This is a genomic window from Dryocola baronae, from assembly GCF_051297175.1.
Classification (GTDB): Bacteria; Pseudomonadota; Gammaproteobacteria; order Enterobacterales; family Enterobacteriaceae; genus Dryocola.
Window position 1 is genome coordinate 2,687,627 of sequence record NZ_JBINNY010000001.1, and the last position, 56,583, is coordinate 2,744,209.

Annotated in this window: 54 protein-coding genes (2 of these 54 only partly in view); 29 read left to right on the plus strand and 25 right to left on the minus strand. The window is 57.0% G+C overall.

The features are described from left to right. The 3 genes from paaC to paaA form a co-directional block, all read right to left on the minus strand. On the minus strand, positions 1–430 hold the 5' portion of the coding sequence (gene paaC / locus ACSPHG_RS12655) for a 1,2-phenylacetyl-CoA epoxidase subunit PaaC (protein ID WP_435953860.1). The gene continues 326 nt to the left of window position 1, outside the view; the window shows 430 of its 756 coding nt (coding positions 1–430); the start codon lies at positions 428–430; its stop codon lies off the left edge, out of view. Between the two features lie 8 nt (positions 431–438). Beyond that, the gene (gene paaB / locus ACSPHG_RS12660) at positions 439–726 is read right to left on the minus strand and encodes a 1,2-phenylacetyl-CoA epoxidase subunit PaaB (RefSeq protein WP_435953861.1); all 288 of its coding nucleotides are present in this window, start codon (positions 724–726) and stop codon (positions 439–441) included. Between the two features lie 598 nt (positions 727–1,324). Further along, on the minus strand, positions 1,325–2,242 hold the full coding sequence (gene paaA / locus ACSPHG_RS12665; protein ID WP_435953863.1) for a 1,2-phenylacetyl-CoA epoxidase subunit PaaA: 918 nt from the start codon (positions 2,240–2,242) through the stop codon (positions 1,325–1,327). A gap of 286 nt (positions 2,243–2,528) precedes the next feature. On the opposite strand from paaA, the gene paaZ reads away from it, so the two are divergent. The 3 genes from paaZ (at position 2,529) to tam (ending at position 8,147) form a co-directional block, all read left to right on the plus strand. After that, complete coding sequence (gene paaZ, locus ACSPHG_RS12670) at positions 2,529–4,574, plus strand: phenylacetic acid degradation bifunctional protein PaaZ (protein WP_435953865.1); 2,046 nt, start codon at positions 2,529–2,531, stop codon at positions 4,572–4,574. 422 nt (positions 4,575–4,996) lie between these two features. Next, positions 4,997–7,255 carry a primary-amine oxidase gene (gene tynA, locus ACSPHG_RS12675; RefSeq protein ID WP_435953867.1) on the plus strand — a complete coding sequence of 753 codons (2,259 nt, stop codon included), beginning with the start codon at positions 4,997–4,999 and terminating at the stop codon, positions 7,253–7,255. 136 nt (positions 7,256–7,391) lie between these two features. Then, entirely contained in the window at positions 7,392–8,147 is a 756-nt protein-coding gene (gene tam, locus ACSPHG_RS12680) for a trans-aconitate 2-methyltransferase (RefSeq protein ID WP_435953868.1), read from the plus strand. Positions 8,148–8,150: 3 nt separating this feature from the next. Here tam and ACSPHG_RS12685 read toward each other — a convergent pair whose 3' ends face one another. Together ACSPHG_RS12685 and ACSPHG_RS12690 are read right to left on the minus strand one after the other, a co-directional pair. Beyond that, positions 8,151–8,753, minus strand: coding sequence for a hypothetical protein (locus tag ACSPHG_RS12685; protein WP_435953870.1), 603 nt, complete (start codon positions 8,751–8,753; stop codon positions 8,151–8,153). Positions 8,754–8,873: 120 nt separating this feature from the next. Continuing rightward, the gene (locus ACSPHG_RS12690) at positions 8,874–9,308 is read right to left on the minus strand and encodes a multidrug/biocide efflux PACE transporter (RefSeq protein WP_435953872.1); all 435 of its coding nucleotides are present in this window, start codon (positions 9,306–9,308) and stop codon (positions 8,874–8,876) included. A gap of 93 nt (positions 9,309–9,401) precedes the next feature. Between ACSPHG_RS12690 and ACSPHG_RS12695 the strand changes: the two genes are divergently transcribed. The 3 genes from ACSPHG_RS12695 to ACSPHG_RS12705 all read left to right on the plus strand — a co-directional run bounded on the left by ACSPHG_RS12695 (position 9,402) and on the right by ACSPHG_RS12705 (position 10,805). Then, positions 9,402–10,268, plus strand: coding sequence for a LysR family transcriptional regulator (locus ACSPHG_RS12695; RefSeq protein ID WP_435953874.1), 867 nt, complete (start codon positions 9,402–9,404; stop codon positions 10,266–10,268). 49 nt (positions 10,269–10,317) lie between these two features. Next, positions 10,318–10,551 (plus strand): hypothetical protein, encoded by a 234-nt coding sequence (locus ACSPHG_RS12700; RefSeq protein ID WP_435953875.1) that lies wholly within the window; start codon positions 10,318–10,320, stop codon positions 10,549–10,551. Positions 10,552–10,640: 89 nt separating this feature from the next. Then, the gene (locus tag ACSPHG_RS12705) at positions 10,641–10,805 is read left to right on the plus strand and encodes a YnfU family zinc-binding protein (protein ID WP_435953877.1); all 165 of its coding nucleotides are present in this window, start codon (positions 10,641–10,643) and stop codon (positions 10,803–10,805) included. A gap of 142 nt (positions 10,806–10,947) precedes the next feature. On the opposite strand, the gene ACSPHG_RS12710 is transcribed toward ACSPHG_RS12705, so the two are convergent. Together ACSPHG_RS12710 and ACSPHG_RS12715 are read right to left on the minus strand one after the other, a co-directional pair. Next, positions 10,948–11,136 carry a YdiH family protein gene (locus ACSPHG_RS12710; RefSeq protein WP_435953879.1) on the minus strand — a complete coding sequence of 63 codons (189 nt, stop codon included), beginning with the start codon at positions 11,134–11,136 and terminating at the stop codon, positions 10,948–10,950. 145 nt (positions 11,137–11,281) lie between these two features. Beyond that, positions 11,282–12,640, minus strand: coding sequence for an esterase-like activity of phytase family protein (locus ACSPHG_RS12715; protein WP_435953880.1), 1,359 nt, complete (start codon positions 12,638–12,640; stop codon positions 11,282–11,284). A gap of 184 nt (positions 12,641–12,824) precedes the next feature. Here ACSPHG_RS12715 and ACSPHG_RS12720 point away from each other — a divergent pair, with 184 nt between their 5' ends. Further along, the gene (locus tag ACSPHG_RS12720; protein WP_435953881.1) at positions 12,825–14,363 is read left to right on the plus strand and encodes a methyl-accepting chemotaxis protein; all 1,539 of its coding nucleotides are present in this window, start codon (positions 12,825–12,827) and stop codon (positions 14,361–14,363) included. A gap of 149 nt (positions 14,364–14,512) precedes the next feature. Here the strand turns inward: ACSPHG_RS12720 and ACSPHG_RS12725 are convergent, their stop codons facing one another. The 5 genes from ACSPHG_RS12725 to ACSPHG_RS12745 all read right to left on the minus strand — a co-directional run bounded on the left by ACSPHG_RS12725 (position 14,513) and on the right by ACSPHG_RS12745 (position 20,723). Then, positions 14,513–15,313, minus strand: a complete 801-nt coding sequence (locus ACSPHG_RS12725; protein WP_435953882.1) for a YdcF family protein — start codon at positions 15,311–15,313, stop codon at positions 14,513–14,515. Between the two features lie 134 nt (positions 15,314–15,447). Continuing rightward, positions 15,448–15,861, minus strand: coding sequence for a hypothetical protein (locus ACSPHG_RS12730; protein ID WP_435953883.1), 414 nt, complete (start codon positions 15,859–15,861; stop codon positions 15,448–15,450). Positions 15,862–15,882: 21 nt separating this feature from the next. Next, a complete protein-coding gene (locus ACSPHG_RS12735) occupies positions 15,883–17,052 on the minus strand; it encodes a coiled-coil domain-containing protein (RefSeq protein WP_435953884.1) in 1,170 nt (389 codons plus the stop codon). A 156-nt stretch (positions 17,053–17,208) separates the two neighbouring features. Continuing rightward, positions 17,209–18,891 (minus strand): methyl-accepting chemotaxis protein, encoded by a 1,683-nt coding sequence (locus ACSPHG_RS12740; protein ID WP_435953885.1) that lies wholly within the window; start codon positions 18,889–18,891, stop codon positions 17,209–17,211. A gap of 182 nt (positions 18,892–19,073) precedes the next feature. Beyond that, positions 19,074–20,723 (minus strand): putative bifunctional diguanylate cyclase/phosphodiesterase, encoded by a 1,650-nt coding sequence (locus ACSPHG_RS12745; protein WP_435953886.1) that lies wholly within the window; start codon positions 20,721–20,723, stop codon positions 19,074–19,076. 567 nt (positions 20,724–21,290) lie between these two features. On the opposite strand from ACSPHG_RS12745, the gene ACSPHG_RS12750 reads away from it, so the two are divergent. The 5 genes from ACSPHG_RS12750 to ACSPHG_RS12770 all read left to right on the plus strand — a co-directional run bounded on the left by ACSPHG_RS12750 (position 21,291) and on the right by ACSPHG_RS12770 (position 28,234). After that, positions 21,291–21,782, plus strand: a complete 492-nt coding sequence (locus ACSPHG_RS12750) for a DUF2569 domain-containing protein (protein ID WP_435953887.1) — start codon at positions 21,291–21,293, stop codon at positions 21,780–21,782. A gap of 462 nt (positions 21,783–22,244) precedes the next feature. Further along, positions 22,245–23,042, plus strand: a complete 798-nt coding sequence (locus tag ACSPHG_RS12755) for a tetratricopeptide repeat protein (protein WP_435953888.1) — start codon at positions 22,245–22,247, stop codon at positions 23,040–23,042. Positions 23,043–23,048: 6 nt separating this feature from the next. Continuing rightward, positions 23,049–24,233, plus strand: a complete 1,185-nt coding sequence (locus tag ACSPHG_RS12760; protein ID WP_435953889.1) for an MFS transporter — start codon at positions 23,049–23,051, stop codon at positions 24,231–24,233. Continuing rightward, positions 24,218–25,843, plus strand: coding sequence for an alpha/beta hydrolase family protein (locus tag ACSPHG_RS12765; RefSeq protein WP_435953890.1), 1,626 nt, complete (start codon positions 24,218–24,220; stop codon positions 25,841–25,843). Before ACSPHG_RS12760 ends, ACSPHG_RS12765 begins: the two co-directional genes overlap by 16 nt. Before the next feature lie 87 nt (positions 25,844–25,930). Beyond that, positions 25,931–28,234: an FdhF/YdeP family oxidoreductase gene (locus ACSPHG_RS12770; RefSeq protein WP_435953891.1), complete on the plus strand. Its 2,304-nt coding sequence runs from the start codon at positions 25,931–25,933 to the stop codon at positions 28,232–28,234. A gap of 52 nt (positions 28,235–28,286) precedes the next feature. Here ACSPHG_RS12770 and ACSPHG_RS12775 read toward each other — a convergent pair whose 3' ends face one another. The 3 genes from ACSPHG_RS12775 to tssD are packed head-to-tail and all read right to left on the minus strand — an operon-like array spanning position 28,287 to position 29,580. Continuing rightward, a complete protein-coding gene (locus tag ACSPHG_RS12775; protein WP_435953892.1) occupies positions 28,287–28,724 on the minus strand; it encodes a hypothetical protein in 438 nt (145 codons plus the stop codon). Beyond that, entirely contained in the window at positions 28,721–29,077 is a 357-nt protein-coding gene (locus ACSPHG_RS12780) for a tlde1 domain-containing protein (protein WP_435953893.1), read from the minus strand. Before ACSPHG_RS12780 ends, ACSPHG_RS12775 begins: the two co-directional genes overlap by 4 nt. A gap of 11 nt (positions 29,078–29,088) precedes the next feature. Then, on the minus strand, positions 29,089–29,580 hold the full coding sequence (gene tssD, locus ACSPHG_RS12785) for a type VI secretion system tube protein TssD (RefSeq protein ID WP_435953894.1): 492 nt from the start codon (positions 29,578–29,580) through the stop codon (positions 29,089–29,091). Positions 29,581–30,155: 575 nt separating this feature from the next. Between tssD and ACSPHG_RS12790 the strand changes: the two genes are divergently transcribed. Further along, entirely contained in the window at positions 30,156–32,546 is a 2,391-nt protein-coding gene (locus tag ACSPHG_RS12790; RefSeq protein ID WP_435953895.1) for a membrane-bound PQQ-dependent dehydrogenase, glucose/quinate/shikimate family, read from the plus strand. Between the two features lie 38 nt (positions 32,547–32,584). Here ACSPHG_RS12790 and ACSPHG_RS12795 read toward each other — a convergent pair whose 3' ends face one another. The 3 genes from ACSPHG_RS12795 to ACSPHG_RS12805 all read right to left on the minus strand — a co-directional run bounded on the left by ACSPHG_RS12795 (position 32,585) and on the right by ACSPHG_RS12805 (position 34,663). Next, complete coding sequence (locus ACSPHG_RS12795) at positions 32,585–33,079, minus strand: LuxR C-terminal-related transcriptional regulator (RefSeq protein ID WP_435953896.1); 495 nt, start codon at positions 33,077–33,079, stop codon at positions 32,585–32,587. Positions 33,080–33,369: 290 nt separating this feature from the next. After that, positions 33,370–34,308, minus strand: coding sequence for a LysR family transcriptional regulator (locus ACSPHG_RS12800; RefSeq protein WP_435953898.1), 939 nt, complete (start codon positions 34,306–34,308; stop codon positions 33,370–33,372). 85 nt (positions 34,309–34,393) lie between these two features. After that, complete coding sequence (locus ACSPHG_RS12805) at positions 34,394–34,663, minus strand: hypothetical protein (protein WP_435953900.1); 270 nt, start codon at positions 34,661–34,663, stop codon at positions 34,394–34,396. A gap of 284 nt (positions 34,664–34,947) precedes the next feature. On the opposite strand from ACSPHG_RS12805, the gene ACSPHG_RS12810 reads away from it, so the two are divergent. From ACSPHG_RS12810 to ACSPHG_RS12830, 5 genes are all read left to right on the plus strand, one after another. Next, a complete protein-coding gene (locus tag ACSPHG_RS12810; RefSeq protein WP_435953901.1) occupies positions 34,948–35,490 on the plus strand; it encodes a fimbrial protein in 543 nt (180 codons plus the stop codon). Between the two features lie 49 nt (positions 35,491–35,539). Beyond that, on the plus strand, positions 35,540–38,050 hold the full coding sequence (locus ACSPHG_RS12815; RefSeq protein ID WP_435953903.1) for a fimbria/pilus outer membrane usher protein: 2,511 nt from the start codon (positions 35,540–35,542) through the stop codon (positions 38,048–38,050). A 12-nt stretch (positions 38,051–38,062) separates the two neighbouring features. Then, positions 38,063–38,785: a fimbrial biogenesis chaperone gene (locus ACSPHG_RS12820; protein WP_435953905.1), complete on the plus strand. Its 723-nt coding sequence runs from the start codon at positions 38,063–38,065 to the stop codon at positions 38,783–38,785. Positions 38,786–38,798: 13 nt separating this feature from the next. Further along, a complete protein-coding gene (locus tag ACSPHG_RS12825) occupies positions 38,799–39,935 on the plus strand; it encodes a fimbrial protein (RefSeq protein ID WP_435953906.1) in 1,137 nt (378 codons plus the stop codon). A 387-nt stretch (positions 39,936–40,322) separates the two neighbouring features. Beyond that, the gene (locus tag ACSPHG_RS12830; RefSeq protein WP_435953907.1) at positions 40,323–40,628 is read left to right on the plus strand and encodes a helix-turn-helix domain-containing protein; all 306 of its coding nucleotides are present in this window, start codon (positions 40,323–40,325) and stop codon (positions 40,626–40,628) included. A 117-nt stretch (positions 40,629–40,745) separates the two neighbouring features. On the opposite strand, the gene ACSPHG_RS12835 is transcribed toward ACSPHG_RS12830, so the two are convergent. Together ACSPHG_RS12835 and ACSPHG_RS12840 are read right to left on the minus strand one after the other, a co-directional pair. Next, positions 40,746–41,249 (minus strand): DUF1993 domain-containing protein, encoded by a 504-nt coding sequence (locus tag ACSPHG_RS12835; protein WP_435953908.1) that lies wholly within the window; start codon positions 41,247–41,249, stop codon positions 40,746–40,748. A 450-nt stretch (positions 41,250–41,699) separates the two neighbouring features. Further along, on the minus strand, positions 41,700–42,089 hold the full coding sequence (locus ACSPHG_RS12840) for a rhodanese-like domain-containing protein (RefSeq protein WP_435953909.1): 390 nt from the start codon (positions 42,087–42,089) through the stop codon (positions 41,700–41,702). Positions 42,090–42,153: 64 nt separating this feature from the next. Here ACSPHG_RS12840 and ftrA point away from each other — a divergent pair, with 64 nt between their 5' ends. From ftrA to ydfZ, 4 genes are all read left to right on the plus strand, one after another. Continuing rightward, complete coding sequence (gene ftrA, locus ACSPHG_RS12845) at positions 42,154–43,164, plus strand: transcriptional regulator FtrA (protein ID WP_435953910.1); 1,011 nt, start codon at positions 42,154–42,156, stop codon at positions 43,162–43,164. Positions 43,165–43,281: 117 nt separating this feature from the next. Further along, positions 43,282–43,377 carry a protein MgtS gene (gene mgtS, locus ACSPHG_RS12850; RefSeq protein WP_435953911.1) on the plus strand — a complete coding sequence of 32 codons (96 nt, stop codon included), beginning with the start codon at positions 43,282–43,284 and terminating at the stop codon, positions 43,375–43,377. Between the two features lie 478 nt (positions 43,378–43,855). After that, positions 43,856–44,209: an RcnB family protein gene (locus ACSPHG_RS12855; RefSeq protein ID WP_435953913.1), complete on the plus strand. Its 354-nt coding sequence runs from the start codon at positions 43,856–43,858 to the stop codon at positions 44,207–44,209. Between the two features lie 206 nt (positions 44,210–44,415). Then, positions 44,416–44,616 (plus strand): putative selenium delivery protein YdfZ, encoded by a 201-nt coding sequence (gene ydfZ / locus ACSPHG_RS12860; RefSeq protein WP_435956012.1) that lies wholly within the window; start codon positions 44,416–44,418, stop codon positions 44,614–44,616. A gap of 63 nt (positions 44,617–44,679) precedes the next feature. On the opposite strand, the gene ACSPHG_RS12865 is transcribed toward ydfZ, so the two are convergent. Both ACSPHG_RS12865 and ACSPHG_RS12870 read right to left on the minus strand, forming a co-directional pair. After that, a complete protein-coding gene (locus tag ACSPHG_RS12865) occupies positions 44,680–44,976 on the minus strand; it encodes a hypothetical protein (protein ID WP_435953914.1) in 297 nt (98 codons plus the stop codon). A 98-nt stretch (positions 44,977–45,074) separates the two neighbouring features. Beyond that, positions 45,075–46,574, minus strand: coding sequence for an aldehyde dehydrogenase family protein (locus ACSPHG_RS12870; protein ID WP_435953915.1), 1,500 nt, complete (start codon positions 46,572–46,574; stop codon positions 45,075–45,077). A gap of 245 nt (positions 46,575–46,819) precedes the next feature. Between ACSPHG_RS12870 and feaR the strand changes: the two genes are divergently transcribed. Further along, positions 46,820–47,728 (plus strand): transcriptional regulator FeaR, encoded by a 909-nt coding sequence (gene feaR / locus ACSPHG_RS12875; protein WP_435953916.1) that lies wholly within the window; start codon positions 46,820–46,822, stop codon positions 47,726–47,728. A 48-nt stretch (positions 47,729–47,776) separates the two neighbouring features. Then, positions 47,777–49,072: a voltage-gated ClC-type chloride channel ClcB gene (clcB, locus tag ACSPHG_RS12880; protein ID WP_435953917.1), complete on the plus strand. Its 1,296-nt coding sequence runs from the start codon at positions 47,777–47,779 to the stop codon at positions 49,070–49,072. Here clcB and bioD read toward each other — a convergent pair. The 3 genes from bioD to ynfL all read right to left on the minus strand — a co-directional run bounded on the left by bioD (position 49,025) and on the right by ynfL (position 52,092). Next, complete coding sequence (gene bioD / locus ACSPHG_RS12885; protein WP_435953918.1) at positions 49,025–49,720, minus strand: dethiobiotin synthase; 696 nt, start codon at positions 49,718–49,720, stop codon at positions 49,025–49,027. The two genes, clcB and bioD, sit on opposite strands and share 48 nt — an antisense overlap. 127 nt (positions 49,721–49,847) lie before the next feature. Continuing rightward, positions 49,848–51,065: a sugar metabolism global transcriptional regulator Mlc gene (mlc, locus tag ACSPHG_RS12890; protein ID WP_435953919.1), complete on the minus strand. Its 1,218-nt coding sequence runs from the start codon at positions 51,063–51,065 to the stop codon at positions 49,848–49,850. Positions 51,066–51,189: 124 nt separating this feature from the next. Continuing rightward, the gene (gene ynfL / locus ACSPHG_RS12895) at positions 51,190–52,092 is read right to left on the minus strand and encodes a multidrug efflux transcriptional activator YnfL/SxtR(Kp) (RefSeq protein ID WP_435953920.1); all 903 of its coding nucleotides are present in this window, start codon (positions 52,090–52,092) and stop codon (positions 51,190–51,192) included. 103 nt (positions 52,093–52,195) lie between these two features. Between ynfL and ynfM the strand changes: the two genes are divergently transcribed. The 5 genes from ynfM to ACSPHG_RS12915 form a co-directional block, all read left to right on the plus strand. Beyond that, positions 52,196–53,452 carry a multidrug efflux MFS transporter YnfM/SxtP(Kp) gene (gene ynfM / locus ACSPHG_RS12900; RefSeq protein ID WP_435953921.1) on the plus strand — a complete coding sequence of 419 codons (1,257 nt, stop codon included), beginning with the start codon at positions 52,196–52,198 and terminating at the stop codon, positions 53,450–53,452. A 71-nt stretch (positions 53,453–53,523) separates the two neighbouring features. Beyond that, positions 53,524–55,008, plus strand: coding sequence for a carboxypeptidase M32 (locus ACSPHG_RS12905; RefSeq protein ID WP_435953922.1), 1,485 nt, complete (start codon positions 53,524–53,526; stop codon positions 55,006–55,008). A gap of 231 nt (positions 55,009–55,239) precedes the next feature. Continuing rightward, positions 55,240–55,554 carry an acid resistance repetitive basic protein Asr gene (asr, locus tag ACSPHG_RS12910; protein WP_435953923.1) on the plus strand — a complete coding sequence of 105 codons (315 nt, stop codon included), beginning with the start codon at positions 55,240–55,242 and terminating at the stop codon, positions 55,552–55,554. Between the two features lie 54 nt (positions 55,555–55,608). Further along, positions 55,609–55,713, plus strand: a complete 105-nt coding sequence (ydgU, locus tag ACSPHG_RS24275; RefSeq protein WP_494516570.1) for a small membrane protein YdgU — start codon at positions 55,609–55,611, stop codon at positions 55,711–55,713. Between the two features lie 108 nt (positions 55,714–55,821). Beyond that, positions 55,822–56,583, plus strand: the 5' portion of a protein-coding gene (locus ACSPHG_RS12915) for a trypsin-like serine peptidase (RefSeq protein ID WP_435953924.1). 42 nt of this gene lie beyond the right edge of the window; the window shows 762 of its 804 coding nt (coding positions 1–762); the start codon lies at positions 55,822–55,824; the stop codon falls past the right edge of the window.

Consider the following 56,583-nt stretch of genomic DNA (forward strand, 5'->3'; position numbering starts at 1 on the left):
GCCAGCCGCGGCTAAAGCGCAGGTGGTAGCGCACCTCTTTGATGGCCTTGGCGGCGATGGCGGCGAGCTGTAAATCGCGGCTGGCGGCAAGGCGGCTGAAGAGCGCGACGTGCCAGGCGTCCAGCAGATACTGGCGCATCAGCGTGTCGGCAAAGTCGCCGTTCGGCTGTTCGCTCAGCAGCAGATTGTGGTACTGACGCTCGTCGCGCCCGAAGGCCAGCCGGTCTTCGTCGAGCCGTTCGTTTTGCAGCTCGGCGGCGTAGGTCAGAAAGTTGCGCGCCTGGCCGAGGAGATCCAGACCGATGTTCGCCAGCGCCAGGTCGATTTCCAGCTCGGGCGCGTGCCCACACCAGCCGGTCAGGCGCTGGGACAGCACGAGGCAGGTATCGCCAAGGCGCAGGCTGTAGGTGGTTAACGGGGAATAGGTCATGGCGCGCCTCACATGTGCTCGATGCCGTCAGGCAGGGTGTAAAACGTGGGGTGGCGATAGATTTTGCTTTCCGCCGGGTCGAAGAACGCCGGGCGCTCTTCCGGCTGCGAGGCGACGATTTCGCAGGCCTTCACCACCCAGATAGAGCAGCCTTCGCTGCGGCGGGTATAGGCATCGCGGGCGTTTTCCAGCGCCATCTGTTCGTCGGCGGCGTGCAGGCTGCCGACGTGGCGGTGCGACAGCCCCTGTTTGCTGCGGATAAAGACTTCGTATAGCGGCCAGTAGATTTTGCTCATCGGGGGTTCCTTAGATTCTTTTGGCGTTCTTTTGGTGTTCTTTTGGTGTTCTTTTGGTGTTCTTTTGGTGGATGCGCTGCGCTTATCCACCCTACGGGTTCGGCGTTTATGTTCGGTTTTCTGGTTCGGCATTCTTTTGGTGGATGCGCTGCGCTTATCCACCCTACGGTCCGGCGTTTACGTTGGCGCTCGGGTTCGGCGTTCTTGTGGTGGATGCGCTGCGCTTATCCACCCTACGGTTCGGCGCTTATGTCGGCGCTCGGGTTCGGCGTTCTTTTGGTGGATGCGCTGCGCTTATCCACCCTACGGTTCGGCGTTTATGTTCGGCGCTCGGGTTCGGCGTTCTTGTGGTGGATGGCGCTGCGCTTATCCACCCTACGGTTCGGCGCTTATGTCGGCGCTCGGGTTCGGCGTTCTTGTGGTGGATGGCGCTGCGCTTATCCACCCTCCGGTTCGGCGTTTATGTCGGCGCTCGGGTTCGGCGTTCTTTTGGTGGATGGCGCTGCGCTTATCCACCCTACGGGTTCGGCGTTTACGTTGGCGCTCGGGTTCGGCGTTTGTAGGTCGGATAAGCGCAGCGCCATCCGACATTGCATCGTCACCCGGCACGCTTCGCGGCATACGCCAATGCGGCTTCGCGAACCCACGCGCCCTCTTCCCACGCCTTGCGCTTGGCGGCGAGGCGTTCCTCGTTGCACAAACCGCGGCCGGCGATCACCTCGTTAAACTCGTCCCAATCGATCGCGCCGAACTCGTAGTGCGCGGTGGCCTCGTTCCAGAACAGATCTTTGTCCGGCACGGTCATGCCGAGCAGTTCGACCTGCGGCACGGTGTTGTCCACGAAGCGCTGGCGCAGCTCGTCGTTGCCGAAACGCTTGATCTTCCACGCGAGGCTCTGCGCGCTGTTCGGCGAGCTGTCGTCGTTGGGGCCAAACATCATCAGCGCGGGCCACCAGAAGCGGTTGATGGCGTCCTGCAGCATCTGGCGCTGCGCGTCGCTGCCGTTCGCCAGCACGGTGCAGGCCTCAAAACCCTGACGCTGGTGGAAGCTCTCTTCTTTGCAGATTTTCACCATCGCCCGGGCGTAAGGCCCGTAGGAGGTGCGGCACAGCGCAACCTGGTTAACGATTGCCGCGCCGTCCACCAGCCAGCCGATGACGCCGATATCCGCCCAGTTCAGCGTCGGATAGTTAAAGATCGACGAGTACTTCATCTTGCCGTCGAGCATCTTCTGGTAGATGTCCTCGCGGGCGCAGCCGAGCGTTTCCGCCGCGCTGTAGAGGTACAGCCCGTGCCCCGCCTCGTCCTGCACCTTGGCCAGCAGAATGGCCTTGCGCTTCAGGCTCGGCGCGCGGGTCAGCCAGTTGCCCTCCGGCAGCATGCCGACGATTTCGGAGTGGGCGTGCTGGCCGATCTGGCGAATCAGCGTTTTACGGTAGTGCTCCGGCATCCAGTCCTGCGGCTCAATCGCGATTTCCTGCGCGATTCGCTCATCAAAGCGCTGTTGTTCTGTCACGTCATCACCTTTTATGATTCAAATTAAACTCATCAAATGCGTTTTGATGAATCACTTAATGATTAAAAGTTACCGATAAGTTAACCAAAACAGCAAAATTAACACGCATGCTTTGTGAGCATTATCACGATAAATTTACATATATTGTTAATATTTAATAACTTAAAAAACACACGACAAATCGACGAAATCACATTGTTAATAAATTATTAAATTACAACTTGATTTTTATGATTCACAAATCAACCATTGAATCCATTAAACGTAATGCTTAGTGGAGAACGTGATGCAACAGTTAACAAGCTATCTGGCGGGTAAATGGACGCGCGGCCACGGTGAAGAACGGACGATTAATCATGCAATTAGCGGCGAGGCGTTGTATCAGGTAACCAGCGCCGGGCTGGATATGGCGCAGGCGCGCCGCTTCGCTATTGATAAGGGTGGCGAAGCGCTACGCGCCATGACGTTCGTCCAGCGCGCGGCGATGATCAAAGCCGTGGCGAAGCACCTGCTGGCGCAGAAAGAGTCGTTTTACGAGATTTCGTACCAGACGGGCGCCACCCGCGCGGACGGCTGGGTCGATATTGAAGGCGGCATCGGCACGCTGTTCGCCTACGCGGGCATGGGCAACCGCGAGCTGCCGGACGACGTGCTGTGGCCGGAAGACGAAACGATCCCACTGTCCAAACAGGGCGGCTTCGCGGCGCGGCACGTGCTGACCTCAAAATCCGGCGTGGCGCTGCACATCAACGCGTTCAACTTCCCGTGCTGGGGCATGCTCGAAAAGCTTGCGCCGACCTGGCTTGCGGGCGTTCCGGCGATCGTTAAACCGGGCACGCCGAGCGCGCAGCTTACCCATGCGATGGTGACGGCGATCGTCGATTCCGGGCTGGTGCCGGACGGGGCTATCAGCCTGATCTGCGGCGGCGTCGGCAACCTGTTGGATCTGCTCGACGAGCAGGACGTGGTGACCTTTACCGGCTCTGCCAGCACCGGTCAAAGGTTACGTTGTCACTCAAATATCGTCGCCCGCTCCATTCCGTTCACCATGGAGGCCGACTCCCTTAACTGCTGCGTGCTGGCCGAAGACGTCACGCCATACCAGCCCGAATTCGCGCTGTTTATCCGCGAAGTGGTCCGCGAAATGACGGCGAAAGCCGGGCAAAAATGCACCGCGATACGGCGCATCATCGTGCCGCAAAACCAGCTTGAAAACGTCACCCAGGCGCTGAAGGCGAAGCTTGTAAAAATCCAGCCCGGCGACCCGGCGCAGGAAGGCGTCAGAATGGGCGCGCTGGTGAGCCTCGAGCAGCGCGACGACGTGCAGCAAAAGGTGGATCGGCTGATTGCCGCCGGGTGTATGGCGGTGACGGGCGGCAAGGCCGATACCGGCCTGCGCGGCGCGTTCTTCCCGCCGACGCTGCTGGTTTGCCACCAGCCGGACGAAACGCCTGCGGTTCACGAGCTGGAAGCCTTCGGCCCGGTCGCCACCCTGATGCCGTATCGCGATGCGGAACATGCGATGGCGCTGGCGCGAGCGGGCCAGGGTAGCCTTGCGGGCACGCTGGTCACGGCGGACGGCAACATCGCGCGGCAGTTCATTCTGGGCGCGGCCCGCGCGCACGGGCGTATTCAGGTGCTGAACCAGGCGTCTTCCGTCGAATCCACCGGCCACGGCTCGCCGCTGCCGATGCTGGTTCACGGCGGCCCCGGTCGCGCGGGCGGCGGCGAAGAGCTTGGCGGCCTGCGCGCGGTTAAACACTACATGCAGCGCACGGCGATTCAGGGCAGCCCGACGATGCTGGCGGCGATCAGCAGGCAGTGGAGCTACGGCGCGGCGGTGGAGTCAGACGCCGTTCACCCGTTCCGTAAACACTTTGAAGATCTGAAGATTGGCGAGAGCCTGCTGACCGCCCGCCGCACCGTTACCGAGGCGGATATCGCCAACTTCGCCAACCTCAGCGGCGATCGTTTCTACGCCCACGTCGATAAAATCGGCGCGGCGGAGTCGTTCTTCGGCGAACGCGTGGCGCACGGCTATTTTGTGGTTTCCGCCGCCGCCGGGCTGTTCGTTGACCCAGGCGTGGGGCCGGTTATCGCCAACTACGGCATGGAGAACCTGCGCTTCATCGAGCCGGTGAAAATCGGCGATACCCTGCAGGTGCGGCTGACCTGCAAGCGCAAAACCGCCAAGCCGCAGAAAACGCCGGAAGATAAGCCGGTGGGCGTCGTGGAATGGGCGGTTGAGGTGATGAATCAAGAGCAGCAGTCCGTGGCGCTGTATTCCATTTTGACATTGGTGGCGCGCAGGGCCGGGGAATTTAATGCGTAACCCTGGCTTTTCGGCGGATGGCGCTTTCGCTTATCCGCCCTACAAATAAAACCACACGTCGGTTAAGAATAAGCCAACCCCGCACGTCGGGTAAGCGCAGCGCCACCCGGAATAAACTAATCCCGTAGGTCGGGTAAGCGCAGCGCCACCCGGAATAAACTAATCCCGTAGGTCGGGTAAGCGCAGCGCCACCCGGAATAAGCCAATCCCGTAGGTTGGGTAAGCGCAGCGCCACCCGGAATAAGCCAATCCCGTAGGTCGGGTAAGCGCAGCGCCACCCGACACAAGCGTATTCCGACACAGTTTGGCAACGTCAGCAAAATGATTGGCAGGCACGACAATATATCCTCGCTGGGAAGTTGTTATGTTGCATTCACGCCCGTTTCGCAAACAACTTTACCTCTGCCAGGAGTGAGATATTCATGACATTGACGACTGGAAAAAAAGCCCTCACCTTAGCCATCGCCCTGCTGACCTCAACCGCCGCCCTTGCTCACGGCGGCGAGGCGCATATGGTGCCGATGGAAAAAACCCTCAAGGCGTTTGGCGCTGACGTGCAGTGGGACGACTACGCGCAGATGTTTACCCTTCTAAAAGACGGTGCCTATGTGAAGGTAAAACCTAATGCCCACTCCGCCATCGTCAACGGTAAAACGCTACAGCTAGCAGTGCCGGTTATTTTTAAAGATAAAACCGCGTATATTTCAGACGGCTTTATTAACGAGGTATTCCAGTCCGGCCTCGATCAAACTTTTGCGGTAGAGAAAAAGCCGCATCCGCTTAATTCCCTTTCCGCCGACGAAATAACCAAAGCCGTTTCTATTATTCAGGCCGCGCCTGGCTTTAAGCCCGGCACGCGCTTTACGGAAATATCGCTGCACGAGCCGCCTAAAGACCAGGTGTGGGATTTTGCGATGAGCGGCAAAGCGGTGACCGACGCGCGCAAGGCCGACGTCATCATGCTCAACGGCGCGCATATCATTGAAGGCGTGGTGGATTTGAACGCCGGGAAGGTTCTCGCCTGGCAGCCGATCCCCGGCGCGCACGGCATGGTGCTGCTGGATGATTTCGCAAGCGTGCAGTCGATAATCAACGGCAGCGCGGAGTTCGCAGAGGCGCTGAAAAAACACGGCGTCAGCGACCCGAAAAAGGTAATCACTACCCCGCTGACCGTCGGCTATTTCGACGGTAAAGACGGCCTGAAGCAGGACCAGCGGCTGCTGAAGGTGGTGAGCTATCTGGACGTTGGCGACGGCAACTACTGGGCGCACCCGATTGAGAACCTGGTGGCGGTGGTCGATCTTGAGCAGAAGAAAATCATCAAAATCGAAGAAGGCCAGGTGATTCCGGTGCCGATGAACCCGCGCCCCTATGATGGCCGCGACCGGAACGCCGCGCCGCTTAAGCCGCTGGATATCGTCGAGCCGGAAGGCAAAAACTACACCATCACCGGCGACACCGTTCACTGGCAGAACTGGGATTTCCACCTGCGGCTGAACTCGCGCGTCGGCCCGATACTGTCCACCGTGACCTATAACGACGGCGGCACCAGGCGCAAGATTATGTACGAAGGATCGCTCGGCGGGATGATCGTGCCCTACGGCGACCCGGACGTGGGCTGGTACTTTAAGGCCTATCTGGACGCGGGCGACTATGGCATGGGCACGCTCACCTCGCCAATCGCGCGCGGCAAAGACGCGCCGGGCAACGCGGTGCTGCTGGACGAAACCCTCGCCGATTACACCGGTAAACCGACCACTATCCCGCACGCGGTGGCTATTTTTGAGCGCTACGCCGGGCCGGAGTATAAGCACCAGGAGATGGGCCAGCCGAACGTCAGCACCGAGCGGCGCGAGCTGGTGGTACGCTGGATAAGCACCGTGGGCAACTACGACTACATCTTCGACTGGGTATTCCACCAGAACGGCACCATCGGCATCGACGCGGGCGCAACGGGCATCGAGGCGGTGAAGGGCGTGCAGGCAAAAACCATGCACGACGCCACCGCCAAAGACGACACCCGCTACGGCACGCTTATCGACCACAATATCGTCGGCACCACCCACCAGCATATTTATAACTTCCGCCTCGATCTGGACGTGGACGGCGAAAACAACAGGCTGGTCGCGCTCGACCCGGAGGTGAAGCCGAATACCGCAGGCGGCCCGCGCACCAGCACCATGCAGATTAACCAGTACGACATCTCCACCGAGCAGCAGGCCGCGCAGAAGTTCGACCCCGGCACCATCCGCCTGCTGAGCAACACCCGCAAAGAGAACAGGATGGGCAACCCGGTTTCCTATCAGATAATCCCCTACGCGGGCGGCACCCACCCGGTGGCTACGGGCGCGAAGTTCGCCCCGGACGAATGGATTTATCACCGCCTGAGCTTTATGGATAAACAGCTGTGGGTAACGCGCTACAGCCCGGACGAGCGCTATTCGGAGGGCAAATACCCGAACCGTTCCGCGCACGATACGGGTCTCGGCCAGTACATCAAAGACAACCAGGCGTTGGATAACAGCGACGACGTGGTGTGGATGACCACCGGCACCACCCACGTCGCCCGCGCCGAAGAGTGGCCGATCATGCCAACCGAATGGGTGCACGCGCTGCTCAAACCCTGGAACTTCTTTAATGAAACGCCAACGCTTGCCGAGGCGGGGAAGCAGAATAAATAGGCCGCTACGTTTGATCGCGCTGACGCTTATCAAACCTACGTACAGGGTGCATCATTCCCTTACCTGATTGTTGACGCCATGTTACAAAAGACGCGCATAAACTACGCTTATGGCAATCTAAACAGGAGAAAAACCAATGCAGGACTGGAACCCGGCGCTGTATTTGCAGTTTGAAGCGGAACGCACCCGCCCGGCGGCCGAGCTTGCCGCGCGTATCCACTCGCCCGACGCACGGCACATTTCGGATTTAGGCTGCGGCCCCGGCAACAGCACCGCGCTGCTGCATCAGGCGTGGCCGCAGGCAACGATCGCCGGGCTGGACAACTCGCCCGCGATGCTTGAAAAGGCCCGCGCGGCGCTGCCCGGCTGCACGTTTGAGCTGGTGGATATCGCCGAATGGCGGCCTGCCGTGAAGCAGGACGTGATTTACGCCAACGCCTCGCTGCAGTGGCTGGGCAACCACCGCACTCTGTTTCCTCATCTTGCTCATCAGCTTGCGGAGAAAGGCGTTTTAGCGGTGCAGATGCCGGATAACTGGCAGGAGCCAACGCATGTGCTGATGCGCGAGGTGGCCGCAGAGCTGGGCAATCCCCCGGCCGGACGTGAGGCGCTGCTGAGCGCCAATGACTATTACGACCTGCTGGCCCAGGCGGGCTGCCTGGTGGATATCTGGCGAACCACCTACTTTCACGTGATGCCTTCGCACCGCGCGATTATCGAATGGCTAAGCTCCACCGGGCTGCGGCCCTACCTTGCCGGTCTTGACGCCATCCAGCAGGAAGCATTTCTGGAGCGCTATCACCACCTGTTGCAGCAGGCCTACCCGACGCAGGCGGACGGCAGCGTGCTGATGCTATTCCCGCGTTTGTTTATCGTCGCGCGTAGGGTTTAAAAGCTAGCCTCGGCCTGCGGTAGCCCGATACCAGACCGCCGCCTGCAGGCAGAGGATATAGCCGAACATTTCGGTACCCTCCTCGACCATATTTTTCACCAGCCGGTTGTAGCCGTCGAGCATCAGCCCCTGCCACAGCTCGTGCATGCCGAACAGGCGGGAGAAGATCAGCACGCAGAGCAGGCCGGAGAGCATCATGCCGTAGGCGGGGTGACGCATGAACGCGGCCAGCCCCTCAAGCGCCCTTTCCCTGTTGCTGAACGCGTAGACAAGACAGGCGACGGCGGTCGCCAGCGCGAACCAAACCCAGGAGCCGTGGGCAAGCTCATCAAAGGCGAAATCGAGTTCGCGAATTAACATGCAGGTGAAAAAACCGCCGATAAGTACGCTTACCGGGCGACGGGATGGGACTTTCCTGGCGTGTGCGAAAAACAGCAGCGCTATTAAAAAGAGGATGCTTTCCTGGGCAATTTCGGTGAAGGAGTTTTCGCGGACAAAATCGTGGAACCAGATAACGTCGCTAAACAAAATGAGCAGGCCTAAAACAACGGCAACGACGCTAATAATAACAAACAGCAGGCGCTTCAAAATAAAATTAATAGGCATAAGTCTTTCTAATTATAAAAAGGACATTATGCCTAATATTGACGGCAGGATATTCGCCATCCGTGCTCAAAGCCAAAGGTGAGCGCGCCAGGCCGCACGGGGCGGCCTTCTCACAGCAAATCAACGGCTGGCAATATACTCTAACCGGCGCGCGCGCAGCGCATCGTAACACCAGTTATAAACCACGGTGTACGGCAGGAAGAACAGGAAGAAACCTATTTCGACCATAAAGGCTTTCAGCAGGGAAATATCCAGCATCCAGGCCGCCAGCGGCAGGCCAATTAATATAAACCCGCCTTCAAATCCCAGCGCGTGAGCGATACGCAGCGGCAGACGGCGTTTACGCCCGATCGGGAAAAATTTATCAAAGCCGGCGTTATAAATAACGTTCCAGACCATGGCGACGGTGGAGAGCATAATAGCCAGCGCCCCCATCTGGAACAGCGGCTTGTTCATGATCCACGCGGCGGCGGGCGCGCAGATTGCGATTGCGATGACTTCAAAACCTACCGCGTGAACGACGCGTTCGGTGAACGATCTTTTTTGGGAATGCATAGTGATTAACTCCAATAGTGGTGCCATGCGCCCTATTCTCATCGCAATTACTGATACAATGAAATGAATAGCCATCGATAAAAGCGATAGATGATGCAATATTCTCCTGAATCCCTTGAAGCCTTTCTGCAGGCCGTGGAAACCGGTTCGTTTTCGGCGGCGGCACGCAAGCTGAAGAAAAGCCAGTCCACGGTCAGCACGGCGATTGCTAATCTCGAAGCCGATTTGGGCATCGTGCTGTTCGACAGAAGCAGCCGCCAGCCGGAGCTGACGCCGCAGGGGCACCACGTTTTACCCTACGTGCAGTCGATACTCGCCGCCAGCGAAAGGCTGGACGAGGTGTCGGTGCGCCTTGCCGGGAACGTCGAGCCGCGCCTGAGCTTTGTGCTGTCTGACGTGTGGCAGACCAGCCACCATGAATCAATTCTCAAACGCTTTTCGGAGCGCTTCCCGGAAATCGAGTTTGAATGCCTGATCGCCGAAGACGAGGACGTGATTGATTTGATTCAGTCCGGGCGAGCGCACGTCGGCGTGCTGCGCGTGCAGGAGCGTTATCCAATGGACGTGACGGTCGCGCGCCTGCAGGTGGGCGCGCAGATGTCCATCTACATCCACAGGCAGCACGCGCTTGCCGCGCTGAAAACGGTGGAGATGGAAACGCTACACACCTTCCGCCAGCTTTGCCTGAAAACCTATAAAGACCCGTCGCGCAACTCGGGCGGCGGGCCGTTCTGGTCGTCCCCGTCGCTGCTGATGCTGCTGGAAATGGCGGAACAGGGCTTCGGCTGGGGCATCCTGCCGCGCTGGCTGGTAGAGCAGTTTGGGCACGACGTTCTTCAGGAGCTCACCGTGCCGGGCTGGCCGCAGCTGATTGACGTTGACGTGATGTGGTCGAACAAAGCGCCGCCTGGTGCGGCCGGGCGTTGGATTATCGACCAGTTGAGGGCGCAGCGGGCCTGACCTGAGGGGGGCGTCTGTGGTACACTAACCTTCCCGGAGAATTTTTACGATGAAGTCAGACGACACGCTGGACTGGTACCCCGCCCAGCTGCCCCCGGTCAAAATTATCCTTGGCAACGCTGTCCTTGAAGTCAGCAAGTCAGGCCGCCCGATCAATACCCGCACGCTTCTTGAATATCTGCAGGTCACCCAGTCTCAGCAAAAACGCCGCGACGATAAGGTTGCTATGCAGACCGCGATCGACGTTTTGCGCGATAACCAGAGATTACACGGCAGGAACTGAGCGATAGGCGCGGATCGCCTGCCCGGCTCGAACATTTGGTAACCGGATGCGTGGTACAATGGCACTCGTTCTCTCAGAGGCTACCCGTCATGTCATTCTTCGCTGATGCAATGAATCGTATCAATGACAAAAGTACGACCACCGTTACCTGCCCGCAGTGCGGTAACAAATCCAAACAGCCGAGCAGCAAAATCCAGCGTGGTCAGGCGATGCTTTGCCCTGGCTGCAAAGCGCTATTTGTCATTACCCGTTAAGGTATTCCGTCTGCTGGCGTTCTCCAGCAGGCGCTGAAAAGAGGGGCTGTGTGGCGAAGCGATAATGTGGAAGGGGGATAGCTAAGGGTTAAGTGATTTGTCGGGCGAAAAACGCGGTGCTGTCCGCCCGGCATAACCAATATCAATGAATACCAAGACGGTAGGCGTGGGAGATCTCTTCGCGCAGTTCGAGGGAGGTCAGCTCCATCAGGTCGGCAAATTCCAGCTTGAGCTGGTTGAACCGAATCAGGTACTGGGCTGGAGTCAGGGTTTCTTCTTCCCGGCGGAGATACTCAAACGCAAGCGCGGTTGGGGTTATGTCAGTATTCATTGCAATCCTCAGTCTTTTCGTTGTGAAAACGTAATAATCATATCACGAACGGACTGCTCAAAAAACCGACTATTTATACATCACACAACTCTCTCAAAAATCATAAGCAGCGGGGCCGCCCACAACGGCAGGCAGCCCCGGCGCTTTACTTCAGGCTTTCAGGCAGTTTGATAACCCACAGCTCGTTTTGCGATTCCGGTTTTTCCAGCGGCTTCAGCGCGATTTTGGCCGCCACCGCTTTGCCGTCTAACGTCAGGTGGCCCTTGCCATCCACTTCATAATCATCGGCTTTTTTGCCGCTGGCGTCGGGATTGTCCAGCACCGACCGTAGGCCAAAGTCGTTATCGTTGATGACGGCGATGGTCTGGTTATCGATAAGCGTCATCCCTTCAGCCTTTTCCTGCTGCCAGCCCAGCCTGCGTAAATCGAGGACTTCTTTTTTCTCCGCGAGCCGGATGCCGCGTTCTTTAAGCTGCTGCGCGTCGTTAAACTCGGGCGCTTTCTCCTTATCGAAGGCGCTAAGATCGCTCGCCTGAGCGAGGTCAACCACGTAGACCAGGTTGCGCATAACTTTGTTTTTATCGCCGCCCTGCTCAATCAGCAGGATGCGATGGTCGTCCAGCGCCACGATGTCGCCAATTTTTGCATCCTTCGCTTTTTTATAGACGTCGGCGTCAATCGGGTAGCCGTACATCGCGGTTTTGCCGGTGGCCGGGTCGATGCTCACCAGGCGGGTAAACAGCGCGCTGTTTTTGCTCTTGCCGTCAATGTCCAGCGTGCTTTGCACCGCCGCGATGATGCGCCCGTCCGGCATGCGCGTGATGCCCTCAAAGCCACGGTTAGCCTGACGCCATTTGATGATGTTCGGCAGACCGCCCGCCACGCCCTGCTCGCCTTGTTCCGCCTGCGGGCCGTACTTCTTAAGGATTTTGCCGCTGGCGTCAATGTTCACGATAAACGGGCCGTATTCGTCGCACAGCCAGTAGCCGCCCTTACCGTCCGGCGTGATGCCTTCGGTGTCCAGCCCGCGTTTATCGCCAGGCAACGTCTGCAGGGCGTCATCCAGCGCGATTTCATTGGTCGCACCAATCAAACCTTCCGGCAGCGGCAGCCCGCCGATCGGCCCCTGCTCGTCGTGCAGCGCGTGCGCGTCAATTGCCTGCGCCTTGCCGTCGCCCACGCGAATGGTCATAAGCAGCGGCGTGAATTTAGGATTGGTGAAGATCTTGGAGTCTTTCTTACCGGCCTTTGGCGAGTCGGCGTTTGGGCCTCGGTCGGTCACGGTGGCAAAAATCAGGTCGTTGCCGTCTTTACGGACAAACTGCAGGCCGGAGCCGACGCCAACCGGCAGGCCGTTCGGGAATGCGCTGGCGTAGGTTCCCTTGTATTCAACGCTGTCACCCTGCGGGAAAGTGACAACGTAACGGTCAACCTGCGCGTCCTGCGCGTGGCTCAAGAGAGGAAACAGGCAGGTGAACATCAGGGCAATGGGCTTTAATTTCATGTTTTTTATACGCATCCAGGGATTGAAGTCACCGTTTTATATAGCAGCTACATGACACAAATATGACGTTTATTCCTCTTTAACTAGCAAGATCTTTTGCCTTCTGCCGATAAATCTCTTGAGCAGTACAGCTTCACGTTCTTTGATGACGTGAATGATATTTTTTCATGTTTAAGGATTTACCATGTCAGTCAGGCGTTTTTCTATTCTCGTTTTCAGCATCCTGCTTTTCATTTTTTTAGCCAGCACCGCCTCGAACATCTGGTCCTTAACCCGCAGCAACCAATCCCTTGATGACGTTAACCGCGAAATCCGCGTCGTGCTGTCGGTTATCGATCCGATTAACCACAGCCGCACCATGCGCGTGCGCGCCATGGAGGCGATGGAGGAGATGCAGCGCGGGCGTACCGAGCAGGCGCAGCTTGCGCTGGACGGCGCAAGAACGGTGTTGGGCAAAGCCAACGGCGCTTTCCAGGCCTATTTGCAAGCGCCGAAGCAGCGCGGCGAACAGCCGCTTGCGGACGCCTATCAGGCCGCGTTTCTTGCCTACCGTGAACAGGGTTTACAGCCGCTGCTGGATGCCGCAGCCGCAAACGATCGCCAGCGCGTTAGCGAGCTGGTCACCGCCACCGTTCCCGCGCTCGACAAGCAGTATGAAGTCGCGCTGGATAAGCTGCTGGCCTTCCGCGAGCAGTACGCGCAGCAGCTCAACAAAGGCGCTCAGGACAGCTTTAGCTCGAGCCTGGTGACGATTGCCCTCTTCGCCGTGCTGTTTGTCGCGATTCTGGCGGGAATTTATATCCTGCTGAAAACCCGCCTGCTCAACGAGCTGGACAGCGCGCGGCGGCACTGTAGCGAAATCGCCGGCGGCCAGCTGCACACGCCAATCGTTGCCAAATCTAACGACGAGGTTGGCGAGATGATGCGCACGCTTGAGAAGATGCGTCAGTCCCTTGCGCATATCATCGGCCAGGTACGCGAGTCCAGCCAGACCGTTGCCTACGCCTCGGAAGAGATCGCGGCGGGCAACACTGACCTCTCTTCTCGCACCGAAGAACAGGCCGCGTCGCTGGGGGAAACCGCCGCCAGCATGGAGCAGCTTACCGAAACGGTGAAGCAGACGTCAGAAAACTCCCGTCAGGCAAACAGCCTGGCGGACGGCATGCTGATCGCGGCCAACGACGGCAACGCTATCGTCGGGGAAGTGATTGATTCGATGCGTAATATCGAGTCCAGCTCCGGCAAAATCGACAGCATTATCAGCATCATCGAAGATATCGCCTTCCAGACCAATATTCTGGCGCTTAACGCGGCGGTGGAAGCGGCGCGCGCGGGGGAACAGGGTCGCGGGTTTGCGGTTGTCGCGAGCGAAGTGCGCAACCTTGCCCAGCGTTCGTCCGTGGCGGCAAAAGAGATCAAGGAGCTAATCGAACTGTCCGGCGAGCAGGTCAATATGGGCAGCGCGCTGGTGAACAAGGCCGGGGAAAGCATGATGCGCATTTCAAGCGCCATCAAGCAGGTGACGGATCTTATGGAGCATATCGCCGTGTCCACCAGCGAGCAAAGCCGTGGCATCGAGCAAATTAACCTTGCGGTGGTGCAGATGGACGTGGTGACGCAGCAGAACGCCGCGCTGGTCGAGCAGGCATCGGCGGCGGCGATGTCGCTGAAGGAGCAGTCGCAGACGTTAAACAAGACGGTGGCGGTGTTTAAACTAGCGTGATGTGAGGCGGGTGGCGGTTTGTATAGCGGCCCCGGGTGGATATTTGAAATGTCGGATGGCGCTACGCTTATCCGACCTACGGTAAGATGAGGTAGGTCGGATAAGCGTAGCGCCATCCGACAAGGTAAACGTCATCGTCCCCCAAAACGCTACCATCCCCGCTCGCCGATAAGGTGCGATAACGCCGTATCGTTTTGCAGCATTTGCCAGGCCTCCGTGACCTGCGGCGGAATATCAACGTGCACGATAAAGTCCCGCCCCTGCGGCCCGTAGCCCTGCAAATCATCCCGGATGCGCGGAATCTCGCCGAGGATCAGCGAGAGATAGCGCGCGACCGGCCACATGCCTTTTTCATCCGGCGTGAAGCGCGTTGTGCGCTCGTCGCTTTCTATCACCGGCGTGATGCCGGGCCAGCTCAGCCACTGCGGCCGGTGCGCTTCGCCCTGCCAGACGCGTTCAAAGGTGGCAAGCGTGCGGCGCTGCATGGTCGGGTCCTGCACGACGATGACGCTTGCGGGCGTTAAGCCGCGCTCCGCCATCGTGCGCCGGGTAAAGCTGGCGTTCTCGCCGCAGTTGGTGGAGCGCTCTTCGGTGATGACCTTGTCCGCCGGGATTTTCCAGAACTGCGTGGCGATATCCTTCAGGATGGCCGCTTCCGCCCGGCCGGTTGTCGGAAGGGTGTTGTAGCGCGGGTGTTCGGCAATCGCACCGTATAAAAACGTCGTTGAATGGCCGATGCCGCCGGTAATTAACAGCGGGAGTTCTCCCGTCGCGGCAAGTTCGCAGGCCGCGTCCACGGTTGGGATCACCGCGTTACCCGCCAGCACAATGAGTTCGGCTTCGTCTGCCCTGGGCCTGTCTGCAAAATCGTTACGGGCAAGCCACTGCCCCAGGGTGTTAATCGCGCCGATGGTTGTTGCCCGTAAGGCCGGGAAAGTTGTCGTCAACATAACCCCTCCGTGTCAAAAAAACCAATGCGTATCATATATCAACCTCATGAAGGTCGATATCGGAGGGTGCCTAAAGTGGCGAGCGGGAATGGGGCGATGACGTACCCGTCGGGCGACGGGTACGTGAGTCTGAATTAAGCGCTTGGCGCGGCTTCTGGCTTGCTGTCGTCGTCAGCGGGCACTTCTTTAAACATCGGCTTGCTGCGGGTCACGGCGTACTCCACGGCCTTGGCGCTGTCCGCCGTGGTGGTCAGCTCCACCGGCGCGACGCTGACTTTGCCGACCAGGGATCTGGCGTAGCCGCCAATCTTGTAGGTGCCCTTCGGCAGGCGCAGCGCTACGCTTTCGCCAACCTTCAGCGCGGCCGCATCTTTGCCGTCTACGGTAATGAAAACGGTGGTGCCATCATCGGTACGTGTCCATGCATGTTCAACGGTGACGAGCGTCTCACCGGTAGTAAAATCGGCTGCCGGTTCGCCCGTGACGGGTTTAGCGCAGCCCAAAAGAGAAAAAGCCGCGAGTGCGGTAAGGGTAAAACGATAACTCATTGATATTTCCTGCGGGGTTAGTTATTTCTCTGTAATCCAGCGCATGAAGCTTTTTGACCCTTTCGAACGGCTGAGTTCGGCTTCGGCAGCTTCAAGCCTGCGGCTCAATGTTTCACATAGCGAATAATTATGCTGGTTATCGATGCGCTCCTGCTCAAGCGCGGCACGAAGCACAGACACCTCGGCTTCCAGGTTATCAAATGCCAGCGCACGATTTTGCGCGGTTTCGGCCATCTCGTCCACACTCTGTTGCAGACTGAGAGTTTTCTGGTGCAGCGCATCCGCACGCAGGCGGCTCGCCTGTGATTCACCGAGGCTGTCGTCGAGGCTGCTTTGCAGGTCTTTGTTCTTGCCGGTCAATTCGCCGATGTCGTTTTTCAGCACGTTGATATAGATCTGATGCGCCTGGAGCGCCTGTTCATAGGCGGTGCGCGCCGCGTCCCCTTCCGCGCCGGTGTCGTGAATCTGCTGCTTCAGGGCCGCAATCTGGTTTTGCAGCGCCTGCACCGTTTCGATGAGCGCGTTGCCGTTTTTGACCAGCTCGCCGCGCAGCTGCCGCTGGTTATCCATGTCCTGCTGCATGGTTTCATGCAGTTCGGCAAGCTCCGCGCCGTGCTGCTCTTTCTGGGCGGCCAGCGTCTGTTGCAGCGTGAGAATACGTTCAGCCAGCTCCTGCTGCGCCCGCCCGTCCGGCGTCTGTCTCACCTGCTCCGCCATTTTTCGCTGTAGCGTTTCACGCAGCAGGGCCAGCTCCTGATAATGGTGCTCGCGCTCGGTTTCGAGGTTTTTTTGCAGCCCGCCGATGCGCGCCGTGAGCCGTTGCAGCTCGGCCTGCGGAACGGTATTCAGGCGTGACGCGGCCAGCTCGCTTTGCACCTCCGCTAACCGCCGCAGGGTTTCAGGATTGTCCTGATAAACGGTTTTCGTTTTGGCCTTGCCGGCGGCGGCTTTTAATTCAGCCCGCAGCTGCACCGCCTCCGCTTCCGCCGCCTTCAGGCGCGCCATCATGCCCACGTCATGGCTGCCCAAACGGTTCAGGTTCACACCGCACAGCGCCTGTTCGATTTCAGACTGGATCTCCGCCCTGCTGCTGGATTTCATGCGGTTGCACGCGCTGGCTAAGAAGCTGGCTGCCTCGTTGGCATTGACTGTCCCAAAGGCCTTTTTAATCAGATTTTGGATCATGCTCACAGCGGTGTGTTCCCGTGGTTGGATGGACTGCCTCAGTATCTCATCGGCAAAAGCGACGATTTCTTTATTTATACAACCCGTTGGGTAATTTAGCAGCGTGAGCGCGGGGATTTTGTGCGATGGGCGGGTAAGCGCACGCGCCTCCCGCCATAAAGTTTAGAACGTCGCCCAGTTGTCATCGCTCCGTAAAGCGGCGGCGGGCCTGGCTTTTGCGGCCTTCGCCACGATTTTCTGCGCGCTCGCCTGCGCGTTGACGCGGAAGATCCCCACCGCGGCCGTCAGGCGTGCGGCCTGTTCTTCAAGGGATACCGCCGCCGCCGATGCCTCTTCCACCAGCGAGGCGTTTTGCTGGGTCACGTTGTCCATCTCGTTGATGGCCTGGCCGACCTGCTGGATACCGCGGCTTTGCTCGTCGGAGGCGGCGGCGATTTCCAGCATGATGTCGGTTACGCGGCGAACCGCGTCCACCAGCCCGTTCATGGTGTCCCCGGCGTGTACGACCTGCTGCGAGCCGGAATCAATCAGCGACACGGACGCGCTAATCAGCCCCTCGATCTCTTTTGCCGCCTGGGCACTGCGGCTTGCCAGCGTGCGCACTTCGCTTGCGACCACCGCAAATCCGCGCCCCTGTTCCCCGGCACGCGCCGCTTCCACCGCGGCGTTAAGCGCCAGAATATTGGTCTGGAAGGCGATGCTGTTAATCACCGCCGTTATTTCAGAAATCTTTTTCGAGCTGGTAGAGATGTTGTTCATGGTGGTCACTACGCCTGCGACAATACGCCCGCCGTCGCTGGCCTTCTTCGACGCGTCTTCCGCCAGCCTGCTGGCGTGGTGGGCGTTGTCGGCGTTCTGCTTCACCGTGGCGGTCAGCTGTTCCATGCTCGCCGCCGTTTCCTCGAGCGCGGCGGCCTGCTCTTCGGTACGGGACGAGAGGTCGGTATTGCCCGCTGATATCTCGCTCGTTCCCTGGTAAATCGCTTCGGCCCCTTCACGCACGCTGCCGACGGTAGCGGCAAGCTGCGCCTGCATTTTCTGAAGGTGCTCGCTGAGCCTGCCGATTTCGCTTCTGCCGCAGGCCTGTTCCGGCAGGGTCAAATCCCCGCTGGCGATGGATTCGATGCGCGTCGCGGCCTGCTGGAGCGGCCCGATAACCACCCGGCGCAGCAGCACGAAGGTGAAAAGCGTCATGAACAGCGCCACGGCAAACGCGCCGCCCATCACCATTACGCTCAGGCGCGTGCGCGCTTTGGCTTCCTGGCCCAGCGCGGTGGCCCTTTCGGTGCGAATCGCGATGGCCTTTAGCAGCACCGCGTTGTAGTCCGCATCCAGCTTACGGGCCTCCTCGTTTTCATGGTTGATGATCGCCTCGAACATGCCGTTTTTGGCGTATTTCATCATCGGCAGCATGCCGGTTTTGATGTAGGCGTCGAACCGCGTGCGCAGCTCGGCGTCCAGCGCTTCGTCTGCCGGGGTTTTTACCCGCCGTTCCATGTAGGCGTTAAACCCTTCCTGCGCCTGCTTTATGCGTTTATCCGCCTCGGCGATGTTCAGCTTCATGTCGTCCATGTCCGCCACGCGTCCGGCGGCCCCGGCGTGAATAATATTCAGCCGTGCGGTGCGCAGGTGGTTTGAGCTGTTTGAGATCCCCATGCGAACCTGAATCTCTTCCGTGACGTCCTGCAGGGCCTTATCGCTCTGGATCAGGAAATAGCTCGCCAGCGCAATGCACAGCGCAAACAGCACCAGAATGCCGCCGAGAATGGCGCTAAACAGCGGGACCAGCCGGATGTGATGCCAGAAGGAAATTACGCCATGTTGGGAGCGTTTTTTTGTAGCCATGTCCATGGGTTCTCTTTTGAGGAAGATGTTGTAGAAACTACATCGGCCCCGGAACCTAAAGCATTATCGGCGCGGCGTGAAACTGTGGGCTAAGTAGCAAATAAGCCTCGGAAAGTTAAGCAGATCACAAAACCAAAACGGCGGTCCGATTTTGTAACCTGCTCATCAGGATGCGGAAAAAACTAGCGGTGAATGTGCTTGATATCAACGGGTTTGCCGAACAGGAAGCCCTGGATTTCCGTGCAGCCTTCCTCTTCGAGAATGCGCAGCTGCTCGCAGGTTTCCACCCCTTCGGCGATCAGCGGCGTGTTGATCGAGTTGCCCAGCGAGATAATCGCGCGCACGAACGAACGCACCTGGAAGTTGTTTTCGACGTTGGTCAGGAAGCTGCGGTCGAGCTTGATGACGTCGAACTGGAACTCGCGCAGCGTGCTGAGCGATGAGTAACCGGTGCCGAAATCGTCCAGCGCGATGCTGATCCCCATCTTCTGGAACTGGTGCAGAATGCTGAATGCCAGCTTTTTATTGACGATAAAAGCCGTTTCGGTGACTTCAAACTCCAGCAGCGTCAGCGGGTAGGCCGTGCGCATCAGGATCTCGCGCACCTTGTCGATAAAGTTACGGTTGCGCAGCTGCACCGGGGAAATGTTTATCGAGATCTTTTTATTGACGTTATTCGCCATCGACTCGAGGCAGACGTTTTCAATAACCCAGTAGCCCAGTGGCACAATCGCCCCGCTTTCTTCCGCAATCGGGATAAACTCGTCGGGCGGCACCAGCCCCAGCACCGGGTGCTTCCAGCGCAGCAGCGCCTCGTAGCCGGTGATGGATTTGTCCTTCATCGAGCGCTTTTCCTGATAGTAGATAAAGAACTGCCCTTCTTTTATCCCCTTGCGAATATCCGCCGCCATGGTGTTGCGCTGGCGCGTCTTGTCGTCCATCTCTTTTTCATACCAACAGATTTTATTGTCGAGATTGGCCTTCGCCCGGTACATCGCCAGATCGGAATTGCTGATTAAGCTATTGATATCCGTGGCATCATCCGGATAAATGGCCACGCCGAGGCTCGCTGAGACGTTGATTTCGGTGTGCGAAAACGTGTGTTTGCCGCTAAAGCAGCCGTGGAGCCGTTCCGTGAAGGCGACCAGCTCCCGCTCGTCGTTATAGGGCTTGGCGGCGACAAACTCATCGCCGCCAAAGCGGGCGACGATTTCATCCCTGGCAAGGATTTTTAGCGCCGACGCGGACACGCGCTGCAACAGCTGATCGCCGACAACGTGCCCTTCTATATCGTTGATATCCTTGAATTTATCCAGGTCGATGGTGCAGATGGCGATGCGCGTGTAGTCGCTTTCGGTAAACAGCTTTTCGACGAAGGTAAAGAACTCCACGCGGTTAGGCAGCCCGGTGAGCGCGTCGAAGCGGGCAAGGTAAGAGATTTTGTCGATCACCTCTTTTTGCTCGCTGATATCGCGGGTAATTTTGGCAAAGCCCTGCAGGTTATGTTCGTCGTCGTAGATGGCGTCGATAACCACGTGCGCCCAGAAACGGGTGCCGTCTTTGCGATAGCGCCAGCCCTCGCCCTCGAACTTGCCGTTTTTCAGCGCCGCCGCCAGGTTCTTTTGCGGCAGCCCCGAGAGCCGGTCGGCGTCGCTATAGAACAGCCCAAAAGAGCGCCCCACGACCTCTTCCTGCTCGTAGCCTTTGGCCTTGCGTGCGCCCTTGTTCCAGCTGGCAATGGTGCCATCGGCGTTCAACATATAGATGGCATAATCGTTAACACTTTCCACAAAGTGACGATAGGCGATATCTGTCAGGCTTTCGTTGCTCATCATAACCCTATGTTTATTGTGCTTATTATACAGATATATCCGTAATTTAGCGTATTTTGCTTGCTTTGCGCCACGCTTATTCGGTCATCGGATGACTCATTGTCACCTTTGCGCGTTACAATCTGTTTCACAAAACCATAACAGATGAAAACCAGTGGCAAAACATCGGGTCACCCGACCAGACGAAGTGGAAATGAAACGCCGGGCGTGGCGACAGGCCCGACGTGCGATCGTTTGTGCCCGCCCCGACGCGCCCGTGCAGGCGCCGCCCTCAACGCTCTATGAAGAGCTGGCCATTGGTTACCACATCCGCCAGCTTGCGAAGCTCGAACAATGGTTCATCGCCCAGGGTCTGCCGGTTCCGGAATAAACGCCGCGCCGTAAAAAACGCGTTTTAATAATAGAAACCATAGCTCATTAATTTCACTTAAGGCATATCTGACGCGCTCGCCGGTATTATTGACAGCGACAGGCGGATCACGTACACCATTCCCCACAAAAAAAAGGCGGCCAGGCAAACAGAACGGTCGCTTAATGATGAGGTGTTTTTCTTTAAGGATAGAGTTGATGAAATGTATTACCTGTGACAACGACGCGCTGTCGGATTCTGATAGCTGCGCCGCCTGCGAACGTAAAGAGCTAAGCAAGATCGGCGGCCTGCTGTGGATACCGGCCTTTGGGCTGGTGGCGGGCATGATCATGTACATCGTGTCGGTGACCAATATCTTCAGCGTGCTCGGCACCGTGCGCGCCAACGTGCCGCAGCTTATGCCGCTGTTCTACTTTGAGCTGGCCGGACAGATCGTTCTTGCGCTGCTGGGGCTTTATACCACGGTGCTGTTTTTCACCCGCCGCCGCCGAACGATTATTGCCTATATTGCCCTGCTTTTATTAATCGTCGTTTATCGCGTGGCCGATACCTATATTGCCATCGAGCATTTTGGCGTCGGCGCGAACATTACCAACTACGGGCAAATTATGCCGTCAATTATCGGCGCGCTGATTTGGGTTCCCTATTTCATTAAGTCAGTACGCGTAAAACGCACCTTCGTGAAGTAATTTTCCGCACGGCGGGTTTGTTTGCGCATCTCCGCCGTGCTCAGTTGTGGGCTTCCAGCGAGTATTTTACCGATTTCTGAGTGACGGTCGTTTGAGAAAAATTATTAACTGTCGCAGGAAAACGCATAATTCAACTATTAACAAACATTTTGAAACCAGAATATATTCACTGTTATTTACATTTTTGCAGTAAATACTCCCCCCTTCATAAGGCACAACAATAAATTAACACGTCAATCTTTAAAAAAACCATTTAATTTCAACCCGTTAATTCAGGGCGGTCAATAATTGACGGAATTCGTAAATTTCGTTAACTTTTTTACACCCGGAGAACAGTCCAGGTGAAAAAACACAACCCTTATTATACAAGGATATAAACATGAAAATGATCAAACGCAAACCGTCAACCAAACGCGTAGACTTCTCTGTAATGTACAACGCGTAACCCACTATCCTCTGTCCATGCTTTACCTCAGGCATCATAAGCAAAACAAAATTAATCTTGAAAAGGGGAAGCAACTGCTGGAAGAAGCTTTTCAATATATTCTCGATGGTGGGCTCAATAGTCTGGATGAAGAAGAGCGTAACTTCTATACGGTGTTTAACCGTAACGGATACGGTCTGGTGATGTTCCGGGAGGGAAAAACTCGAGAAGCAATCGAATTATTAGAGTGGGGCCTTGAAACACTCTCATCCCATGCGGGTAAGCATTTCATGCATAAATCCGTCATTCTCTATAATATCTGCCAGTGCTATAAAAAATTGGGCGATTATGACAACGCGATTAGTGCATATCGTAAACTTCTGGACATTGATTATGCCTTCCCTGAATACCATCTTGAGCTAGGGCTTTGTCTTCTTGATAAAGGAGACCTGGCTGGCTACAGGGCCTGTCTTAATGAGGCACTCTCGGTCAGCCCTTATCACGCCGATACTCATTACTACCTGAGCCTGCTGAAAATGGACGAGGACGATCTACCGACTGCTGAACGACATGCGAAACTGGCATGGGAATTGACGGGAGATGATACGACGGCCTACAACTACGCGTATATACAGTCCCTCTCCGGCCAGTATCAGGATCTTGATCGGCTACTTCCCTCCAGCCATCTGCCGACAGTAGCCGGATGGTGGGTACTGAAGGCAGAAGAAACCTTGCGTCAGTCACCGGAGCACGCTTTAGCGCTGCTAAGACAGGCACGCGCTCTCTTTCCTGACCATCAGGAAATCGCCGACAATATTGCAGTACTGGAAGGCTAAAGCCGGATGCGAAACTCTGTATATATTCTTAATATCCTTTTCCTGCTGCCTATGTGGATGTCGAAGACCATTCAACCGATCTACTGGGAAATGCAGGGGAAACTCTCGCTGTTTTCGGCATCTTATGTCGCGATGGCTCTGGCCGGCGCGCTTTCGGTTGCTTATATCGGCATCATCAGGCGTATGGGATTAACAACCGCCTTGACGATAGGTTTTCTTCTTTATGCTCTCGGTTTGGTTCTGAGGGCATATCCCATAAATACAGGGGTCGCGATCCTCACTGGGCTGATCGCTGGCATTGGCGCCAGCGTGACCGGTCTTTCTCTGAAAGCACTGATACTGGAAACCCCGCCCGCAGAGCGCGATACGGTTGTGCTCCACACCGATAACATCAACACGGTTTCCCAGAGCCTGGGCACTTTGATTTCCGGTCTACTTGTGACAGCCGTGGCGCTTTTCAGCAACGAGGGATACCGTTATGCGCTGGTGATAACGGGTCTACTCACCACTCTAGCCTTACTGTTTATTCCCCGTAACCTGGCATTTTCCGCTAATGTAGTGAAGAACCAGGGAACGAACGACAAACCTTCGTCATGGCAGCTATTTCAGCTCAACCGTTCATTCTACAGCCTGCTGTTCGCCTCCTTTTTTCTCAATGGAACCTGCTGGGCCGTTATCATTCCACTGGTTCCAATCTACCTGAAAACGCTACATCTTCCCGTTAGCACCGTGGGGATGGTCATTGCGGCTGGGATCGTGATGGGTCTGGTGATAAAAAACCTGTATATCTGGCTGTTTGGCCGTAGCGGCAAAGGCACTTCCCTGTTGGTTGTGACGTTTCTTACTATCGTTCCTTTGTATCTGTCGTTTGTGTTTCTTGGATATTCGTCGACATTACTCTATAGCCTGAGCATTGTTGGCTTCTACGCCTTCAGGACGCTGCACAGCCTCCTGCTCAGCATGATTGAGATCGGTATGGCCAGCCAGCAGAACGCAATGATGGTTTTGAGCCTTCGGCAGACGGCCTTCCTGAGTGGTGACATATTTGGCGGTATAGCGATGCCGGTGTTGCATAACAGCGGACTGCTGGTCCAGCATCCTTCATTGATCGTTATTGTCATCGCGCTGGCCTCTGTGTTGATCATCAGCTGCACACGACTCAGTGAGGATCGGCAATGGAAATCGGCCTAAATATGCTGCACCGGCTAACGCCCGTCGGTATTAACGGCAAAGATATTATACTGTCTGACCCTGAGGGCGATCTCTTCCTGTGCAATCTGCTCCAACCCAATCTCCGACGTGCGCCCTTCGATTTGTATCTTCACTGCCAGCTCTTCACGCTTACGCAGCAGGATACGGGTGAAAAACCGATAACGCGTTTACGGTTAGCGGACAAGTGGCTGGTGCCTGAGGAGATATCGGCGGCAGTAGAAAACTTCTCCGTAAGTTTCCGCGACGGAAATGTTTCATTAAGCCTTTTCCTGGCGGAGGATCATGTACCCGTATCGTATCTGATTTCCGGGAATGGCCCGCCATTAGAGGCAGCACTTAGGCCCGGCCGTGTATATTTTGGCGATGAAGCCGTTCTGGAGATAGACAACTTGCTGCTGCGGTGGGGAAGAGACAAAAACGAACAAATTTGCCACTTTTCATCTTTGCTGAGCCTATCCCAGCACGGTGTTCTGCTGTCTGTCGAGACGCCAGGTGGCATGTCAATCTGCTGGTATTCACCGACTATCACCGAACTTCAAACCCTTACGCCTGAAAATGACATTATGCTGCAGGCCGTTTTTGATGACAGCAGCGACGACATCGTTTTTACGCGGGCCGTAGCGGGACAGCAAAGCCTGTGCCGCTACGATAGGGTCACAGGGGAACTGCAGCTTGAGCACGAATCACTGTACGGTACAGTAACGCCATTACTGGCGGCCGGAACGTTGTTTCTCTACATAACCGGTACCCAGGAAGGGATTTACGTGCAGAACAATACGACTGGAGATTGTTATCCCCTTGTCCCGGGGCAGCCGTCGGTGAGTCGTCGTTACCACGAGCATCACGGCATCAAGGTCACCTCGCTAATTGGCTGTAACAATCCGAAGCTTGATGTTTTGATGTTTCATGGCGGGCCGGAGTCCTGCGAGTGGGACACCCCACGATTACCAAACCTGATCCGCGAGCTGACTACCGCCCAGGTCAACTTTCACATCGTTAACTACGCGGGTTCTTCAGGGTTTGGCCAGGCATATCGGTCCATGGTGGATAAGCAGGTGCTCGCCGGAGCCATTACGCCGGTCCGGCAGTGGCTTCAGCATTACCTACCGGGCGCACGACTGGTGTTAACTGGGGGTAGTTTTGGTGGAACGCTGGCCCTGGAATTGCTAGCGGCAGAGCCGGTTCCGGGGGTGGAGATCTGCGGCATTATCGTCGTCAATCCGCTGCTTGATTTGCACACGCATTTGGCGCGGGTAAGAAGATATAACGGGGACATGGCATTTTTTGAGCGCAAATTTTCTGCTGAGGATATCACTTACATCACTCCCCAACGTTATGCCGATACGCTAAGAGCTGCCGAGGTGCCCGCGTTATTTATTCTGGGTCGGCACGACGAAGTATTGGATGTCAGACCGGCGCTATCGCTTGTCAAAAACTTGAGGGATCGACGCTATATTAAGTTTTTTGTCGACGACGGCACCCACGCTCCGCTGAGCCATACGGTACATAGAGAACAACAGCAAAAGGCGTTTATCCACAGTTTGCTCGGGGATTATGGGCCCAAAGCGGGCATCGAAAGTAGCAAATAAGCGTCCACATGGAACAGGGAATGACCCTGCATTTTTGTTAAAAAGGAGTAAACTGGCTGTAATTATTGCGCAACACGACATACCACGATGAAATTTAAACCCGCCATTAAGCCCTACAACGCCGCAGCCGGCGGCTGGGGATCTCTGGAAGCCACTACCCGCTTCGTCCTCGACAGCAGGCACGCCCTGAAAAATTTGCGCAACCTGCTGCGCATGAACAAAGCCCGCGGCTTCGACTGCCCCGGCTGCGCATGGGGCGACGACAATAAAAGCACCTTTAGCTTTTGCGAAAACGGCGCGAAGGCCGTGACCTGGGAGGCGACGCGTCGCTTTATCGACAGCCGGTTCTTTGCCCAGCACAGCGTCAGCAAACTCTATGAGCAGAGCGACTATTTCCTGGAATATCAGGGGCGGCTAACCGAACCGCTGCGCTACAACGCCCAGACTGACCGCTACGAGCCGATAGCATGGGACGACGCTCTGGCGCTCATTGCGCAACACGTTCATGCGATGGCTAACCCGAACGAAATCGAGCTTTATACCTCCGGGCGCGCCAGCAACGAGGCGTCTTATCTGTATCAGCTGTTTGGGCGGATGCTTGGCACCAACAACTTCCCGGACTGCTCAAACATGTGCCACGAGGCCAGCGGCAGCGGCCTGAAGCGCAGCATCGGCGTGGGCAAAGGCACCATCTGCCTCGACGATTTTGACAAGGCAAACGCGATCTTCGTCTTCGGGCAAAACCCCGGCACTAACCACCCGCGCATGCTCCACAGCCTGCGCCACGCCGCCGAGAACGGCGCGCGGATCGTCACTTTCAATACGCTGCGCGAACGTGGCCTGGAAAGATTTGCCGATCCGCAAAAGCCGCTGGAGGTTATAACTCCGCTATCGGGCAACATCAGCACCGACTATTACCAGCCGAACCTGGGCGGCGATATGGCCGCCGTGCGCGGCATGGCGAAGGCGCTGCTGGAAACGCAGCGGGGCAAGCTTTCTCGCGGCGAGCCGGGCATTTTCGACCAACAGTTCCTTGACGAGCACACCTACGGCTTAGAGAGCTGGTTCGCGGAAATCGACAACACGACGTGGGAGCACATCACCCGCCAGTCCGGCCTTAGCGAACAGCAGCTTCGCGACGCCGCCGCCGTCTGGCAGCAGGCCGAGCGCGTGATTTGCACCTGGGCGATGGGCATCACGCAGCACAAGCACTCCCTTAATACGGTACGTGAGATAGTGAATCTACAGCTTCTCGGCGGCCATCTGGGCAAGCCTGGCGCGGGGCTTTGCCCGGTTCGCGGGCACAGCAACGTGCAGGGCAACCGCACGATGGGCATCGATGAAAAACCGCCTGCCGCCCTGCTCGACAGCCTGAGCGCCCACTTCAGGTTTGAAGCGCCGCGTGCCCACGGGCATAACACCGTCGAAGCGCTGGCGGCCATGCTGCGCGACGAGGTAAAAGTCCTGATTGCGCTGGGCGGGAACCTGGCCGCCGCCGCGCCGGACAGCCCGCGCACCGAAGAGGCGCTGCGCCGCTGCGGCCTGACGGTGCATATCAGCACCAAGCTCAACCGCAGCCACCTCGTGCCGGGTAAAGACGGCCTGATTTTACCGACGCTTGGTCGCACAGAGGCGGACATGCAGGCGACGGGCCGCCAGTTCGTGACCGTTGAGGACTCGTTCAGTATGGTTCACGCCTCCGAAGGCATCGGCAATCCGATTGCCAACACACAGCGTTCCGAAACCGCCATCGTGGCGGGCATTGCCGATGCGGTGCTGGGCAAAGAGAAGCTGAACTGGCTGGCGCTCGCCGATGACTACAGCCTGATTCGTGACCACATTGCTGCAACCGTTGCGGGCTTTGAGGACTTTAACCGACAGTGCGAACAGCCCGGCGGTTTTTACCTCGGCAACGCGGCGGCGCGGCTTTGCTTCAACACGCCGAGCGGGAAAGCAGAATTTAGCGCAGCACCGCTTCCCGCCTCGCTTTTCGGCGAGCTAAGCGCGCCTTTCACCCTGCAAACGCTGCGTTCGCACGACCAGTACAACACCACCATTTACGGGCTGGACGATCGCTATCGCGGCGTGTACGGCCAGCGCGAGGTGCTGTTTATCAACCCTGACGATCTCGCCGAACAGGGCCTGCACGATGGCGATCTGCTGGACATCGAAACCGTCTGGCACGACGGCATTACGCGCCGGGTCAGCGGGTTTAAAGCCGTGCCGTACAATATTCCGCGCGGCAACCTCGCCGCCTATTACCCGGAAACGAACCCGCTGGTTCCTCTTTCGAGCGTGGGCGACGGCACCGGCACGCCAACGTCCAAATCCGTGCCGGTGAAGATTAGCCTGACGGCGGCTGCGCCAACGCTTCGTATCCCCCTCGTCTGAATGAAAAAGCCCGGTCCACAATCGACCGGGCTTTGCACGTCAGAAGGTATGATTACTTACCCTTGCGGCTAATCTCCGCTTTCCATTCTTCGTAGGTGGCTTCGAGGACCCAAAGGCAAAGAGCGCCTTTATCTGTACTGAGCAATGCCATGCGGGTCCGATGATAGAAAGCGTCGGTAGTCGCGGGCGATTGTTCAACAGGAACACCGCAAACCATATCTGTCCCTATTATATTTTGCGGCCAGGGTTTGCTATCCATAATGCTGAGCGTATCTAACGCAGCCACGGTGTTGGTTGAGAGCGCCTGAGCGAGCGCGTACTCAAGCTCGATGGATTGTTTTACGTTAACTTTGGCCGCCAATTCAGGCACCTTATCCAACCAAACTTTCTCACCCGCAGAAATACCTGCAAGGGTTGCTTGCCAGTCGGCAATGGCCCCATCAGCCCAACTCATTGAAGAAAAGAGCGCTATTAGCAAGAGGCGCTTCATCGGACAACCTCAAGCGTCTTAGCTTCGTTAAGTACACGACGACGCGTACTCAGCGACATAATGATACAGCCTTCTGAAGCGAAACCCGCCGGTCCTTTGACCCGCTCACCGTGAATGCGGAAGGCTGAACGACCAAAAGACTCACCGGATATTTGCTCAAGAACAATGGTGTAAATGCCTTTAGAGCGTGAATGGCCTGTGATTCGATAGGTTCCTCGAGGAAGCGGCCCCATACCCTTAACGTGTTGGCGGTCAGGGTTGTTTTTATTGGTCAGGCTGCCGGAGTAACCTGTTTCAACTAATTCACTGCCGCTGTAGAGCCTGCCCGTGCTTTGCTCATATCTCCATATCATTTTACATCTCCTTATGCGGTCGCACGTTCGTGCCAGCTGTCAGAGTGAATGATGTTCCCATCTCCATAACGCCAGGTGATTTTTTCGTACATCAGCTCTACTAACTCAAGATGGTTCCGCTTTTCTCCATACTGAGATTTGACGTCATACATCATTGGCCCAACGCCGATCACCGTCACACCTTCCATCATTACGCTGAAATATTCGGCCTCCTGACCGGCGTCATTGATTTGATAAAACTTCACTTCGGCAGAATGAAGCTTCTGTCCGGTGGTCACGGCTTTGTAGAGATAAGGGCTGGATGCATCAATTTCTTTATCAAAGTTAAACGGGGCATGTTCACGGGTGGCCGTAGCTTTTCCCGTTGCGTTGTCGGTTGCGATGCTGACGCCGTGGGCCAGGCCGAGGATTTCGATACTGCCTTCACGGCCCGCGACGTCGACAGAGCCGCGAATGTCCGCGCCGCCGTCGTCCTTTAGCCATATATAAGCGGGTATAGCCATAAATTTGAACTCCATGTCATTAGGGCGGCCAGCCAAAACCCGCTAGCCGGGCTGCTGTTTTTGCAGCCAATCCAAACTATTCCTAAGTAAAATTATCGTCAATTTCTTAACGGTCGGTTTTTTTCAAGAATGATTAAGCATTGATTTAAATAAAGAATACCTTCCATACCCCATCAATTCCGCACGAAATGTGCATTCAAAAATAATCCTTATTTATGTTTTGATGTGCGCACAGCGACATTTTTGATGAGTTACCAGCCTCGAAACCGCTAACGCAGTGAGAGCACGTTAACCGCCAGCCGCCCCCTCCTTCCTGGCAACGCATGTGCAATAAATGCGAGATTTTCCATTAACAACTTTGCAATATCATATATGCAGATTATGATAGCCGAAGCATTCACCATTTGGTTCGTTACTGTTTTCGCTTTCGGCTGAAAGAAGCCAAACGGCGGACCAGATGCGTTCGTGTTTACCCCAACCGGTACAATTTAAGGCGATCGCTCACCAAAGAGTGACGCCGTTGCATGTGTTGTTCATGGAACATCGTCAGGAACGTGTTCCGACAGGAGAACGTTATGGTAAGTCATACTCCCCCACGCGGCGCGGCACTGGCGCTGCTGTGGGTTCTCGGCGGATTGATGGCGCTCATCGGTCTTGCCATTGGGATTGGCGGGGCTTATTTAGCCACGCTTGGCGGCAGCTGGTACTTCCTGCTGATGGGCATCGTGATGCTCGTTTCCGCCGTATTAATCCTGCGCAAAAAACTCTCGGGCCTCGTGCTTTACGGCCTCGCCTTCGTTTGCTCTATTTTCTGGGCGATCGGCGACGCGGGCATGGACTTCTGGCCGCTGTTCTCGCGCCTGTTCACCTTCGCCGTGCTGGCCTTCCTGGCGGCTATCGCCTGGCCTATTCTGCGTGCGGTTGACGCGCCGGCTCCGGTTAAAAAAGCGCCCGCCTATGGCGTGGCCGCGATCTTGGCCGTGTGTATGCTGGTCAGCGCGGGCTGGATGTTCGTGCCGCAGGTGCAGGTTGCCGCGAACGAAGACGTGCCGGTTAAGCCGGTCACCCCGGCTGAAGCGCAAAAAGACTGGAAGCACTGGGGCAACACCACCCACGGCGACCGCTTTGCCGCGCTCGATCAAATCAACAAGGGCAACGTGTCCGATCTTAAGGTGGCTTGGGTTGCCCATACCGGCGACATCCCGGTGAGCAACGGCTCCGGCGCGGAAGACCAGAACACCCCGCTACAGGTTGGCGACACGCTGTTCGTCTGTACGCCGTACAGCAAGGTGCTGGCGCTGGACGTCGATTCCGGCAAGGAAAAATGGCGTTTCGACAGCAAGGCGACCGCGCCAAACTGGCAGCGCTGCCGTGGCTTAGGCTATTTCGAAGAGCCAGCGAACCAGGCGGCGGCAACGCCTGCTGAATCCGCTCAGCCCGCAGCCTGCCCTCGCCGTCTGTTCCTGCCAACTACCGACGCGCGTCTGTTGGCGATTAACGCCGACAACGGCAAGCTGTGCGAAGACTTTGGCGACCATGGCACCGTGGATCTGAAAGTTGGCATGGGCGAAGTGAAGCCTGGCTACTACCAGCAGACCTCTACCCCGCTGGTGGCGGGCGACGTGGTGGTGGTGGGCGGCCGCGTGGCGGATAACTTCTCTACCGGCGAGCCTCCGGGCGTGGTGCGTGCCTACAACGTTCACACCGGGAAGCTGGCGTGGGCGTGGGATCCGGGCAACGCGGCCCTGACCGGCGAACCGCCTGCGGGCCAGACCTACACGCGCGGCACGCCAAACGTGTGGTCAGCCATGTCCTATGACGCGAAGCTGAACCTGATTTATCTGCCAACCGGCAACGCAACGCCGGACTTCTTCGGCGGCACGCGTACCCCGGAAGACGATAAGTACAGCTCGTCCATCGTGGCGGTAGACGCCGCAACGGGCCAGGTGCGCTGGCATTACCAGACCACCCACCACGATCTGTGGGACTTCGACCTGCCGTCCCAGCCGCTGCTTTACGACCTGCCTGACGGCAAGGGCCACACCACGCCTGTGCTGGTGCAGACCTCCAAGCAGGGCATGATCTTTATGCTCAACCGCGAAACCGGCGAGCCGGTGGCGAAGGTGGAAGAGCGTCCCGTGCCGCAGGGCAATATCGCGGGCGAGCGCTACTCGAAAACCCAGCCGTACTCCGTCGGCATGCCGATGATTGGCAATGAAACGCTGACCGAGTCCGACATGTGGGGCGCAACGCCTATCGATATGCTGATTTGCCGTATCGAGTTTAAAGGCATGCGTCACCAGGGCGTCTTCACCCCGCCGGGGCTGGACCGTTCCCTACAGTATCCGGGTTCGCTGGGCGGAATGAACTGGGGCAGCGTTTCCGTTGACCCAAACAACAGCCTGATGTTCGTCAACGATATGCGCCTCGGCCTTGCCAACTACATGGTGCCGCGCGCAAACGTTGCGAAAGACGCGAGCGGCATCGAGATGGGCATTGTGCCGATGGACGGAACGCCGTTTGGCGCGATGCGCGAGCGCTTCCTGTCGCCGCTGGGCATTCCGTGCCAGAAGCCGCCGTTCGGCACCATGTCTGCGGTTGACCTGAAGTCCGGCAAAATCGTCTGGCAGGTTCCGGTTGGCACCGTGCAGGATACCGGCCCGTTAGGCATCCGCATGCACATGCCTATCCCAATCGGTATGCCGACGCTCGGCGCGTCGCTGTCAACCCAGTCCGGCCTGCTGTTCTTCGCCGGTACGCAGGACTTCTACCTGCGCGCGTTTGATACCGCGAACGGCAAGGAGATCTGGAAGTCTCGTCTGCCGGTGGGCAGCCAGTCCGGCCCGATGACCTACGTGTCGCCGAAAACCGGCAAGCAGTACATCGTGATTAACGCAGGCGGGGCGCGCCAGTCCCCTGACCGTGGCGATTACATTATTGCCTACGCGTTGCCTGACGCTAAGTAACGGCACGCTATGGGGTGGCGCTCTGCCGCCCCATTTTTTCAACCCACCTCTTCCAGTATCTGTTCGCGCATCCGTTTCACCTGTTGGCTAATTTGGCTTTCCTGGCGGAAGAAATGGCTTTGCCGGTCATCGATGCTTGGACGGGAATAGCGGAAGCGGGAGAAGTAGTAAAGCTCGCTGATGTTTTTAAGCTGCATAACCTGCGAAATGTTGTTCGCGTGCGTATAACAGGTTTTCTCGCCGATGCCTAAAATCCGCGCCGTATGCGTCACGCTAAAGCCGCTGCGAAATGCAAAAAAAATACCCTTCTGCCGCTCGCTTAACGCATCAAGATTCATCGTCTGATAAAGTTCGTTCTGCCAGACGGTGTTATTTGAGAAGCGGTAATTAAGCGATTTCAAAAAGAAATTAATCGTGCGTAAGGAAGCATTTACGGGGAGTTTAAATACGCTACGTAACTGGCGGGAAATAACCCCATCGTTATGAATACCCACGATCGTTACATCGTCTTCATGGCCTTTTACAATTTCCATTACCTCTCTAAGCGTATTTATCGATTCCAGATCGATAAGGCACAGTTTATAACGACTGCTCGGGTGCAGCACCGCTTTTAAAAAAGCATGTAGGCCAATGTGCAGAAAGTTGTTATTAGTATAAATATGTATTTGGCTTGCCCAATTCATGGGAATGGCTTCCTTGCAAAAGGATGGTCGCTTTTTCGCGCATAGGATCTTTAGAATAATTCAACGCTATTTCCCCGTATGCGCTGGCCCGTTGAACAACGTCAATAGGCCAACCGGGGAACTGAAGAGAAATGCTGAAGCTATTTTCCTGCGAAATTCTCACTCAAATAAGTAAACAGCCTGCCGTTCATTTTTTTATTTAGATTGGTTTTGTTATAGCTCATCGCAATTTCAACCACCGGCAGCGGGATATCGGTGGAAAGCACTTTAATATTAAAAGCGTCTTTAAAGCGCTGCGTAAGCCAACGGGGCACGATTGCCACCGAGTTTGATGACTCCACGTGGCTGAGAATGGAAATAAACGATGGGCTTTTAAGCGTGAAGTGTCGATCGGCCAGCAGCTTATTTTCAACCCGCTGGCGCGTCAGTATCGCGGGCAGTTCATCGGTATGAATATAGCAAAACGTTTCTTTATCGACGTCTTCTTCCTCAAAAACCGCCTTGAGGCGCGGGTGATTCTTTCGGCAGATAAAGACCAGATCTTCCTGACCGATAGAAAAGGATTTGGTGGCAAGGCCCAGATTTTTATTCACCCCAAACACCAGATCGACCTGGCGCAGCGACAGCGAGTCGCTAAAGCTTTCCACCATGTTGTCACTTACGCGGTGGACAATCTCGCAGTTGATATTCTCGCTTTCGAAAAACTCGCTAATCATGGGAATGATTTTTATCGATAAATAGATAGGGCACTGAATAACCAGCTGGTTAAAGTATTCATCCTTTTCAAAATCTTCGATGTTCGCCACCAGGCTCTCCAGGCTGTCTTTAATTTTGCTGTGCAGCTTCGCGGCGATAGTGGTCGCCCGCAGCTTTTGCCCGTCACGCAGGAATAGCGGATCGCCGAAGTAATCCTTCAGCTTTTGCAGAGACTGGCTAATGCTTGGCGAGGAAGTGTTTAGCAGAGTGGCGGCATTTTTTACGCTGCCCGTGGTGTATACCGCATCCAACACCACTAATAAATTGAGGTCAAACTTCCTGATCTTTAGCGGGTCCATGCGTTTTACGCTCGTTTCACTCATTGACTTGCCTCGTTTACATGGCTAACTACATAACTGCCAGTAATCATAGCCGTTTTCTTCACAGGTATCCCCTCCCAGTTATAAACTAACCTGCGGTCTTATCGGCATTCATAAGATTCTTCCAACGCGAAAACTCTTCCTCGTAGACATACACCGGCCTTTCATCCAGGCAGTTGGTCGCGCTTTTAGGAATATAGGCCAGACAAGGAAAACTGACGGGCTGGTTTTCAACAAGCGCCGCGTCCAGTTCAGTTTGGTTAAGCAGAGAGGGATATTCGGCTTCGCTATCTGCCTGAATCAACTGCCTAAACCAGCTTTCATACGTATCCTGGCTTGCCAGAAAGATAATATTCATTTCGTTGTCCTGGGGGGATTTTAGAGGTTAATCATGATAGGTAACGCAACGGATGCCCGGCAACTCAGAGATCATTAATGATTAATTTCGAATTTTGGTGTTTTCCATGCATCAGGTCTAGCGGCAAATATTAAGAGCGAATTATTAAAGATTTCTAAACTTCGAAATAAAGAATGGCCTGTTTCCAAATTCACCCGTTCATTTTAAACTTTTTTCCATCGCCAATTGGCTGTGAGTTTGGGCCAGCAGTGGCAGTAACCTTCCCCCTCTATTACTGGAATATTATGAAAATTAAAGCGCTTACGCTCATTGTTATGGGCATGCTACCTGTTGCATCTTTCGCGGCAGACGGCGATCTTACCTTCACCGGTAAAATTAACTCCTCCGCCTGTACGCTGAAAGGGTTCAACGGCGTTGCGGCCACTACATATATTATGGAATTACCAAACGTCAGCCCTGATTCCTTTAACGGTGCGGGCGGTTATGCCGGGATGACGGATTTCACCATTGATTTAAAAGATTGTAGCCTTGCCACCATGAAAAATGCGCGCGTTGCCTTCAGCGGCTCGCCTGACACTGTTAATAATGAAATCCTGCTCAACGTTGACACTAATACGCCTGCCACAGGCGTGGGTATCGCTATTTTAGAAAACGATGGCGCGACGCTTGTGGATATAAACGGTGGCATCCCATCTAAATCTCAGGCATTGACCGCAGGTAACACGGAACTTAAGTTCAAAGTGGCTTACAAGGCAAATACCGCTACGCCAGCTGTCACTGAGGGGAACATTAAAGCAAAAACCTTTGTTGATATTTCATACAATTAATTATCGATAAATTACATTTATTTCTCATAACTATTAAAGCAGGCCTCTTTTGAAAAAAAATCATTTCGCTATTGCAATGAAGGTTTTCATTATTGCGTCTGCTTGTTTATCTTCTTATTCAACGGCGGCGAATAATGACAGCGCCTTTGATGCTGATTTTCTGCGTAAAGATTCGCAGGAAATTCCCAAACAGTTTTATCACCCGGAACAGGTCGACGCGGGCACGAAAAACGCAGAAATCGTGCTAAACGGCCACCTGCTGTTTAAGACCAGGGTCGAGTTTATTACCGTGAACGGCAGCGAAACGGCCGTGCCCTGCCTGACGCACGCCCTGCTCCATCAGATGGGGCTGGACGCACATCTTGAAGAGCTGGCTAAAGCGGGAAATGAAATCTGCTACGACCTGCTGGCGAAGTGGCCGCAGGCCACCATGAAGTATGACGAATCCATGCAGCAGCTGATCGTCGTGACCCCGCAGGCCGCCACCAACGTGGCCGGGCAAGGGGAAATGATCGATCCGTCGCTGTGGGATAACGGCGTCAACGCGCTGCGCCTGAGCTATTCCGGCTACGTCTACCACAGTGAAAATCACGGCAATAATGCCGATTCATCCAGCAGCGACACGGCGTACCTGAGCCTGAACTCAGGCATCAACCTCGGAAAATGGCGCTTTTACAGCTTCGATACGTTCAATAAATCCGACCTCGGCTGGGAGCAAAACCACGACCGCGCCTATGCGGAACGCGACATTGCCGCGCTGGTTTCGCGCCTGACCGTGGGCGACGTTTACGCCAGCACATCAAGCGACGTGCTGGGGATTTTACCGCTGCGCGGCGTCACGCTCGAAACTAACCAACAGATGCTGCCGTCGGATACCTTCAGCTATTCACCGGTGATCCGCGGCGTGGCAAGAAGCAACGCCCGAATCGTGATTCGCCAGCGCGGCAATATTATCTACAGCGAAACGGTGTCGCCGGGCAGCTTCGCGATTAGCGATCTCAACAACGGCCAGATCGGCGCGGATTTAGACGTCACCGTGGAAGAGAGCGACGGCAGCAAACAGCAGTTCACCGTGCCCTACACCGCGCTGCCCAACATGCTGCGTCCCGGCACCTGGCGCTACAGCCTGAGCGGCGGGCGCTATCGCGACGACAGCCTGTCTTACCAGCCGATGGTGGCCCAGGGCAGCCTGCAATACGGCTGGGACAAGCTGACGCTAAGCGACCTGATCGTCGCCGGTGAAGGCTACCAGTCAACGGCGCTGAGCACCGCCCTCAACCTCGGCTTTTTAGGCAGCGTGTCGCTGGACTGGGCGCTTGAACGCCACCAGACCACCAGCGATGAAAACGCCCGCGACATTGACAATATGAGCAGCAGCGGCCGCGCCCTGCGCCTGCTGTACGCCCGCCGCTTTGACGACACCGACACCTCGCTCCAGGTGATGGGCTTTCGCTACCAAAGCAAAGACTTTCTCGACTTCCCGGAATACGCCGACTGGCGCTGGGGCGGCGACGACACGCGCAGCCATCGCAAGAATGAAGTACAGGCCACCATCAACCAGGGGCTGGGCGACTTCGGCAACGGCTACCTGACGCTACAGCGCGACAGCTATTACGACACGGATAACAGCGACACCTCGTTGACCCTCGGCTACAGCTTCATGATTCGCGCGGTGAATATCAGCATGAACTACAGCTACCAGGCCAGTTCCGGCGACCGGGATACCGACGCCGACCGCCAGTTTTCTATGAACGTGTCGATCCCGCTGGATATGGGCGAACGGCGCAGCCGCAGCCTGTCGTTCAGCACCACGAACAGCAACCATTCCGGCAGCTCGCAGATGGCGACGGTTTCCGGCACCGAGCTTGACAACGCGATGACCTATTCGGTTTCGGCCCAGCACAACCGCGAGGGCTATTCGCCGTCGGCCGCCGTGGGCTATCGAAACAGCATGGCAAACCTGAATGCCAGCGCCAGCGCCACGCATTACGGCAGCCAGTATTCGGCAGGAATTTCCGGCGGCGTGGTGGCCTATCGCCACGGCGTGGTGCTGTCGCAGCAGCTCGGCGACACCATCGCGGTGATCGAAACGCCGGGCGCATCGGGCATCAGCGTTGAAGGCCAGCCCGGCGTGTCCACCAACCGCTTCGGACGCGCGGTCGTGCCGTCCGTTTCAGCCTATCGCGATAACCGGCTGTCGCTGGACACCCGTCACGCGGCGGATAACGTCGAGCTGGTGGATAGCGGGCAGAACGTCATTCCCACCCACGGCGCGGTCATCGTGCGTCGTTTTCAAACCAAAGTAGGACGCCGCGCAATCGTGATGTTGACGATGCCAAACGGCAAGCCAGCACCTTTTGGTGCCAGCGTGTGGCAAGAGAAGGAGCAGGTCGGCATGGTGGCCGATAACGGACTGTTGTACCTCAACGGCATTCTTGCCGACGGGAGCACAACGCTGCATGTGGATCTGGGCAATAACGCCCGGTGCCAGTTCATTTTACCGGCGGCCGGAAATGCCTCCGCGCCTTGGTATCAACAACTTGATGCGGTGTGCCGCTAAGCAGAGAACGTTATGAAATTCACTAAAATTGCCCTTCACGTGCTGATGGGCACGCTGCTCCTGACCAACGCCGCCTCTGCGGCGGTGCGCCCGGCGTTGACGCGCGTTATCGCCCTTGAAAGCGACAAAGAGACCTCGGTCAAACTCCTCAACGACGACACCGCCAATGACTACCTCGTGCAGTCGTGGGTTGAAGACCTCAAGGGCAACGACAAAAACCTGCCGCTGATCCTGACGCCGCCGCTGTTTAAGATTGGCGCCGGGCGTGAAGGCAAGCTGCGCATGGTGATCCTGCCCGGCGAAATCCCGCAGGATCGTGAATCCGTTTACTGGCTGTGGGTGCAGGAAATCCCGCCGGTCAGCAAAACGCAGGGCAACCAGCTGCAGGTTGCGGTGCGAACTCGTCTGAAAATCTTCATGCGCCCGGCTTCGCTTAACGAAAAACCGGCGGACACGATTAACAAACTGCAATGGCAGGTCAGCCACGAAGGCGGCAAGGACTGGCTGGTGGCTAAAAACCCAACGCAGTATTACGCCAGCTTCTCGGAGCTGTCGGTGAACGCAGGGGGTAAAGCGCAAACGCTCGCCGATAAAAACAACATGGTGCCCGCGAAAGGCGAAATGCGCTACCCGCTCCCTGCTGGCGTAAACGGTAAATCGGGCGTGCTGAACTATTCGGTCATCAACGATTTTGGCGGCGAATCCGCGCAGCAGCACCAATCACTCACCTTCTGACGGACGCGAAAACATGAAATTTTGGTGCAGCCTGCTGCTGTGTTTATTACCCGCCCTGAGCTGGGCGGGCGCCTTACGCTGCGAGATAGATACGGGCGGCGCGCTGCCCTTCGCCCCGTTCACGCGCGAAAATCCGATTGCCGTTGACGAAAACACGCCGGATTACACCGTGGTGCTGGCGCTCGACTACGCGCAGTTTCTGCCAAACATGCGCCTGAGCTGCACGTCTGACGGCCAGGAGCTGGAGGCCCCGCCCAACTTTGACGGCACTATCACGCTGACGCTGAGCACGGTCAACGACAAGGCGCTGGACTGGACGGGGGAAGCGCAGACCACCAATAACGGCATCAAAATGAAGATGTACATCAAGGCGGTGGCGCTGGGTGAAGACACGCCGCCGAGCAGCTACCCGTCGGCAAAAATGGTCGCGGGCAAACGGCTTGGCGTGGAATACCCGATTATCGACGGCAGCGCCGATGCGAAGCTGGTGCAGTTCGGCGCGCAGTACAACGCCGGTAAAACGCTCTACAAATTTGATAACAAATACAATTTCGCCATCCAGTCGATGCGCGTGGAGCTTATCAAGCTCGGATGGATTGAGTATCGCTCCGAGGCGGTGATTCCGCCAGGCGCGCACCTGACCTTCTCGGTAGACGGGCTGGGGAGCACCGCCTCCGTTGACGTGCCGCTAGGCTCCGGCGTGTACATGGCGTCGCCGTCCTGCGCGCTGGATAACAAACACCAGACGGTGGATTTAGGCAGCATCAGCAAAAGCAGCGGCGGCACCTTCCCGAAGGCCGGGCCGATGACCCGCTTTGGCATGGATTTCACCTGTAGCAGCTATACCAATAACGTCGATTTCACTTTTCAGGAGCCTTATACGATCGTGCCGGGAAGAGACCACCTCACCCCCGAAAGCGCTCAGAACGGCGAAAAGCTCACCGGGCTGGCGGTGGAGATCTACAACAGCGAAGGCAAAACCGTGCGTATGGACGCCAAACAGAGCGTGGGCATCGCGCAGAAAGGCAAAAACACCGCCAACTTCCAGGCGGCGATAGTGCAGACGGAGCCGAATATCGTCGATGCCAGCGGCAAAGACTTTACCGGCAGCTTCACGGCCAAAGCGAACGTGGTGATCAGCTACTATTGACGCACAATGGGCCGACATTTAATTACCCGTGCAAACGCCTGCAACGCCAACAAAACCGTTGGAAAACAGCTCGCAATCCCGCTATTAGCGGGTTGGTTAACGCCGTCGATTTGCGATATAGTCTGCCCGCTGCGGCAAAATCCGCAGCCGGGTTTCGCAGCCTGAATGACACTTAGGAAATACATATGTGATAATTATGTATTGTGCCTCCGTACACCTGTTAAACAGCGTTCTCGTGTTTACAGATTCAATGGTGGCTCAGTCAGGGCAGCCTTCGGGCTGGCCGGGTTTCCTAGGTGACCGGTACTGCGAACCTTGTCTGAGTCACCACCAATCAAGAGTTTCGCAGCTCCATTGGTGGTCATCCTAATCACCCAGGAGATCCCCGTGAAACTTTCACATAGCCCCACATTTTTGCCCTTTCAACAGGACTGGCACCCGGCGGATATCATCGCCGCGCTGCGTAAAAAAGGCACCTCGCTGGCCGCCCAATCCCGCGCGGCGGGCCTGAGTTCATCAACGCTTGCTAACGCCCTGTCGCGCCCGTGGGCCAAGGGCGAAATGCTCATCAGCCAGGCAATTGGCGTCCCCGCCGAATCCATCTGGCCGAGCCGCTATTTTGATCCGCGCACGCACCAGCCCGTTGTCAGGCACATGCGCAACAGAACCCCGAAACCCACCGTGAATTTATAGGGCAAGCAGGCCTTTGCGCCATTCGCCGTATAAAAGAAAACCCCCTGTCGAGGATTCGGCAGGGGGTTTGATATTCAGCAGCTAAAAATCACGCCGGGAAATAAGCGCGGCTCAAACTCAGTTAATTTTACCCAAGAAATCGCGTTTGCCGAGCGGGACACCGGCCTGGCGCAGGATGTCGTAGACGGTAGTGAAGTGGAAGTAGAAGTTCGGCACGGCGAATTTGAAGATGAAGCTGCGGGCGGTGAAGCGCAGTTCGTGCTCGCGGGCTTTGACCAGAATTTCGCGCTCGTCATCGCCTTCAAGCTGCGCGTCGGCAATGCTTTCGATCCACGCGATGGTGGCGGCAAGGCGAGCCTGTAGTTCGGCGATGGTCGTTTCGGTGTCTTCCATTACCGGCGCTTCGACGCCCGCCAGGCGAGCAATCGCGCGTTTGGACATATCGCTGGTGACCTGCACCTGACGCGCCAGCGGGAACATATCTTCCGCAAGCTTTAGCTCTAGCAGCGCGGCTTCGCTCTTGCCGTTTTCTTTCGCCCAGGCGGCGCCCTTTTCAAGGATCGCGCTCAGGTTGTGCAGGCCGAGGACGAACTGCGCTTTGGTTTCGCTGTACAGTGACATTGCAAATTCCTTAATTGTTACGAAAAAGTAGATATTAATTTAACATCATGTTAACTTAAAATCTGTTCCTCTGAAGTTAGCCTTAGTGTTTATTCGCTTATTTTTATACTGCACTCTGCAACCCTCGGTAACCTGTTATCGAGGGATTTTCTTTGGGATTTTTTGGTGGATGGCGCTGGCGCTTATCCACCCTACGGTACTGATGCATTCCCTGGAATTTTTTGGTGGATGGCGCTGCGCTTATCCACCCTACGGTACTGATGCATTCCCTGGAATTTTTTGGTGGATGGCGCTGCGCTTATCCACCCTACGGTACTGATGGTTTCCCTGGAATTTTTTGTAAATGGCGCTGCGCTTATCCACCCTACAAAACCAGGAACGTAGGTCGGATAAGCGCTAGCGCCATCCGACAAATCCGGCATATCACCCCCGACAAAAACCTAAAACCCATCACGCAAATTCAAACCCTTCGTCCGCCCAACCGGTTATCCCGCCGATCATGATTTTGACCGGGCGGCCCAGGCGTGCGAGCTTCAACGCCGCGCGGTCGGCCCCGTTGCAGTGCGGCCCGGCGCAGTACACCACGAACAGCGTGTCGGCGGGCCATTCGCTCATGCGCTCGGCGTTAATATCCCGGTGGCGCAGGTGCAGCGCGCCGGGGATGTGGCGGCGGGCGAAGGCTTCCGGCGAGCCAACGACGTGCAGCAGCACGAAGTCCATTTCCCCTTCCTTCATCGAAGAATGGACGTCATCGCAGTCCGTTTCCAGGTTCAGGCGCTGAAGAAAATGGGCGGCGGCGATTTCCGGTGCGGCGGCCTGGTATTCGGTAACGTTGCTCATAGTCGCTCCTCTGTGGTTGAGCCACCACTATAGAGCCGTCGCCCCGCCTTGACAGGTGGCAGGAATGCCATATAGCGTGAAGATCATGACAATCGTCCCCGCAGGTGCCGCCTTGAAAAACCCTTTAGTTGTCGCTTTGGCCTATGACGGGCTTTGTACCTTCGAATTTGGCGTGGCGGTGGAAATCTTCGGCCTCGCCCGCCCGGAAATGGGCGCCGGCTGGTATCGCTTTGCCGTGGCGGGGATCGATAAAGGCGAGCTGCGGGCAACCGGCGGCATTCGCCTGGCGGTGGACGGCGGCCTTGAGTTGCTTGACGAAGCGGGAACGATTATCGTGCCGGGCTGGCGCGGTGCCGATGCGCCGGTGCCCGTGGAGGTGTGCAGCGCTCTTGCGGCGGCACATCAGCGCGGCGCAAGAATACTGTCTATTTGCTCCGGCGTTTTCGTGCTGGCGGCGGCGGGCCTGCTCGACAACCAGCGCGCCACCACCCACTGGCGCTACACCGACCTGCTCCAACAGCGCTACCCGCTTATCAACGTGACCCCTGACGTGCTGTATATCGACAACGGCAGCGTGCTGACCTCCGCAGGCAGCGCTGCGGGCATCGACCTGTGCCTGCACCTGGTCAGGCGCGATTACGGCAGCGGCGCCGCGAACAGCGTCGCCCGCCGCCTGGTCGTGCCGCCGCACCGCGACGGGGGCCAGGCGCAGTTTATCGAACGGGCCGTGCCGGTGGCGTACGAAAGCCACCGCATGGGGCCGCTGTTTGACTATCTGCATGCAAATCTGGCCGAGGAACACAGCGTGGCCTCGCTCGCCAAATTCACCGGCATGAGCCCGCGCACCTTTTTAAGACGTTTTGAGGCGGCAACCGGCAGCACGCCGGCCAGATGGCTGTTAAACGTTCGCCTGGCACGGAGCCGGGATCTGCTGGAAAACAGCAGGCTGTCCGTTGAGAAAATAGCGGAACAGGCGGGATTCGGCAGCGCTGCGACGCTGCGCCACCATTTTCGGACACGGCTCGCCACCTCTCCTGCGGCTTACCGCAAAACATTTACTTCACCAGCTGAATAATTTACCGGCAGTTAGCCTTTGTTTAACTTATAACCGGTATGATGGTTCCACTCTGATGAGTCAACTTCAATTAACGAGAGGTATATCCATACATATTTGCATTCAGGAGGATTAATTATGCTGGGTAATATGAACGTATTTGTAGCAGTACTGGGTTTTATCGTTTTCTCCGGTTTTCTTGCTGCTTACTTAAGCCACAAATGGGATGACTAATGAAAGGTGACATGCCCCCGCCAACCAGGCCCCTCGTAAAAATCATTTACGAGGGGCTTTTTTTATGGGCAAAAACGACGGGCAAAAAAAACCGCCACTCTGGGTGACGGTATGAAATGCATGGATTGTGTTTGGTTATTTTTTTAATGAAACCACGACGATAATGCTGATTATTGTGCGTAGATCCCACCACCCGTTCAAAATACCCTGCGCAAGCTCAACCCCGCTTAAACGACGTCGAGTAATTTCTTTTCCGCTTCACCTTGTCGCGATCGTCACCCGCATTCATTCTTATCGTGTTACGTTTGTTCATCATTCGACAGGCTTTTTTGGGTGATGATACCTGGCCGCTAACGCGTCAAGTCGGCCTTCCCGCCGTGGAAGTTAAAAAAATCAACGCGCTGGGTGAGTAAATCCGTTGATTCCGTTGTCTTTACAAGAACGCCAATAACAAGATTGTTCTACAAGTGGAGAAGTTATGCGCAAGTCGAAAGCCGTTTTGCTATCAGTTCTGTTAATGGGATTGCCCGTCGCCTTTTCCGCACACGCCTACAGTGAACCCGCCCCCGCCGCCACGCCGAAAAGCAGCGACAACAGCTCTTACGAAGTGAAAGAGTTTTATGCTGACTATAAGCATTTTGCCATTGGCGATATCGCGCCGGATCTCTATCGTTCCAAGCCTTATCAGATTGATGCCTGGCAAATCAGGCACCTTCCGGCCCCGGAAGCGGGAAGCCACTGGACCTATATGGGCGGCAACTACGTGTTGATTACCGATGCGGAAGGCAAGATATTACGCGCCATGAAGGGTGATATTTTCTACGCTCACTAAGCGTCGCTCTCCCCAGCTGGCCCCGAAACCGCGGGGCCTTATTCATCAACGCTCGTTCCTTCCTCCTGCACCCGACGGCCGCGATATGCGACATTCATCACACAAATACTCCTCTTTTTGATCTTGATTAAGGTTTTCAGCCCCTCGATTTTTAAAATATGGCCGATCGAAAAATTCCTGACAGTCAGAGGAGCTAAGATATGACGATGACCTACGATCGCAACAGAAACGCCATTACCACCGGCAGCCGCGTAATGATTAACGGCACAGGGCATACCGGTGTGATTACCGCTATTCACGGCGAAGGGAAAACAGCTGAGCAAATTCGCCGCGCTAAGTGCGTCGAAATTGAAGGGGTTGAAGGACAGTACGAGCCGGTAGAATTAATGCGCCTCGGCTTCCACTAAGACAGCTTTTTTCGCGTAGATGTTGACGATATAACCACTGCTCCTTTCGGGCAGTGGTTTTTTTTATTTCGCCTTAGCCATCTCTTTAATTTTCGAATAGCCATATTCAAAAATAAGATCCGTGGTGCACATAAATACGATCACGTCGCCCGATTCACATTCCTCAAGCGTGCCGTTAAGCTCGGCGTCAAAATCGCGGGTGAGCTGCGGCATCAGCATTTGCATATCGCCCGGATAATCTTCGTCTTCGTCCGGCGGCATGTGCTCAATTTGCGAGCCGCGAACGACGTAAATCAGCACGTTTTTTTCGTGGGAGGTGACCGGTGCGCGCAGATATTTGCCGACAGGATGCTTAGCCATAGAGTTACCTTTTTTGCGTGGACGCGAAGTGTCGCGATATGGCGCAAAATATACCTGCCAAATCGGCTCAGGTCGATTCGGCAGGTGCCAATAGCTCACTAATAGCGCACGCAGACCGATTTGGTTTCGGTGTAGGCGTCCAGCCAGTCCGGGCCAAAGTCACGGCCGGTGCCAGACTGCTTCATGCCGCCGAACGGCATGTTGGCGTCGATAAGCGTGTGGCTGTTTACCCACACGGTGCCCGCCTGGATGCGCGCGGTGTAGTCCATCGCCGCCGAAAGGTTGGTTGTCCACAGGCTTGCGGTCAGGCCGTAGTCGGTGTCGTTGGCAAGCTCTAGCGCTTCTTCCGCACTTTTCACCCGCACCAAATTCACGACCGGGCCAAAAACCTCTTCGCGGCTAAGGCGCAGCCCGGCCGAAGGGTTAATCACAAGCGTGGGCGCGATGTAATACCCTTCCCCGCCCGGCCCGCCGCTGCCGGAAACAAGTTCAGCGTTGCTGCGGCGCGCGTCGTCCAGGTAGCCTGCAACCTTCTGCTGGTGCGCTTTGGAAACCACCGGGTTGATGTGCGTGCCGGTATCCATGCCCGCGCCGACGCTGAGCGATTTGACGGCCTGCTCGAAGCCGCTCGCCAGGGTGTCGAACAGCGGCGATTCAATGTAGATGCGCGAGCTGGCCGCGCACACCTGCCCCTGATTCAGGAAGCTGCCCGCCATCAGCCCCTCGATGACCATCGCCGGATCGGCGTCCTTCAGCACGATAGCCGGGTTTTTGCCGCCCAGTTCGAGCGTCACGCGGGTTAAGCGATCTGCGGCCGCCCGCGCGATGCCTTTGCCGGTCGCGGTTGAGCCGGTGAAGCTGACTTTGGCGATGAGGGGGTGTGCGGTTAAGGCGCGTCCGCAGCCCGCGCCGCTGCCGGTGACCACGTTAAATACGCCGTCCGGCACGCCCGCTTCGCTGGCAAGTTCCGCCATGCGCAAAAGCGTGAGCGGCGTGGTTTCCGACGGCTTGACGACGATGGAGCACCCGGCGGCGAGCGCGGGCATCACCTTCCACATGCCGATCAGCAGCGGGAAGTTCCACGGTACGATCCCCGCCACTACGCCCACCGGCGCTTTGCGCGTCCAGGCCTGGTAGCGCGCGCCCTCCGGCATGGGGATGGAAACGTCCAGCGTGCGGCCGCTGATTTTGGTAGTCAGCCCGGCGGTGTAGCGCATCCAGTTCAGCGTGCAGCCCACCTCGAAAGCGCGGGCAATGTTAATGGATTTGCCCTGTTCGAGCGTTTCGAGCTGCGCCAGCTCCTCGGCGTTTTGCTCCAGCAAATCGGCAAAACGCAGCAGGATTTTTTCACGCCCGGCGGGCAGCATGTTGGCCCATACGCCGCGGGTAAAGGCGCGCCAGGCGGAGGTCACGGCTATGTCGACGTCCTTTTCATCGGCGTCCGCGCTGCTGGCGATTTGCCGTCCGTCTGCCGGGTTGAAGACGGCAAGCCGCGCGCCGCTGGTTGATTCCTGCCAGCGTCCGTCGATGTACAGCCCGTGATGGCGCGCCAGGAAGCTTTTGACTGACTCGAGAACCGCAACTGATTGTTCGGACATCATTTTTCCTTATCATCGTGATAAACCGTTCTCTCTCCAGTTTAGGCGCGAGCGGCCCGTTAGGTTTTTCTGCGCCTGCCAATGATTTTGCTCCCTGTGACAGCCCGCGCATTTGGCGACAATGGTCGCCGTTTTGCGATGCCGCTTATCTATAGTTAATTCCTATACCAGACGCGAAGGGCTTCTCCCGCATCGCGCAACCTGTAACTATGAACGACATTGCGGCATGGCCGGTGAGGTGAACGATGGCAGAGACAGGCAACAACGACCGTTTCGAAAGCTGGCTGGGGCACGTCAACCGCGCCTGCGGCCACTTTTCCGGGCAGCCGCTCGACGGCGGCTTTCACGGCAGCCTGCAGGAATATCACGCCAACGCCATGAAGCTCAGCGTGGTGGATATCGCCAGCGCCCGGCTGCTGCGCACCCAGCTGGAGGTCGCACGCGGTAACGACGCCTGGTTCTACACGGTTTTTCAGCTTGAGGGCGAAGCGGTGATGGAGCAAGGCGCGGGCCAGGCCGTACTGCGCCAGGGCGATATCACCCTGATTGACGCCTCGCGCCCGAGCGCTTTCACCTATTCCGGGCGTGCAAAGCAGATCTCTCTTTTAGTGCCGCGCCACCTGCTCGAGCAAAACCTGCGCACCGGCGACATTCCCTGCGCCCGGCGGCTGCATGCCGACCTGCCGGTGGTCACGCTCAGCCAGCGGCTGCTGCATGAAAGCATGAAAAACCCCACGCTTAGCGCCTGCGAAAGTGAAGCCGCGCTTGAGGCCATCATCTGCCTGCTGCGCCCGGTGTTGCAGGCCCGCGACGTGCAGCAGTCGAAGCGCGAAAAGCAGCTGCAGCGCGTGATGGCCCTGATTGACGCCAATATCCAGTCGGAAGATTTGCGCCCCGAGTGGATCGCAAGCGAAGCGGGCATGTCCGTTCGCAGCCTGTACCGCATGTTCGCGGACAAGGGGCTGGTGGTTGCGCAGTTTATTAAAAACCGCCGTCTGGATTTCTGCGCCCAGGCGCTGCGCAGCGCTGGCGTCGGCGAGAAGCTGGCGGGCATCGCCTACCACTGGGGATTTACCGACCACAGCCATTTTTCCACCGCGTTCAAGGGGCGCTTTGGCGTTTCGCCCGGCGAGTACCGCCGCCGCTGGCAATAGATGTATCGAGGCGGTGACACTGACGCTTCGCCGCCTTACAATCGCACCATGCACCGCTTACACCATTTCCCTGACATTCAAGGCATGCTGCGACGGCTGGTTTTCGCCGTCGGGATAGGCATCGCCTCTGCGGTTGTCGTCTGGCTGTTCCGCCAGTCGATGTATTTCCTCGAAGGTATTTTCCTTGGCGATCACAGCGGCAGCCTCGTGGCCGCCGCCGCCGCGCTGCCGCCCTGGCGGAGGCTTATCACTCCAGCGATTGGCGGCCTGCTCGCGGGCCTGCTGCTGTGGGGCTGGCAGCGGGCCACGCGCCAGCGGCCCAGCGCGCCGACCGATTATATGGAAGCGATAGAAACCGGCGACGGGCGGCTGGACGTGCCCGCAAGCCTGGTGAAATCCGCCGCCTCGCTGCTGGTGGTGGCAAGCGGCAGCGCTATCGGCCGCGAAGGGGCGATGGTTTTACTGGCGACGGTGTTCGCCTCGGTCGTTGCCCAGCGCTTTACCCGCGAAGATGAATGGAAGCTGTGGGTCGCCTGCGGGGCCGCCGCGGGGATGGCAAGCGCCTATCATGCGCCGCTGGCGGGCAGCCTGTTCATCGCCGAAATTCTGTTTGGCACGCTGATGCTCGCCTCGCTCGGGCCGGTGGTTATTGCCGCCGTCAGCGCCCTGCTGGTGACTAACCTACTGAGCGGCGGGCAGACGCTGCTCTATACGGTAAAACTGCTCAGCGCCCCGCTGCCCGTTCAGTACGGGCTGATGGGCGTTCTCGGCGTGCTGGCGGGACTCGCCGGGCCGCTCTTCCTGTGGATGATGGCGAAAAGCGGCGAAGGATTTAGAAAGCTGCACCTGACGCCCGCGCTACAGCTGGCGCTGGGCGGGCTGGTGGTCGGCCTGCTCTCGTTGATTACGCCGCTGGTGTGGGGCAACGGCTACAGCGTGGTGCAGTCGTTTTTATCGCGCCCGCCTGCGCTGCTTTTTGTTGCGGGAATTTTACTCTGCAAGCTGGCGGCGGTGCTGGCGAGCAGCGGATCGGGCGCGCCCGGCGGGGTCTTTACGCCGACGCTGTTCGTCGGCGCGGCGTTGGGAATGGCGTTCGGGCAATTTTGCGGGCTGTGGGAGGCAAGCGGGGATTCGGTGGCTATTCTGCTGGCGCTAACCGGCATGGCGACGTTACTGGCGGCGACCACTCATGCGCCCATTATGTCCACGCTGATGGTCTGTGAAATGACCGGGGAATTTGCTTTGCTCCCCGGCCTGCTGGTCGCCTGCGTGGTGGCTTCCGCGCTTTCGCGCTGGCTACGCCCGTACTCGGTTTACGCAAAGGCTGCCGCTGAGCACGGATAGATCGATGTACTGCGCAAGGTCGCGCTGTTCGGCGCGCGGCAGGTACGGAAGTTCACCCACCAGCGGCCCCGGCAGCTTTTTGCCGAGTACGTCAATGATTTCGGCGTAGTGCGCAAGGCCTGGGTTAATGCGGTTTGCCACCCAGCCCATCAACGGCAGGCCGTCGTTGGCAATGGCCTGCGCCGTCAGCAGCGCGTGGTTAATGCAGCCTTCCTGAATGCCCACCACCATCAGCACCGGCATCTGTTCCTGAACCACCCACTCTGAGAGCGGGCGCAGATCGTTCATCAGGCTGCGCCAGCCGCCCGTGCCTTCAACCACTACGTGATCGGCCTGACCCGCCAGCCGTGCCAGCCCGTCCGACAGCAGCGTGTAGTTAACCGGGCTGTTATGGCTGACGCTGCTTTCCTCTTCGCTAAGGGCGATAGGGTTAATGGCGCTATAGGGCAGCGTCAGCGAGGAGACGCTTTGCAGAACCAGCGCGTCTTTATTACGCAGCCCGTCCGGCGTCTCTTTGCTGCCTTTGGCTACCGGCTTATAGCCCACTACACATTTGCCACTGGCAGCCAGCGCCTGCAATAAGGCGCGGGACACCACCGTCTTGCCGACAGAGGTATCGGTACCCGTGATAAAGAAACGCTTAAGCATGGTAACTCCCGGAGGTAATACGCGAAAAACTATATCGAAAATTGAATAATTCAGTTCCGGAAGTCTAAAAGATGCGGGGAAAGTTCAGTTTGAGATAGCGCAATTTTTAGTGGATCAATGAAAATGATTATCCTTGCAGAAGGCGAATCAGTAACGAACCGTTATACATTGCGTCTTTTACCAGCGCGGCCCCGGCCATGGTTCCGCGATGGTTATACTGGGTGCCTTCAACGACGATATGCTGGCTGTATGCGGGCAGAGCCTGCTGGCGGATGCAGCTGGTGATGGCGGGATGGAGAATATCGGCGGCGCGATTAAGCGGCGAACCTATCAGAATCTTTTGAGGATTGAACAGGTTTACCATGATGGCAAGAATGCGTCCGACGTTCACCCCAACGCCCAGAATGATATCTTTCGCCAATAGATCGCCGCGCAGGGCCGCGTCGCACAGCGATTCAACGGTCAGCGGCTGACCGTGCAGCATCGACCCCATCGACTGCGTCATGCGCTGTTCGGCCAGCTCCAGCACGCTTTCAATGCTGGCGATGGTTTCCAGACAGCCGTGGTTGCCGCAGTAGCAGCGCTTGCCGTAAGGGTCCACCTGCGTGTGGCCGATTTCGACCAGGCTGCTGCTGCCCGCGTGCAGCAGGCGGCCATCGGTGATCACGCCCGCGCCAACGTTGTGATCGATAACCACCTGAATGACATCGCGCGCGCCGCGTGATGCGCCAAACAGCCCTTCGGCCATGGTCCAGGCGCTGATATCGTGCTGGATAAACACCGGCACGCCGGTATGGTTTTCAAGCACTTCGCGCAGCGGCATATCGCAGACGTCGTAGAACGGCATGCGGTGAACGATGCCGCGCACGGTATCAATAATGCCGGGCAGCGTGATGGCGATGGCGGTCAGGCGTTCGAGCTTGCCCTGATGGCGGATAAAGAATTGATCGACCTGAATAACCACCCGCTCCAGCAGCGGCGTGGGGTCGTCTAGCGGAAGGGAAACCGTGTCTTCAACGATAAGCTGGCTGCTTAGATCATGCAGTCCCAGCGAAATTTCGCCGCGGTTGATGCGCACCGACAGGTAGTGCCAGGCTTCGGTTTCCAGCATCAGGCCCACGGCCGGGCGGCCACGGCTGCCGGGATCCTGAATTTCCGTTTCCTGCACCAGATGCGCTTCGAGCATTTCGCGCACTATTTTGGTGATGCTGGCAGGAGCAAGCTGCGCCAGGCGAGAAAGATCGATACGCGATACCGGGCCATGTTGATCGATGAGGCGATAAACCACGCCCGCATTGGTCTGCTTAATCTGATCGATATGTCCCGGTTGGCTATCAGCAACCACGTGGTACTCCCTTTATTTTCGCGCTTCGAAATAAACTTTTAGCTATGGTGAAACACTTACCGGGAATGAGTCAAATATTTACGTAGGGTTGTGATTTACCGCACATAATCAACCGCATTCGCCGCTATTTTAGCGCAGAAGTCGCTTCGGTTAACAGGGCTGTAATCCGAAGTGCGGCGGCGCTCAGCTCGCGGTGCTTCGGCCACACCAGCCACATTTCCGACTGCGCTTCCTTCTCGATGAGCGGTAACCACACCACGTCGCTGACGCGCACGCGCTTAAACGAGGCGGGCAAAATCGACACGCCCAGCCCGGCGGAAACCAGGCCGATGATCGTCATCGCCTCGCCCACTTCCTGGGTGATGTAAGGCGAAATATTGAAGCGGTGCAGCAGCCCCAGAATATCGTCATACAGCCCCGTCCCGACGTGCGGGTCGAAGAAGACAAACGGCTCGTGCGCCAGATCCTGCAAGGAAATGGATTTCGCCGCCGCAAGCGGGTGATCGCGATGCACCATCGCCAGCAGCGGCTCGCGCAGCACCAGCTTCCAGTCCAGGGTATCCGGCAGGCGCGTGTTGCGCATCAGGCCCAGCTCCAGCTCGCCGTCATTAAGCGGGGCGATCTGCTGGCGCGTATTGATCTCGCGCATTTGGATATGAACGTCCGGGTAGCGCTTTCTGAAGGTCGAAAGGCTATCCGAAACGCCCTTTATAAAGGGCGCGGACGAGGTAAAACCGATGCGCAGCTCCCCCGTTTCCCCGTGATGCAGGCGTTCGGCGCGCGCGGCGGCGGCATCCACCTGGTTGATAATCTGCCGGGCGTCGGCCAGAAACTGCTGGCCCGCCGCCGTAAGGCTCACGCTGCGGTTGGTGCGCGCCAGCAGCCGTGCGCCAATTTGCTGCTCAAGAATCTGGATTTGCTGGCTCAACGGCGGCTGGGATATGCGCAAACGCGCCGCCGCCCGCCCAAAATGCAGCTCCTCCGCAACGGCGATGAAATAGCGCAGGTGGCGTAATTCGATATTCATATTTTTAAAGTATTAATTGAGATTATTAATATATTAGACAGAACATTCGCCATTTTCTACTCTGGAGGGACACAAGCACGAAGCGCACCGTTAAGGATTGATTTTGAGCCGTACATCCTCCGTCAGCACCGCCCCGGCACGGGACGTTGACGAACGTCATTCTTCACAGCCGGCAGCAACAAGCTATATCAAACGTGGCACCCCCCAATTTATGCGCGTTACCCTCGCGCTGTTTTCCGCCGGTCTGGCAACCTTTGCCCTGCTCTACTGCGTGCAGCCCATTTTGCCGGTGCTCTCCCACGAGTTCGGCGTATCCCCCGCCAGCAGCAGTATTTCCCTGTCGATTTCCACCGCCATGCTCGCAATTGGGCTGCTGTTTACCGGGCCGCTGTCCGATGCCATAGGGCGCAAGCCGGTGATGGTAACCGCCCTGCTGCTGGCCTCGTGCTGCACGCTGCTGTCGACGATGATGACCAGCTGGCACGGCATCCTTGTGATGCGGGCGCTGATTGGCCTGTCGCTGAGCGGCGTTGCCGCCGTCGGCATGACCTACCTTAGCGAAGAGATCCACCCGAGCGTGGTGGCCTTTTCGATGGGCCTGTACATCAGCGGCAACTCCATCGGCGGCATGAGCGGCCGCCTGCTGAGCGGCGTGATCACGGACTTCTTTAACTGGCGCATCGCGGTGGCGGCCATCGGCTGCTTTGCCCTGGCCTCGGCGCTGATGTTCTGGAAAATACTTCCCGAATCGCGCCACTTCCGCCCTTCGTCGCTGCGCCCGAAAACGCTGTTTATCAACTTCCGCCTGCACTGGCGCGACCAGGGCCTGCCGCTGCTGTTTACCGAAGGGTTCCTGCTGATGGGGGCGTTCGTCACCCTGTTTAACTATATTGGCTACCGGCTGATGCTTGGCCCGTGGTTCTTAAGCCAGGCGGTCGTCGGCCTGCTGTCCGTTGCCTATCTGACCGGTACATGGAGCTCGCCGAAGGCGGGCGCGATGACGGCGAAGTTTGGCCGTGGCCCGGTGATGATCTTTTCCACCGGCATTATGCTGCTGGGCCTGGTGCTGACCGTCTTCTCGCCGCTGGCGGTAATTTTTGCCGGGATGCTGCTGTTCTCCGCCGGATTCTTCGCGGCGCACTCCGTCGCCAGCGGCTGGATCGGGCCGCGCGCCAGGCGCGCCAAAGGCCAGGCGTCATCGCTTTATCTGTTCAGCTATTACCTCGGTTCCAGCATCGCCGGTACGCTGGGCGGCGTGTTCTGGCACCGGTTTGGCTGGCCCGGCGTCGCCGGTTTTATCGGCCTGCTGCTGGTGATTGCGCTACTGGTGGCAACCCGCCTGCATCACCGCGCACACTAACCGTTGCGGGGCCTCGTGTTTGGCAGCGCTTTTTGCTATTTTCGCTGCGTTAACAACACTCACGAGGCCCTATGGAAAAGCAAAACTATAACCATCTCACCCGCACCTTCCAGCGCCTGTCCCGCTTCGGACATCTCTCTGCCATCGCCGGATGGGACATGTTCACCAACATGCCGCCAAACGGCAGCGCCGCGCGCGGCGAAGCGCTCGCCGAACTGAGCGTGCTACAGCATCAGATTCTCACCGATAAAAAAATCGCCACGCTGCTACAGGCCGCCGCTCAGGAAGACTTAAACGACGTCGAGCGCGCGAACCTGCGTGAAATGACGCGCCAGTATCAGGAAGCCGTCCTGCTGCCGGATTCGCTGGTGGAAGAAAAGTCGCTGGTCGGCACCCGCTGCGAACACGGCTGGCGCACCCAGCGCCCGGCGAACGACTGGCAGGGCTTTGCCGCCAACCTGAAAGAGGTGGTACGCGTCAGCCGCGAAGAAGCGCAGCTGCGCGCCGACGCCAAGGGCAAATCACGCTACGACGCGCTGCTCGATCTCTACGAGCCGGGTATGACCAGCGAAAAGCTCGACGTGCTGTTCGGCGACCTGCGCGACTGGCTGCCTGACCTGCTGCAAAAGGTTGTCGATAAGCAGTCCCGCGAATCGGTGATTGCCCCCGTCGGCCCGTTTGCCATTGAAACGCAGCGCGAGCTGGGGCTGGAAACCATGCAACTGCTGGGCTTTGACTTTAACGGTGGCCGTCTGGACGTGAGCGCGCACCCGTTCTGCGGCGGCGTGCCGGAAGATGTTCGCATCACCACCCGCTACGACGAAAGCGACCTCATCAGCTCGCTGTTTGGCGTGATCCACGAAACCGGCCACGCGCGCTACGAGCAGAATCTCCCGCGCGAATGGCTGGGCCAGCCGGTTTCCCACGCGCGCTCAACGGCGATCCACGAATCGCAGAGCCTGTTCTTCGAGATGCAGCTTGGCCGCAGCAAAGAATTCCTCAAGCTGCTGCTGCCAAAGGTCGTTGCCCGCTTCGGCACGCAGCCCGCCTTTGAGGCGCAGAACTTCATCGCCGTTAACCAGCGCGTTGAGCGCGGCTATATTCGCGTCGACGCCGACGAGGTTAGCTACCCGGCGCACGTCGTGCTGCGCTACGAGATTGAGCGCGCGCTAATTGAAGGTGAAATAGAAGTGGAAGACATCCCGGCGCTGTGGGATGAGAAAATGCAGCACTGGCTGGGGCTGTCGACCAAAGACAACTACCGCAACGGCTGTATGCAGGATATTCACTGGACGGACGGCGCGTTCGGCTACTTCCCGTCCTATACGCTGGGGGCGATGTACGCGGCGCAGCTTTTTAACGCGGCAAAACGCGCGCTGCCGCAGCTTGAGAGCGATATCGCCGAGGGCAACTTCACCGCGCTGTTCGACTGGCTACGCCAAAATATCTGGCAGCACGGCAGCCGTTTCACCACATCCCAGCTGATTACCAATGCGACGGGGGAAGATCTTAATCCGCTCTATTTCCGTAAGCATCTGGAAGCGCGTTATTTGTAGTTTTAATCGTCGTGAGTTAATTGTCGGGTGGCGGCTTCGCCTTACCCGACCTACGCCAGTTTGCGTGTAGGTCGGATAAGCGAATCGCCATCCGACATAAATCCGACAAACTTCGTACATAGCGTTACACGCCGATACCAATCACTCACTGAAGCCCTTGATCCACAAGTTTATAGTTCATCTCAACGGCCCCACGGGGGTTCACACATAAACAAATTCGAGGATGTCGAGATGAATAAAGTATTAGCACTGGTTGTTGCCGCCGCGATGGGTCTGTCTTCTGCTGCTTTCGCCGCTGAAACGACCGCTACTCCGGCTCCAGCTGCTACCGCTGCCGCACCGGCTAAAGCACCAGCAAAAACCACGCATCACAAAAAACACAAAAAAGCGGCTACCGAGCAAAAAGCGCAGGCTGCTAAAAAGCACCACAAGAAAGCGGTAAAAACTGAAGCTGCACAGCCCGCTCAGAAAGCGCAGGCCGCTAAAAAGCACCACAAAAAAGCCGCCCCTGCCGCAGCCAAACCTGCTGCTCAGCCAGCAGCATAAGTTAGCCGGGTTTCCCGGAGAACGAAGTCCCAACGAAAACACCCGGCTTGCCGGGTGTTTATTTCTGGAGTGCGGATGATGCTGCGACGCTACGGTTTTGAAATCATCCTCTCGCTGCTGATTATTTGCGGCATTATTACCTTCAGCTTCTGGATTTAAAGGCGTAGTACGCTGTTTTTACTCCCCCTTTCGGCGCGACCCGTCTATAGTTAGACATTCATCGGGTTTATACAAAAATCATAATTAATCGCCCCATTAGAGAGTGATATGCGCAAAAGAGTTGTATTGCTGCTGGGAACGCTATGCTTCCTTCCGGCCCTGTCTCAGGCGGACGACAACGCTGCGGACGTAAAGACGCTGTTCTTTGGTCACGATGACCGTACCCACGTCAACGACCCCGCCGCCGCGCCCTGGGATGCAATTGGTCAGCTCGAGACCGAAAGCGGCAATTTATGCACCGCAACCCTGATTTCCCCACATCTGGCGCTGACCGCCGGACACTGCCTGCTACAGCCGCCAAAGGGCAAGCCCGACAAGGCGGTCGCCCTGCGTTTTATCTCTAATAAAGGGAAATGGCGCTATGAGATCCACGATATTGAAGGGCGCGTTGAAAGCTCGCTTGGCCGCCGCCTGAAGCCCGACGGTGACGGCTGGATCGTGCCGCCCGGCGCTGCTCCCCACGATTTTGGCCTGGTGATCCTGCATAATCCTCCTTCCGGCATTACCCCGCTGCCGCTGTTTGAAGGCGACCGAGATGCGTTAACCGAGGCGATGAAGGCCCAGGGCCGCAAGGTAACCCAGTCCGGCTACCCGGAAGATCATCTTGACGATCTCTACACCCACACCGACTGCCTGGTCACCGGCTGGGCGCAAAAAACCGTGCTCTCGCACCAGTGCGACACCCTGCCCGGCGACAGCGGCTCACCGCTGATGCTCAAGACGGATAACGGCTGGCAGCTGATTGGCGTGCAAAGCTCCGCACCGGCGGCAAAAGACCGCTACCGGGCCGACAACCGTGCGATTTCCGTC

Excerpts from the sequence above, each read along its gene's own strand:
- paaB (WP_435953861.1), bottom strand. The coding sequence starts at position 726 with ATGAGCAAAATCTACTGGCCGCTATACGAAGTCTTTATCCGCAGCAAA.
- paaZ (WP_435953865.1), top strand. The coding sequence starts at position 2,529 with ATGCAACAGTTAACAAGCTATCTGGCGGGTAAATGGACGCGCGGCCAC.
- tynA (WP_435953867.1), top strand. The coding sequence starts at position 4,997 with ATGACATTGACGACTGGAAAAAAAGCCCTCACCTTAGCCATCGCCCTG.
- tam (WP_435953868.1), top strand. The coding sequence starts at position 7,392 with ATGCAGGACTGGAACCCGGCGCTGTATTTGCAGTTTGAAGCGGAACGC.
- ACSPHG_RS12685 (WP_435953870.1), bottom strand. The coding sequence starts at position 8,753 with ATGCCTATTAATTTTATTTTGAAGCGCCTGCTGTTTGTTATTATTAGC.
- ACSPHG_RS12690 (WP_435953872.1), bottom strand. The coding sequence starts at position 9,308 with ATGCATTCCCAAAAAAGATCGTTCACCGAACGCGTCGTTCACGCGGTA.
- ACSPHG_RS12695 (WP_435953874.1), top strand. The coding sequence starts at position 9,402 with ATGCAATATTCTCCTGAATCCCTTGAAGCCTTTCTGCAGGCCGTGGAA.
- ACSPHG_RS12700 (WP_435953875.1), top strand. The coding sequence starts at position 10,318 with ATGAAGTCAGACGACACGCTGGACTGGTACCCCGCCCAGCTGCCCCCG.
- ACSPHG_RS12705 (WP_435953877.1), top strand. The coding sequence starts at position 10,641 with ATGTCATTCTTCGCTGATGCAATGAATCGTATCAATGACAAAAGTACG.
- ACSPHG_RS12710 (WP_435953879.1), bottom strand. The coding sequence starts at position 11,136 with ATGAATACTGACATAACCCCAACCGCGCTTGCGTTTGAGTATCTCCGC.
- ACSPHG_RS12715 (WP_435953880.1), bottom strand. The coding sequence starts at position 12,640 with ATGAAATTAAAGCCCATTGCCCTGATGTTCACCTGCCTGTTTCCTCTC.
- ACSPHG_RS12720 (WP_435953881.1), top strand. The coding sequence starts at position 12,825 with ATGTCAGTCAGGCGTTTTTCTATTCTCGTTTTCAGCATCCTGCTTTTC.
- ACSPHG_RS12725 (WP_435953882.1), bottom strand. The coding sequence starts at position 15,313 with ATGTTGACGACAACTTTCCCGGCCTTACGGGCAACAACCATCGGCGCG.
- ACSPHG_RS12730 (WP_435953883.1), bottom strand. The coding sequence starts at position 15,861 with ATGAGTTATCGTTTTACCCTTACCGCACTCGCGGCTTTTTCTCTTTTG.
- ACSPHG_RS12740 (WP_435953885.1), bottom strand. The coding sequence starts at position 18,891 with ATGGCTACAAAAAAACGCTCCCAACATGGCGTAATTTCCTTCTGGCAT.
- ACSPHG_RS12745 (WP_435953886.1), bottom strand. The coding sequence starts at position 20,723 with ATGAGCAACGAAAGCCTGACAGATATCGCCTATCGTCACTTTGTGGAA.
- ACSPHG_RS12750 (WP_435953887.1), top strand. The coding sequence starts at position 21,291 with ATGAAATGTATTACCTGTGACAACGACGCGCTGTCGGATTCTGATAGC.
- ACSPHG_RS12755 (WP_435953888.1), top strand. The coding sequence starts at position 22,245 with ATGCTTTACCTCAGGCATCATAAGCAAAACAAAATTAATCTTGAAAAG.
- ACSPHG_RS12760 (WP_435953889.1), top strand. The coding sequence starts at position 23,049 with ATGCGAAACTCTGTATATATTCTTAATATCCTTTTCCTGCTGCCTATG.
- ACSPHG_RS12765 (WP_435953890.1), top strand. The coding sequence starts at position 24,218 with ATGGAAATCGGCCTAAATATGCTGCACCGGCTAACGCCCGTCGGTATT.
- ACSPHG_RS12770 (WP_435953891.1), top strand. The coding sequence starts at position 25,931 with ATGAAATTTAAACCCGCCATTAAGCCCTACAACGCCGCAGCCGGCGGC.
- ACSPHG_RS12775 (WP_435953892.1), bottom strand. The coding sequence starts at position 28,724 with ATGAAGCGCCTCTTGCTAATAGCGCTCTTTTCTTCAATGAGTTGGGCT.
- ACSPHG_RS12780 (WP_435953893.1), bottom strand. The coding sequence starts at position 29,077 with ATGATATGGAGATATGAGCAAAGCACGGGCAGGCTCTACAGCGGCAGT.
- tssD (WP_435953894.1), bottom strand. The coding sequence starts at position 29,580 with ATGGCTATACCCGCTTATATATGGCTAAAGGACGACGGCGGCGCGGAC.
- ACSPHG_RS12790 (WP_435953895.1), top strand. The coding sequence starts at position 30,156 with ATGGTAAGTCATACTCCCCCACGCGGCGCGGCACTGGCGCTGCTGTGG.
- ACSPHG_RS12795 (WP_435953896.1), bottom strand. The coding sequence starts at position 33,079 with ATGGAAATTGTAAAAGGCCATGAAGACGATGTAACGATCGTGGGTATT.
- ACSPHG_RS12800 (WP_435953898.1), bottom strand. The coding sequence starts at position 34,308 with ATGAGTGAAACGAGCGTAAAACGCATGGACCCGCTAAAGATCAGGAAG.
- ACSPHG_RS12805 (WP_435953900.1), bottom strand. The coding sequence starts at position 34,663 with ATGAATATTATCTTTCTGGCAAGCCAGGATACGTATGAAAGCTGGTTT.
- ACSPHG_RS12810 (WP_435953901.1), top strand. The coding sequence starts at position 34,948 with ATGAAAATTAAAGCGCTTACGCTCATTGTTATGGGCATGCTACCTGTT.
- ACSPHG_RS12820 (WP_435953905.1), top strand. The coding sequence starts at position 38,063 with ATGAAATTCACTAAAATTGCCCTTCACGTGCTGATGGGCACGCTGCTC.
- ACSPHG_RS12825 (WP_435953906.1), top strand. The coding sequence starts at position 38,799 with ATGAAATTTTGGTGCAGCCTGCTGCTGTGTTTATTACCCGCCCTGAGC.
- ACSPHG_RS12835 (WP_435953908.1), bottom strand. The coding sequence starts at position 41,249 with ATGTCACTGTACAGCGAAACCAAAGCGCAGTTCGTCCTCGGCCTGCAC.
- ACSPHG_RS12840 (WP_435953909.1), bottom strand. The coding sequence starts at position 42,089 with ATGAGCAACGTTACCGAATACCAGGCCGCCGCACCGGAAATCGCCGCC.
- ftrA (WP_435953910.1), top strand. The coding sequence starts at position 42,154 with ATGCCATATAGCGTGAAGATCATGACAATCGTCCCCGCAGGTGCCGCC.
- mgtS (WP_435953911.1), top strand. The coding sequence starts at position 43,282 with ATGCTGGGTAATATGAACGTATTTGTAGCAGTACTGGGTTTTATCGTT.
- ACSPHG_RS12855 (WP_435953913.1), top strand. The coding sequence starts at position 43,856 with ATGCGCAAGTCGAAAGCCGTTTTGCTATCAGTTCTGTTAATGGGATTG.
- ydfZ (WP_435956012.1), top strand. The coding sequence starts at position 44,416 with ATGACCTACGATCGCAACAGAAACGCCATTACCACCGGCAGCCGCGTA.
- ACSPHG_RS12865 (WP_435953914.1), bottom strand. The coding sequence starts at position 44,976 with ATGGCTAAGCATCCTGTCGGCAAATATCTGCGCGCACCGGTCACCTCC.
- ACSPHG_RS12870 (WP_435953915.1), bottom strand. The coding sequence starts at position 46,574 with ATGTCCGAACAATCAGTTGCGGTTCTCGAGTCAGTCAAAAGCTTCCTG.
- feaR (WP_435953916.1), top strand. The coding sequence starts at position 46,820 with ATGGCAGAGACAGGCAACAACGACCGTTTCGAAAGCTGGCTGGGGCAC.
- clcB (WP_435953917.1), top strand. The coding sequence starts at position 47,777 with ATGCACCGCTTACACCATTTCCCTGACATTCAAGGCATGCTGCGACGG.
- bioD (WP_435953918.1), bottom strand. The coding sequence starts at position 49,720 with ATGCTTAAGCGTTTCTTTATCACGGGTACCGATACCTCTGTCGGCAAG.
- ynfL (WP_435953920.1), bottom strand. The coding sequence starts at position 52,092 with ATGAATATCGAATTACGCCACCTGCGCTATTTCATCGCCGTTGCGGAG.
- ACSPHG_RS12905 (WP_435953922.1), top strand. The coding sequence starts at position 53,524 with ATGGAAAAGCAAAACTATAACCATCTCACCCGCACCTTCCAGCGCCTG.
- asr (WP_435953923.1), top strand. The coding sequence starts at position 55,240 with ATGAATAAAGTATTAGCACTGGTTGTTGCCGCCGCGATGGGTCTGTCT.